Origin of the sequence: Belliella kenyensis (assembly GCF_022549675.1) — a bacterium.
In the GTDB taxonomy this organism is placed as follows: domain Bacteria; phylum Bacteroidota; class Bacteroidia; order Cytophagales; family Cyclobacteriaceae; genus Belliella; species Belliella kenyensis.
Genome location: NZ_JAKZGR010000003.1, coordinates 288,358 through 346,028 on the forward strand (window position 1 = coordinate 288,358; position 57,671 = coordinate 346,028).

General features: G+C 37.7%; 44 protein-coding genes and 1 tRNA gene (2 of these 45 only partly in view). 24 read left to right on the forward strand and 21 right to left on the reverse strand.

From position 1 onward, the window contains the following. The 3 genes in view from rnr to MM214_RS04615 are tightly spaced (at most 26 nt apart) and all read left to right on the forward strand, a layout consistent with a single transcriptional unit that may run on beyond the window. Positions 1–724: the 3' end of a ribonuclease R gene (gene rnr / locus MM214_RS04605; RefSeq protein ID WP_241292573.1), read on the forward strand. It extends 1,478 nt beyond the left edge of the window; 724 of the gene's 2,202 nt are visible here — the last part of the coding sequence; its start codon lies off the left edge, out of view; the stop codon is at positions 722–724. Next, positions 690–1,685: a polyprenyl synthetase family protein gene (locus MM214_RS04610; RefSeq protein ID WP_241292575.1), complete on the forward strand. Its 996-nt coding sequence runs from the start codon at positions 690–692 to the stop codon at positions 1,683–1,685. Before rnr ends, MM214_RS04610 begins: the two co-directional genes overlap by 35 nt. A gap of 26 nt (positions 1,686–1,711) precedes the next feature. Continuing rightward, a complete protein-coding gene (locus MM214_RS04615) occupies positions 1,712–2,341 on the forward strand; it encodes a rhomboid family intramembrane serine protease (protein ID WP_241292726.1) in 630 nt (209 codons plus the stop codon). Positions 2,342–2,370: 29 nt separating this feature from the next. Here the strand turns inward: MM214_RS04615 and MM214_RS04620 are convergent, their stop codons facing one another. From MM214_RS04620 to rplU, 4 genes are all read right to left on the reverse strand, one after another. After that, a complete protein-coding gene (locus MM214_RS04620; RefSeq protein WP_241292577.1) occupies positions 2,371–2,679 on the reverse strand; it encodes an HPF/RaiA family ribosome-associated protein in 309 nt (102 codons plus the stop codon). Between the two features lie 550 nt (positions 2,680–3,229). Next, positions 3,230–5,956 carry a S9 family peptidase gene (locus MM214_RS04625; protein ID WP_241292579.1) on the reverse strand — a complete coding sequence of 909 codons (2,727 nt, stop codon included), beginning with the start codon at positions 5,954–5,956 and terminating at the stop codon, positions 3,230–3,232. A 210-nt stretch (positions 5,957–6,166) separates the two neighbouring features. Next, on the reverse strand, positions 6,167–6,427 hold the full coding sequence (gene rpmA, locus MM214_RS04630) for a 50S ribosomal protein L27 (RefSeq protein ID WP_241292581.1): 261 nt from the start codon (positions 6,425–6,427) through the stop codon (positions 6,167–6,169). A 34-nt stretch (positions 6,428–6,461) separates the two neighbouring features. Beyond that, the gene (gene rplU, locus MM214_RS04635; RefSeq protein ID WP_241292583.1) at positions 6,462–6,773 is read right to left on the reverse strand and encodes a 50S ribosomal protein L21; all 312 of its coding nucleotides are present in this window, start codon (positions 6,771–6,773) and stop codon (positions 6,462–6,464) included. 659 nt (positions 6,774–7,432) lie between these two features. On the opposite strand from rplU, the gene MM214_RS04640 reads away from it, so the two are divergent. Next, positions 7,433–8,413: a ribonucleotide-diphosphate reductase subunit beta gene (locus MM214_RS04640; RefSeq protein ID WP_241292585.1), complete on the forward strand. Its 981-nt coding sequence runs from the start codon at positions 7,433–7,435 to the stop codon at positions 8,411–8,413. A 32-nt stretch (positions 8,414–8,445) separates the two neighbouring features. Next, positions 8,446–10,854 (forward strand): ribonucleoside-diphosphate reductase subunit alpha, encoded by a 2,409-nt coding sequence (locus MM214_RS04645; RefSeq protein WP_241292587.1) that lies wholly within the window; start codon positions 8,446–8,448, stop codon positions 10,852–10,854. An 87-nt stretch (positions 10,855–10,941) separates the two neighbouring features. On the opposite strand, the gene MM214_RS04650 is transcribed toward MM214_RS04645, so the two are convergent. Beyond that, positions 10,942–12,570 (reverse strand): transcriptional regulator, encoded by a 1,629-nt coding sequence (locus tag MM214_RS04650; RefSeq protein WP_241292589.1) that lies wholly within the window; start codon positions 12,568–12,570, stop codon positions 10,942–10,944. Between the two features lie 171 nt (positions 12,571–12,741). On the opposite strand from MM214_RS04650, the gene MM214_RS04655 reads away from it, so the two are divergent. From MM214_RS04655 to MM214_RS04665, 3 genes are all read left to right on the forward strand, one after another. Beyond that, the gene (locus MM214_RS04655; protein ID WP_241292728.1) at positions 12,742–14,400 is read left to right on the forward strand and encodes a helix-hairpin-helix domain-containing protein; all 1,659 of its coding nucleotides are present in this window, start codon (positions 12,742–12,744) and stop codon (positions 14,398–14,400) included. 53 nt (positions 14,401–14,453) lie between these two features. Then, positions 14,454–14,741, forward strand: coding sequence for a hypothetical protein (locus tag MM214_RS04660; protein WP_241292591.1), 288 nt, complete (start codon positions 14,454–14,456; stop codon positions 14,739–14,741). A gap of 146 nt (positions 14,742–14,887) precedes the next feature. After that, positions 14,888–15,604: a YiiX/YebB-like N1pC/P60 family cysteine hydrolase gene (locus MM214_RS04665; RefSeq protein ID WP_241292593.1), complete on the forward strand. Its 717-nt coding sequence runs from the start codon at positions 14,888–14,890 to the stop codon at positions 15,602–15,604. 65 nt (positions 15,605–15,669) lie between these two features. On the opposite strand, the gene MM214_RS04670 is transcribed toward MM214_RS04665, so the two are convergent. After that, positions 15,670–16,323, reverse strand: coding sequence for a GDSL-type esterase/lipase family protein (locus tag MM214_RS04670; RefSeq protein ID WP_241292595.1), 654 nt, complete (start codon positions 16,321–16,323; stop codon positions 15,670–15,672). Between the two features lie 294 nt (positions 16,324–16,617). Here MM214_RS04670 and MM214_RS04675 point away from each other — a divergent pair. From MM214_RS04675 to MM214_RS04685, 3 genes are all read left to right on the forward strand, one after another. Then, a tRNA-Asn gene (locus tag MM214_RS04675) sits at positions 16,618–16,691 on the forward strand. Between the two features lie 957 nt (positions 16,692–17,648). Then, positions 17,649–19,025, forward strand: coding sequence for an AAA family ATPase (locus tag MM214_RS04680; protein WP_241292597.1), 1,377 nt, complete (start codon positions 17,649–17,651; stop codon positions 19,023–19,025). Between the two features lie 2 nt (positions 19,026–19,027). Next, entirely contained in the window at positions 19,028–19,576 is a 549-nt protein-coding gene (locus MM214_RS04685; protein ID WP_241292598.1) for a hypothetical protein, read from the forward strand. A 241-nt stretch (positions 19,577–19,817) separates the two neighbouring features. Here the strand turns inward: MM214_RS04685 and MM214_RS04690 are convergent, their stop codons facing one another. From MM214_RS04690 to MM214_RS04700, 3 genes are all read right to left on the reverse strand, one after another. Continuing rightward, positions 19,818–20,009, reverse strand: coding sequence for a hypothetical protein (locus MM214_RS04690; protein ID WP_241292600.1), 192 nt, complete (start codon positions 20,007–20,009; stop codon positions 19,818–19,820). Between the two features lie 153 nt (positions 20,010–20,162). Next, the gene (locus tag MM214_RS04695; RefSeq protein ID WP_241292602.1) at positions 20,163–20,726 is read right to left on the reverse strand and encodes a PIN domain-containing protein; all 564 of its coding nucleotides are present in this window, start codon (positions 20,724–20,726) and stop codon (positions 20,163–20,165) included. After that, positions 20,716–21,171: a helix-turn-helix domain-containing protein gene (locus tag MM214_RS04700; RefSeq protein ID WP_241292604.1), complete on the reverse strand. Its 456-nt coding sequence runs from the start codon at positions 21,169–21,171 to the stop codon at positions 20,716–20,718. The genes MM214_RS04695 and MM214_RS04700 overlap by 11 nt, the downstream gene beginning before the upstream one ends. Positions 21,172–21,393: 222 nt before the next feature. Here MM214_RS04700 and MM214_RS04705 point away from each other — a divergent pair, with 222 nt between their 5' ends. Beyond that, the gene (locus MM214_RS04705; RefSeq protein WP_241292605.1) at positions 21,394–21,702 is read left to right on the forward strand and encodes a GIY-YIG nuclease family protein; all 309 of its coding nucleotides are present in this window, start codon (positions 21,394–21,396) and stop codon (positions 21,700–21,702) included. 155 nt (positions 21,703–21,857) lie between these two features. Here the strand turns inward: MM214_RS04705 and MM214_RS04710 are convergent, their stop codons facing one another. Then, entirely contained in the window at positions 21,858–22,049 is a 192-nt protein-coding gene (locus tag MM214_RS04710) for a hypothetical protein (RefSeq protein ID WP_241292607.1), read from the reverse strand. Beyond that, positions 22,028–22,237 (reverse strand): hypothetical protein, encoded by a 210-nt coding sequence (locus tag MM214_RS04715; RefSeq protein ID WP_241292609.1) that lies wholly within the window; start codon positions 22,235–22,237, stop codon positions 22,028–22,030. Before MM214_RS04715 ends, MM214_RS04710 begins: the two co-directional genes overlap by 22 nt. 298 nt (positions 22,238–22,535) lie before the next feature. On the opposite strand from MM214_RS04715, the gene MM214_RS04720 reads away from it, so the two are divergent. The 4 genes from MM214_RS04720 (at position 22,536) to MM214_RS04735 (ending at position 24,700) form a co-directional block, all read left to right on the forward strand. Continuing rightward, complete coding sequence (locus MM214_RS04720; protein ID WP_241292611.1) at positions 22,536–22,730, forward strand: hypothetical protein; 195 nt, start codon at positions 22,536–22,538, stop codon at positions 22,728–22,730. A 2-nt stretch (positions 22,731–22,732) separates the two neighbouring features. Further along, positions 22,733–23,191, forward strand: coding sequence for a hypothetical protein (locus MM214_RS04725; RefSeq protein ID WP_241292613.1), 459 nt, complete (start codon positions 22,733–22,735; stop codon positions 23,189–23,191). Between the two features lie 290 nt (positions 23,192–23,481). Then, on the forward strand, positions 23,482–24,267 hold the full coding sequence (locus MM214_RS04730; protein WP_241292615.1) for a Fic family protein: 786 nt from the start codon (positions 23,482–23,484) through the stop codon (positions 24,265–24,267). A 124-nt stretch (positions 24,268–24,391) separates the two neighbouring features. Beyond that, positions 24,392–24,700, forward strand: a complete 309-nt coding sequence (locus MM214_RS04735; protein WP_241292617.1) for a GIY-YIG nuclease family protein — start codon at positions 24,392–24,394, stop codon at positions 24,698–24,700. 40 nt (positions 24,701–24,740) lie between these two features. Here the strand turns inward: MM214_RS04735 and MM214_RS04740 are convergent, their stop codons facing one another. The 9 genes from MM214_RS04740 to MM214_RS04780 all read right to left on the reverse strand — a co-directional run bounded on the left by MM214_RS04740 (position 24,741) and on the right by MM214_RS04780 (position 39,067). Further along, positions 24,741–25,205 (reverse strand): GNAT family N-acetyltransferase, encoded by a 465-nt coding sequence (locus MM214_RS04740; protein ID WP_241292619.1) that lies wholly within the window; start codon positions 25,203–25,205, stop codon positions 24,741–24,743. Continuing rightward, on the reverse strand, positions 25,202–25,645 hold the full coding sequence (locus MM214_RS04745; RefSeq protein WP_241292620.1) for a DinB family protein: 444 nt from the start codon (positions 25,643–25,645) through the stop codon (positions 25,202–25,204). Before MM214_RS04745 ends, MM214_RS04740 begins: the two co-directional genes overlap by 4 nt. A gap of 277 nt (positions 25,646–25,922) precedes the next feature. Continuing rightward, complete coding sequence (locus tag MM214_RS04750; protein WP_241292622.1) at positions 25,923–26,966, reverse strand: glycoside hydrolase family 43 protein; 1,044 nt, start codon at positions 26,964–26,966, stop codon at positions 25,923–25,925. Between the two features lie 21 nt (positions 26,967–26,987). Next, positions 26,988–29,303 (reverse strand): GH92 family glycosyl hydrolase, encoded by a 2,316-nt coding sequence (locus MM214_RS04755; protein WP_241292624.1) that lies wholly within the window; start codon positions 29,301–29,303, stop codon positions 26,988–26,990. 330 nt (positions 29,304–29,633) lie between these two features. Next, positions 29,634–31,952 carry a GH92 family glycosyl hydrolase gene (locus MM214_RS04760; protein WP_262916582.1) on the reverse strand — a complete coding sequence of 773 codons (2,319 nt, stop codon included), beginning with the start codon at positions 31,950–31,952 and terminating at the stop codon, positions 29,634–29,636. Positions 31,953–32,093: 141 nt separating this feature from the next. Next, positions 32,094–33,599, reverse strand: a complete 1,506-nt coding sequence (locus tag MM214_RS04765; protein WP_241292628.1) for a RagB/SusD family nutrient uptake outer membrane protein — start codon at positions 33,597–33,599, stop codon at positions 32,094–32,096. Positions 33,600–33,622: 23 nt separating this feature from the next. Next, positions 33,623–36,772, reverse strand: a complete 3,150-nt coding sequence (locus tag MM214_RS04770) for a SusC/RagA family TonB-linked outer membrane protein (protein WP_241292630.1) — start codon at positions 36,770–36,772, stop codon at positions 33,623–33,625. A 227-nt stretch (positions 36,773–36,999) separates the two neighbouring features. Then, positions 37,000–38,028, reverse strand: coding sequence for a LacI family DNA-binding transcriptional regulator (locus tag MM214_RS04775; RefSeq protein WP_241292632.1), 1,029 nt, complete (start codon positions 38,026–38,028; stop codon positions 37,000–37,002). A 442-nt stretch (positions 38,029–38,470) separates the two neighbouring features. After that, a complete protein-coding gene (locus MM214_RS04780; protein ID WP_241292634.1) occupies positions 38,471–39,067 on the reverse strand; it encodes a hypothetical protein in 597 nt (198 codons plus the stop codon). Between the two features lie 205 nt (positions 39,068–39,272). On the opposite strand from MM214_RS04780, the gene MM214_RS04785 reads away from it, so the two are divergent. The 8 genes from MM214_RS04785 (at position 39,273) to MM214_RS04820 (ending at position 56,866) form a co-directional block, all read left to right on the forward strand. Next, a complete protein-coding gene (locus tag MM214_RS04785) occupies positions 39,273–42,974 on the forward strand; it encodes a helix-turn-helix domain-containing protein (RefSeq protein WP_241292636.1) in 3,702 nt (1,233 codons plus the stop codon). A gap of 157 nt (positions 42,975–43,131) precedes the next feature. Then, positions 43,132–46,203 (forward strand): SusC/RagA family TonB-linked outer membrane protein, encoded by a 3,072-nt coding sequence (locus MM214_RS04790; protein ID WP_241292638.1) that lies wholly within the window; start codon positions 43,132–43,134, stop codon positions 46,201–46,203. Between the two features lie 16 nt (positions 46,204–46,219). Then, complete coding sequence (locus tag MM214_RS04795) at positions 46,220–47,773, forward strand: RagB/SusD family nutrient uptake outer membrane protein (RefSeq protein ID WP_241292639.1); 1,554 nt, start codon at positions 46,220–46,222, stop codon at positions 47,771–47,773. A gap of 188 nt (positions 47,774–47,961) precedes the next feature. After that, a complete protein-coding gene (locus tag MM214_RS04800) occupies positions 47,962–49,803 on the forward strand; it encodes an alkaline phosphatase (RefSeq protein WP_241292641.1) in 1,842 nt (613 codons plus the stop codon). A gap of 974 nt (positions 49,804–50,777) precedes the next feature. After that, a complete protein-coding gene (locus tag MM214_RS04805; RefSeq protein ID WP_241292643.1) occupies positions 50,778–52,190 on the forward strand; it encodes an alkaline phosphatase in 1,413 nt (470 codons plus the stop codon). A gap of 261 nt (positions 52,191–52,451) precedes the next feature. Then, entirely contained in the window at positions 52,452–53,636 is a 1,185-nt protein-coding gene (locus tag MM214_RS04810) for a proline dehydrogenase family protein (protein WP_241292645.1), read from the forward strand. A 58-nt stretch (positions 53,637–53,694) separates the two neighbouring features. Then, positions 53,695–55,413: a lysine--tRNA ligase gene (gene lysS, locus MM214_RS04815; RefSeq protein WP_241292646.1), complete on the forward strand. Its 1,719-nt coding sequence runs from the start codon at positions 53,695–53,697 to the stop codon at positions 55,411–55,413. Positions 55,414–55,651: 238 nt separating this feature from the next. Then, positions 55,652–56,866, forward strand: coding sequence for an arginine deiminase (locus MM214_RS04820; protein ID WP_241292647.1), 1,215 nt, complete (start codon positions 55,652–55,654; stop codon positions 56,864–56,866). A gap of 249 nt (positions 56,867–57,115) precedes the next feature. Here MM214_RS04820 and MM214_RS04825 read toward each other — a convergent pair whose 3' ends face one another. Continuing rightward, positions 57,116–57,671, reverse strand: partial view of a helix-turn-helix transcriptional regulator gene (locus MM214_RS04825; protein ID WP_241292648.1) — the 3' portion only. Its footprint extends 395 nt past the window's final position; the window shows 556 of its 951 coding nt (coding positions 396–951); its start codon lies off the right edge, out of view; the stop codon is at positions 57,116–57,118.

The window sequence follows — 57,671 nt, forward strand, 5'->3', positions numbered from 1 at the left end:
TGATCATCCTGATTTGGAGAGATTGGAGACATTCTCCAATTTTGCAAAGAAATTTGGTCATGAGATTAAAGTAGGAGAGGGCAGCAGGATTTCTATGGCTTTGAATAAGCTTATGGAAGAGATCCAAGGCAAACCTGAGCAGAACGTATTGGAGCAGTTGGCGATAAGAAGTATGGCCAAAGCCATCTATACCATAGAGCCCAAAGGTCACTTTGGTTTAGCTTTCAAGCATTATACACATTTCACCTCACCGATCAGAAGGTATCCTGATATGATGGTGCATAGGTTGCTTCAGCATTATCTAGATGGAGGGAAATCTCCCGAGTCAGAGACTTGGGAAGAGAAGAGTAGACATTCTTCAGATAGAGAAAAGCGTGCTTCTGATGCTGAGCGTGCTTCTATCAAGTACAAGCAGGTGGAGTTTATGTCCCTAGCAGAAGATAAAGATTACCAAGGAATAGTTACTGGAGTGACAGAGTGGGGCGTGTTTGTAGAGATCAGCGAGACCAAATGCGAAGGAATGGTTAGGGTTCAGGATATGGACGATGACTACTACGAATTTGATGAAAAAAACATGCGCCTAATTGGCTCAAAAAATAAGAAGATGATCACCTTGGGTGATAGTGTTGCTGTGAGAGTGATAGCGACAGACATAGATAGAAGAACAATAGATTTGGAATTTGCAGATAATGAGTCAAACAACAAGCCCCGTAAGCACCGATAAGTTGCTTCAATACCTAGAGAATCAAATCAGAGAATATCCTTTTGGTGAAAATCCTTCAGCACTTTACGAGCCGATCAGCTATATCATGAGTTTGGGAGGCAAAAGGATTCGCCCTTTACTGACTTTGATGGCTTATAGCCTCTACAAAAGTGATGTTTCAGCTGCGCTAACTCCAGCCTTGGCAGTAGAAGTATTTCATAATTTCACATTGATGCATGATGACATCATGGATGATGCTCCACTGAGAAGGGGGCAAGCCACTGTACATGAGAAGTGGAATGCAAACACAGCTATACTTTCAGGTGACGTGATGCTAGTCAAAGCATATGAAATGCTTCTCGCTGCACCATCTGAGAAGTTACCTACCATCTTCCGCTTGTTCAATCAAGCAGCTACGGAAGTTTGTGAAGGTCAGCAACATGATATGGATTTCGAGAAAATGGATCACGTCTCTGAAGATGCCTACATTGATATGATCAGACAAAAGACCGCTGTGCTTTTAGGTTTTGCACTTCAACTGGGTGCTGTACTTGCAGATGCTTCGGAAGAAGATGGTCAAAAACTCTATGAGTTTGGGGTGAACGTAGGTATAGGCTTCCAATTGATGGATGATTTGCTTGATGTATATGCAGACCAAGCAAAGTTTGGTAAGCAGGTAGGTGGTGATATCATTTCGAATAAAAAGACCTTTCTGCTGATCAAAGCGAAGGAGCTGGCTACTGGTGAGCAAAAACAAAATCTAAACAATTGGATAGCTAAGGAGACTTTTGATAAGACAGAAAAAGTAAATGCAGTCACAGCAATATATAATGAGCTGGGTATAGACAAACTTACAGCTGCTCAAATGCATGAGTATTTTGAGCAAGGCTTTGCCATATACGATTCATTGAGTGTACCAAATAATGAAAATTATATTCAACTTTTGGAATTGGTTAAGAATCTTGTACATAGAGAAAAGTAGCAAAGTAATTTACTAAACAAGTTATGATCGAGTTATCTACCACCGTGATCATCATTGTGATCACGGTAATCACATCCTATTGGGCTATGCGGAGTCACGCTGTCATTCAAAGATGGATGTTTACGCCTTACTTGATAGACAAGAGGAATCAATATGATCGATTTATTCTTTCTGGATTTGTCCATAAGGACAGTATGCACTTACTTTTCAATATGTTTACCTTCTTCTTTTTCGGCGGTGCAGTAGAGCAGTTTTTGATGTATCAACTAGGCACTGGACTAGGTACAGTAGTATATATTTTGTTTTATTTATCTGCCATCGTGATTTCGGATATTCCTACTTTTCTGAAGCACAGGAATGATAGCTATTATCAAGCTTTGGGGGCTAGCGGAGGTGTGGCAGCGACAGTTTTTGCGAGTATTATACTGATGCCTCTATCTGATATATGTCTTTTTGGTATTCTTTGCTTGCCAGGATTTGCCTTAGGTGGCTTGTTCCTGATCTATTCTATTGTACAAGGTAAAAAAGGCAACGATGGTATCAATCATGATGCACATTTATATGGAGCTTTGTTTGGTATAATATTTATTTTGATCATTAGTCCAGCATCAGCTACCAATTTTATCCAAGAAATAAAAAACTTCAGGTTGTTTTAACCTGAAGTTTTTTAATTTATGCTGTTTGATTATTTCCCTTTTTGAAGTTGTCTGATATTCTTATCAGTAACAGACTTGAGCATTCCAATCCAGTTTTCCCCTTTTTCTTCTGCAAAAACATCTGGTCCTGGTACTCCTACTCTCATTCCTATGGTGGTAGTAGCTTTGGATCCATTCCCCTCTGCATTGAAATATACGTCTAAGGCGTTGATGTTTTGAGTAAACCGTGCTAGCTTATCTATACTTGCCCTTATTTCAGCTTGGACTTCCTGACTTACATCAAGACTTGGTGATTGAACATCGATTTTTACGCCCTTATAGTTTTCTGTGTAGTTCATAAATCTGATTTTTTATCGTAAAACAATACTTAAGTATACGGCACATTATAAATAAAGATTGGGTAAAATGACTCCAATTTGTAGATTTCGGGGATTTTTTGACAAAGTATTTCATTATCAATCACTTTTAAGTTTTTATAAAATGCCATGTTAGAAGGTTTAGAAAAAAATCAAAAGCCGATCGTCAGAGTAGTTTGTCGTTATGATAATCAATGATAAATAGATTCTTTGAGATTCCGATATGTCCTGCATTGCAATATCGTATGAGATAAAATTAGGCTCATTCACAAGTTACTAGTCCAATTCTATCAATACATTGATCAAATTGATAGCTTATGGTCAATATCGATACGAATCGAATATCTATCTTTATCAAGTCAAGTCAACTTGATAATTTCTATAGTTATTTGAAAGTCGCATGTTCAATTAAAAGGGAAATAGCCGATCTAACACTGAGATCGGCTATTTTTTATTTTACTTGGCTTGAATAGATCTTGAGTCAAACATACTTTTTACTTTAATCAACGTGCTTTTCAAAGAAGTGCAGCACTTAGTTTGCTTTCTCGTAGAGTTTTTCAAGATGCGGTACGCCATATTCCATCCATGCAGGTGCAGGCTTACCCATCAAATGGAAATCGAAGTATTCTTTCATACGCTTTTGAAAGTCTTTTTGATTAGCCTCATTGGTAAGGTGATGTCCTTCATTGGGGTAGGAAAGGAAAATTACTTCTTTCCCCATTCTACGGGCTGCGTTATAAAGTTCAAGTCCTTGAGACCAATCTACGGCACCATCTTTTGTTCCATGCAAGATCAAGAATGGTGTTTTGATATTTGGAATATGGTACATAGGATTTTCCCTCTGATAGATTTCACGGTGAGTCCATGGTGTTACCCCATTTCCCATTCTCACTTGTCCTATTTCCATGATTCCATGGTGCACTGTCCCAGTACTTGCGTAGATGTTGTTGTAGAAACTTTCTAAATTGGTAGGAGGTGCTCCAGTTACGATACACTTGAACATGTCGGTCTGTGTCAGTATGAATGAAGTCTGATATCCACCCCAGCTATGGCCTTGAAGACCGATGTTATCTTTGTCGGCATACCCAAGTTTTATCAATTCCTTGGCGGCAGAAGTAATAGCATCTAGTGAACTTGTTCCTGGTTTTCCTTCTTCAAACTTGATGTCAGGCATGAATATCAAGTAGCCATTACTTGCATAAGTTGAGAAGTGAGGTCTATCATCATATACTGGCATGGAGTATTGGTGATGCCTTTCAGACATGGTTTCATAGAAATAGAAGATCGTTGGATAAGCTTTGCCTTCCTCATAATCTGCTGGGAAAGTCAAGGTCCCTTGAAGCTCATTGCCTCTACTGTCGGTGAAAGAAACTAATTTTCTACTTCCCCAAGCGTATTCTTTTTGTTGTGGATTCGCATCTGTTAGTCTTTGAGCATTTGAGAACTTCGTGTCTGCGACATAGTAATCAGGGAAATGTACGAATGTCTGTTTGGTAAAGAATACTTTGTCTGATTTTTCAGCTTTTGTAGGCTTTCCATAGCTCATATCTTCATATATCAAAGGAGAAGGTTGGCCTCCGATTTTCAATTCATAGAATCCTTCTTTTTTTGTTTTATCTCCATATGCAGTGAGCAACAATGGTTGCCTAGTGTCTATCCATTCTTCTTCTGGATCCAAAGTGATCTGTCTAAATCTAATTTTTTCAGTACCTCCTATCTTGGTGATGTTTTCAGCTTTTGATCCATCTAAGGCAAGCATCCAAAGATCATATTTATGATTGAGGATGACGTGTTTGCCATCTTTACTCCAGCCAGCCACTCCAAAGGTTGGATTCTCGTGAGGGTAAGGATGCTCCATGTCCATGAAAATGACTGCTGCTTTTTCTGAGATATTAGTCTTTTTATCAGTTTGCAAATCATATGCAATGATCGCCGTGTCCTTTTGATACAAATAATACCTGCCATCAGGAGAGCTTTCCAAAGGTCTTATTACGAGGTCTTCTATTTTTTTGCGTTCACCTGTTCTGATGTCTACACGATAAAGGTCTGCAGGAGATATTCCCCAGTTGACATCGCTCAAGTATGGTGTGTCATCTCGGCCGATTCTATAATTGGGATGTTTGCTATCAAGAACATACTTAAGTTCATGATCTGCTAGACGCACAAACTTCCCGTCGTTGATATGAAACACGCTGTTATAAGTGAAGTTCTTATCTCTATTAGCCCTTACAATTTGTACGGATTGGATATAGTCATCCTTCCAGTGCCATACATCTACATTTGCAACGGTATCTTTGCTGAGTTTCTCTTTGATTTCTTGGGCTTTGATCCCAAAACCAACAGTCTTGCCATCAGCACTGAAGCTCAACTTGCCTTTTTCGCTTATCACAAAGTTATCAGGAAAACCGGATGCGTTTGTGGAAAGTGATTTTTGAACTGGTTTTGTATCTAAGTGAGAAAAGACAAGCAGTTCATTAGGCTGATGTATGAGGGAGTCAATTTTCGATCCTTTGAGCACAGCCAGTTGATTACCTTTGAGCGACCATTCTGTCTTTTTTGCTGAGACATCATCCCAAGTTAAGTTTTGGTAAGTAGCTCTGTCAGTGTTTAGGGGCTTAGTGGCAAGATTTTGTAGGTTTAGGACAAATACCCCGTTTCCTACCTTGTCTTCGGCATCAATTACATAGGCTAATAGGCTGCTTTTCTTATTAAATGCAAATTCTGCCACATTCCCAATGTTGATAGTGGTCTTGTCAGATAGATTGTACAATACCAGGTCAGCTCCTTTTACATCTGAATTGGCATTTTCAGGTTTTTCTTTAAGCACTGCCCAAAACTTTCCATTATCAGAAAAGGCCATTTTTTTTGCTCTTTCTACAGAAAATCTTTTTTCTGAACCAATTTCTTTTACATGAGCTGTACTGGTGATGGATTTTTTTGCTTTTTTGAGTTTTTCGGTTTCTGACTTATTCGGTCTAGTCATGTATGCCAAAAATTTATTATCTGAGCTAAATTCTGGAGAGAAGCCGTAGGGTATTCTCTCCAGGTCGTCCGAAGAGATTGATTTGATGTGAAGTGTATCATCACCACCATTGGGTCTCAATGCATAAGCAAACCAATCTCCATTAGGTGAAAGGATAGGTGAAGTGATCGATGACCATTTGCTGTAATCCTCCAGTTGAAGACTCTTCTGCTGAGCATGCACAAAGCCCATGCAGACTAAGGTTAGGGAAAGAATAAAGTAACGTTTCAAGCTCATAGGGTATATTCTTTAAATTTTGATCCAATATGGTCTGAATGTATGAGGGATCAAATGAAAATTACATTTGTGGTGAATTGAAAAATAAATTGGGTGAATTGGATGTATGGTTATTGGGAATTATTCAAATTAAAAAAATGATTTGGTGCAAAAAAAAAGAGAGCAACCCTTCATGGGAAGCCCTCTTTTATGAATTATTGATTGATTATCTTATGCTTCTGCAGGAACTACGTTCACATAAGATTTCCCATCAAATCTCTTTCTGAATTCAACTTTACCATCAACTGTAGCGAAGATAGTGTGGTCTTTACCTAAACCAACATTTTCTCCAGGATGATGCTTAGTACCTCTTTGTCTTACGATGATGTTTCCAGCGATAACTGCTTCACCACCAAATTTTTTCACACCTAGTCTCTTGCTATGTGATTCTCTTCCGTTCTTAGAACTACCGACACCTTTTTTGTGAGCCATAATCTTTAATGTTTATCGATTCCTAAAGGAAATCTTATAGTGCAATATTTTCGATCAATACTTTAGTGAAGTCTTGTCTGTGACCGTTCTTCTTTTTGTAACCTTTTCTTCTCTTCTTTTTGAAGACAATTACTTTGTTACCTCTTACATGATCAAGTATTTTACCTGATACCTTTGCTCCAGAAAGGAGAGGAGCGCCGATTGATACTGTACCGTTGTCTTCTGCCAACAATACCTGATCAAATTCCACGGAAGCGCCAGCTTCGCCTTGCAACTTTGGTGCATAGACATACTGATCTTTAGTTACTTTGAACTGCTTACCTGCGATGTTAACGATTGCGTACATAAAATTTGTTTGAAACTATTTTATCAAATTGAGGTGCAAATATACCATTTCTTTTTTATTATGAAAAGGATTGATTAAAAATATATGGTGGTTTTAGAATTAGATTTAGTTAAATGATAGTTTCTAGGACCATAACTATGGATATTAACTCTAATATGACGCTATTGGATATATTACTAGATCTCAATACTTGTTTACACGCTGTATGGTATGTTGATTGAGCAATTTTGAATGAATATAAAGTTTTACACCTAGTTTTGTGTTGGTTATTGTTTTCAAATCGAATTTCTCAATTTTAGTTTTGGATTTTAAATAAAAATTGAACAATGGTCAAAAAATAGCCGATTTTTAGCTGAAATTTTTTTTTAATTTTTTTTGAAAAATCTTCAATCAGGAAAGTAGCTTCAAAAAAGTTGAAAATATAGTTTAATTATAACTATATAAAGTATTGAAAATAAATAAAATAAATAACATTGAATAGTATTCAAAAAACTAAGGAAATAGCCTGGTTTACAGTTTTATTTTTCAAAATTGTTATTCATATTTGTACACAGCAACAGGCTAAAAGATCCTCAAAGACCCAGCTTAAGGAAGAAAAACTATTTAAAGTCTGTTATTTCTTGAACAGATTTTCTATAAAAATTAAACCAAAATCAAAGATGCAACAAATCGAACCTATCCTCCAGGAAAACAAAAATCGTTTTGTCCTATTTCCCATTCAGCACGATGATATCTGGCAGTATTATAAGAAAGCAGAAGCAAGTTTTTGGACTGCGGAAGAGATTGATCTGGGGCAGGATTTGAATGATTGGAAAAATCTTAATGATGGTGAAAGACATTTTATATCTCATGTACTAGCATTCTTTGCCGCTAGTGATGGGATAGTCAATGAAAATCTAGCAGAGCATTTTGTATCAGAAGTTCAATATACAGAAGCAAAATTTTTCTATGGATTTCAGATTGCAATGGAAAACATTCACTCTGAAACTTACAGCCTTTTGATCGATACTTATATCAAAGATGCAAAAGAGAGAGACAAACTTCTCAATGCCATAGAGCACATTGATTGCGTAAAGAAAAAGGCTGAGTGGGCACTTAGGTGGATTGATAATGGTAGCTTTCAAGAAAGATTAATTGCTTTTGCAGCTGTAGAAGGAATTTTCTTTTCAGGATCTTTTTGTTCCATATTTTGGATGAAGAAGCGTGGTTTGATGCCAGGGCTGACCTTTTCAAATGAATTGATATCCAGAGATGAAGGGCTACACTGTGATTTCGCTTGTCATTTGTACACCAAGCATGTGGTAAATACTTTGCCTAAAGAGACAGTAACCAAGATCATCATGGATGCTGTAGAGATTGAAAAGGAATTTGTAACAGATGCTTTACCAGTAAGATTAATTGGAATGAATGCTGACTTGATGTGTCAATATATTGAGTTTGTAGCGGACAGGTTGCTTTTGGAATTAGGCTGTAACAAAGTGTGGAACAGTACAAATCCATTTGACTTCATGGACATGATCTCTTTGCAAGGCAAGACCAATTTCTTTGAAAAGAGAGTGGGAGATTATCAAAAAGCTGGTGTAATGAAATCTGCGGAGACGAGTGATTCACCAAAATTCTCCATTGGAGAAGATTTCTAAATTATTTTTAAATAAGCCAAATCAAGATCGTTATGTTAGTAATCAAAAGAGACGGAAGAAGAGAATCGGTAAGGTTTGATAAAATTACCGCAAGAATAGAGAACTTATGCTATGGATTAGATAATAGATATATCCAGCCAATTGAAGTGGCAAAAAAGGTTATCGATGGGTTATATGATGGTGTTACCACCACTGAGCTTGATAATTTGGCTGCGGAGATTTGTGCGTCTTTGACAGTGCGACATCCAGAATATGCAACGCTAGCAGCTAGGATTGCAATTTCTAATTTACACAAGACTACTAGTCAGTCTTTTTCCAATACAATGAAAAGACTGTACACCTATATCAATCCAAAAACGGGAGAAAATGCAGCTTTGATTGCACCTGATGTATATGGCATCATTAAAAAATATGCTGCTAAACTTGATGAGGCTATCGAATATGATCGTGATTTTTCATACGACTACTTTGGTTTTAAGACACTAGAGAGAAGTTACTTGACCAGACTTGATGGCAAAGTAGTGGAACGTCCTCAGCACATGCTGATGAGGGTGGCTGTTGGTATTCACAAAGAGGACGTAGAAGCAGCTATAGAAACATACCATTTACTTTCTGAGAAGTGGTTTACACATGCGACTCCGACCCTTTTCAATGCAGGAACCCCCAAGCCACAGCTTTCTTCATGTTTTTTGTTGACAATGAAGGATGACAGTATTGATGGGATATATGATACATTGAAGCAATGTGCCAAGATCTCACAATCGGCGGGAGGAATTGGTCTTTCTATTCATAATGTGAGAGCTAAAGGATCCTATATCAAAGGAACTAATGGTGTTTCTAATGGTATCGTACCTATGCTTAGAAATTTTGACATGACCGCTAGGTATGTAGATCAAGGAGGAGGAAAGAGAAAGGGTAGTTTTGCAATTTACTTAGAACCTTGGCATGCAGATGTAAAGGATTTCTTGGAGTTGAAAAGAAACCATGGTAAAGAAGAAATGAGGGCTAGAGATTTGTTCTATGCTATGTGGATCCCAGATCTGTTCATGAAGCGTGTAGAGCAAAATGAAACTTGGTCTCTTTTCTGCCCAAATGAAGCTCCAGGATTAGCGGATTGCTATGGAGCTGAGTTTGAAAAGCTTTATGAAAAATATGAAAGAGAAGGGCTAGCTCGTGAAACTGTAAAAGCACAAGAGCTATGGTTTGAGATATTGGAGTCTCAGATTGAGACAGGTACGCCATATATGCTTTACAAAGATGCAGCTAATATGAAGTCCAATCAGAAGAATTTGGGTACCATCAAGTCTTCCAACTTGTGTACTGAAATCATCGAATATACCGCTCCTGATGAAGTGGCTGTGTGTAACTTGGCTTCTATTGCCCTACCAAAGTTTGTTCTGGAAGGAAAGGATGGCATGAAGTACTTTGACCATCAAAAGCTTTATGAAATTACAAAAGTAGCTACCAGAAACCTCAACAAGGTTATCGATGTCAACTACTATCCAGTCGAAGAAGCAAAGCGCTCAAACTTCAGGCATAGACCGATAGGTCTTGGTGTACAAGGATTGGCGGATGCTTTCATCCTATTGAGAATGCCTTTTGATTCGGAAGAAGCGAAAAGACTTAATGAAGACATTGCAGAGACGATGTACTTTGCGGCCATGGAAACTTCTATGGAACTAGCTAAGGTAGAAGGAACCTACGAGACATACGAAGGCTCTCCTGTATCTCAAGGACAGTTCCAGTTTGACCTTTGGGGTGTGACTCCAAAATCAGGTAGATGGAATTGGGATGAGTTGAAAAGCAGTGTGAAAAAATATGGAGTAAGAAACTCCCTTCTAGTAGCTCCGATGCCTACGGCCTCTACTTCTCAGATTTTGGGTAATAATGAGTGCTTCGAGCCATATACTTCAAACATCTACACGAGAAGAACACTTTCTGGAGAGTTTATCGTAGTGAACAAGCACCTGATGAAAGACCTGATCGATCAAGGGCTATGGAATGATAACATGAAGAACAGACTGATCGCTGCCAATGGTTCTGTTCAGCAGATCCCAGGAATACCTCAGCATATCAAGGATTTGTACAAAACTGTCTGGGAAATCTCTCAAAAGAACATCATCGATATGGCGGCTGATAGAGGTGCGTATATCTGTCAGTCTCAAAGTATGAATGTGTTTCTTCAGGATCCAAATTTCGGAAAGTTGACTTCAATGCATTTCTATGCTTGGAAAAAAGGATTGAAGACTGGAATGTATTACTTAAGATCTCAAGCAGCAGCAAGTGCTATACAGTTCACTGTAGATAAATCGGCATTGAACACCAGTGCAAATGCTAATCCACAGGCTGTGCAGACTGAGATCGTCGCTACTCAGCAAAAACAAGATGCTATCGCTTGTTCTCTTGACAATCCAGATGATTGCGAGATGTGTGGTAGTTAAAATACTAAGTTTTAGAGTTCGTTTATGGTTTGAAAAGCACCAGGCATTGTCTGGTGCTTTTTATTTTTCACACGTCAAGATCAGGTCTTAGTCTTTTTTTTCAGTCTCGTACAAATCGCCATTTACTGCAATTTTTGTTATAAAAAACACTTCACGAACATTCTGTTTACCTTGTGTATCTTGGAATCTAATGGACTGTTTTCCAGAGAGTAGGTAAAAATTGTCATGCCACCATTGCAACATCAAGCTGTTTTCGTTTGTCTCCCTAATTCTCTCATTTTCATTAACTAAGTCTAAGTCAAATAGCACATTTTCAAATAATTTCTCTCCATTGACCAAATAGGTAAGTGAAAGTTGCTTCCCATCCAAATACATATAGTGCAGTGCATCGTTTGAATAGCTTATTTCTCCGAATTTACTAGGATTGGAAGTCATCTTATTTGGAAGTTCGATTGAGTTTTCCCAAATAATATCCCCATCAAAAGACACAAAGAATAGGTGTGCTGCTTGGAATTTGTACTCACCTTCCCTCAAAGTATTGAAGTTTGCACCCCCAGGTAAGCCTCTATAGCCCATATAAGGATCAATGAACATATTGTTGTAGTAGGGGTTGTTTGGATTGTATCTGTAAAGGCTATTGGCATACATGCCATCTCTTGGCATATACCGTGGGTGATTCGCTGAGAATAAGTCTGAATAAATCAAGTATCCTTGCGATGATGTGATTACTTCTCGTGTAGATAAGACAGGTCTGATAGGTGGAATTATCCCTTTTTTCAAGTTTTTTTCCAGTGCCTTTTTTCTCTTTGCTTTTGCTTTGTCTGGCAAGAAATTGTAAAAATTTTCTAGATTTTCGAGTGTAAAATATCTGCTACTCAACTCTCCAAATTCATTAATTTCTGATAAATAAATGCCTTGATATGCCTCTTGTCTTTTTTTACCATAAGTTCCGATGAGCGATTGATTATATGCATTCATAGGGGTCAAAATCCCCTCTATTATTTCTATTTTAGGATCATTGAGATTATCAATAGTAATCTCACGGATCTTGTTACCATCGGTGTCAAAAGTCAAAATGAATACCTGCTTTGTTTTGAATTGGTCTCTTTTGCTCATCAATACATCTATGACACCCAACTCCTCATCTCTTCGCAGTTGTAATATTTTGGAATCTTTGGAATAAATTCCCGGAGCGGTAATGACATTGGATGTTTCTAAATCATAAAATTGAATGACAGGCAAAGACTCCGAATCACCCATAAAAACCAATTTATTTTCCATTGCAAAAAACTCTTTCAAACTCATGTCAAGGACATTTTTGATTGAAATTTCGGTATTTGTGGGACTATTGATGTCGATTTTTAGAATGTACCTGTCATCACTTAGATTTGAATTCCCTTTTTGAAACAAGGCATAAAAATATCCCTCATGCCAGTCGTAACCTATCAGTTCATAGCCAGATTTGACTGGAGTTTTGCTGATTTCGGTAGGTATCAGCTCATCATTTATACCTACTAGCTCAAGGAATATTTGGCTATTTAACCCTTTCTCTTTGTTAGCTCGAAATGCAATAAGACCATTTGGTGTGAACATTGTCATAAAATCATTTTCTGCATATTTCACCTCAAACTCCACTCGGTCGGTAAATTTGACTTGCGCCATGGATACATTTCGAAGCAGGATCAAAACAATACCAAAGATGATACTTCTTTTCATGGTAGATTTTTCTTTTGGATATCACTATTGGAACATTCATGCTTAAGATACTGCTTAAGATTTTATTTTGAAACAATTAATACGGACATTTGTCAATATCTACAACAAACCAAATTAGAAACCTTGGATCAGAAAGAAATAGTTAGAAAACTTAAGCTCATGATCAAGCTCATGGAGCTTCATGATGAAAACAGTTTCAAAATCCGCAGCTATCAGACAGCTGTAAATACTTTGGAAAGAGGTGAAGATATAAATGTACTTGGCAAATCCATCGCTGAGTTGCAACAGATTTCAGGAATTGGAAAAAGTATTGCGGAGGTAATTTTTGCATTAGAAAATGAGGGAAATCATACGAGTTTGGATGAATTGCTGAGCAAAACACCCACTGGGATCCTTGAAGTGCTAGAAGTGAAGGGGCTAGGACCTAAAAAGGTGAAAATACTATGGCAAGAAATGGGTATCAGCTCAACTCATGAACTCTTAGAAGCATGCCAGTCAGGGCAAGTGGCTAAGGCCAAGGGCTTCGGTGAAAAAACACAAGAAAGTATCATCCAAGCACTAGAGTTCAAGGCTTCAAATTCAGGAAAATGGCTTTACGCTGATATTGAAGATCAGGTGTTGGAATTGATAAATATAATCCAAAAACTTGAAGGACTTGGACAAATTGCCATAGTGGGTGCGTTTGCACGTAGAATGGAGATTGTGGAGGTAGTTGAGCTTCTTATAGAGACAGAAGATAGGAGTTTGGCGATACAGAATTTGGATAAAGTAAAGGAAATAGTCCAAGATAGAAAAGGAAGCAGTCCTTATAAATGGAGAGGGAAATTCGAATCCTTGGATCTTCAATTAGTTATTCATTTCACTCAAAAGGAAGACTTTATCAATGAAAAGTTGCTTCGTATAGGAAGTAAATCTCATTTACTTTATCCATCAAAAGAAAATCAGACGCTAGCTAGCATCCTTTCAAAGGAGAAATACGAATCAGAAGAAGCTGCTTACCAAGTATTGGGCTTTCCATGGATTCCTGAGGAGTTGAGAGAAGGTTTTTTTGAATTCGAATGGGCAAGTGAAGGAGGGGAGAGACTCTTGGAAGAGGATGATTTGAAAGGGATTTTACACAATCATTCTACGTACAGTGATGGTAAACACACACTGAGGCAGATGGCTGAGCATTGTAAATCTTTAGGATACGAATATTTGGGCATTTCTGACCACAGTAGAACAGCTAGCTATGCAGGTGGCTTGGATATAGAGAAAGTTCAAAAACAACAGAGAGAGATCGATGAGTTGAATAAAGAATTGGCTCCATTTAAGATTTTTAAAGGTATCGAAAGTGATATTCTAACAGATGGTAGCTTAGACTATCCTGACGATGTATTAGCAAGTTTTGATTTTATAGTTTCTTCTATCCACTCAGCCTTGTCTATGGATCGCAAGCGTGCTACTGCGAGATTACTCAAAGCCATCGAAAATCCTTATACTACGATACTAGGTCACCCTACTGGCAGACTTTTGCTCCGCAGAGAAGGCTACCCAGTAGACCACAAAGTGATCATAGATGCATGTGCAACCCATAATGTAGCCATCGAGATCAATGCAAATCCATGGAGGCTAGACCTGGACTGGAGATGGGTGCATTATGCACTTCAGCAAGGAGTAAAGCTGTCAGTCAATCCTGATGCCCATGCCATGGAAGGTTATGCAGACATGCGATACGGAGTGCTTGTGGGTAGAAAGGGAGGACTTACCGCAGCTATGACGCTCAATGCCATGAATCTACAAGAAATCGAGCAATACTTTGAAAAGCAAAAGGCTAAAAGTAAAAAGTAACAGCTTCGCCTAGGAAGTTTTTATGAAAATGATCTTAAGGAAAAAGGAAATATATGAATTGGATGGAAAAAGATGAGACCTTGCTTTTGCAACGCTCATTTATATTTGGAATTACAGGGATTGTTTTATGCTTATTGGCATTAGGGAACACGCAGTATCATTTCATTGAAGCTCCTATGGGATTGCTCAATGGAGTTGGTATAGCTTTGCAATTTTTTGGTTTAAGCATTGCTGTTTTGGTACTTAGGAAAAGGAAAATCACAGAAGCTGTTAAGGATAAATCAAAGAAAATGATCCTAATTTTAGGAGTTTCTTTATTGTTTTTCTTTTTGGTTATTTAGATGTTAATGAATCTTTGGCCAGTTATTGAAGTTTGTAAAGTAGCTGTTTTGATGGCTACCTAAAATCCGCAAAAGCACGTTGTAATCGATTGATTTATAGTGTCAATAGACCTTCCAGGTTTCACTCGATTATTTCTAACAACTGATTGGTAGTCAATAAAAACCTGAAAGGTCTGTGGATTTTAGGGACTAATAGATTGAAGGGAAATATTTATATGGTAAGCTCGTTTCCAAGGTTTTTTATCTTTTTATCTTTAGCATTTATAGCCTGTAAGTCATCATTTGAATTTCAGGAAGGAGACATCCTGTTTCAAGATGGAGACTGTGGAGATTTCTGTGAAGCGATTAGAAAGGTGACGCATGGATTTGATGGGAATAGTTTTTCTCATAATGGAGTACTGACAAAAGAAGGGGCAGATTGGTATGTTTTGGAAGCGGTCGGTAGGGGGGTGGTACTTACACCACTTGATGATTTTATGAGCAAACACCTTGATGAGTACGGAAAACCAAAAGTCATGGTAGGGAGGCTCAAGGACGCATATCGACATTTGATCCCAAAGGCCATAGCTGAGGGTAGAAAGCATCTTGGCAAGCCTTACGATAGTGTATTTGATTTTGAAAATGATGCTTTTTATTGCTCAGAATTGATACACTTTTCATTTAAAGCTGCAAACAATCAGGAAGATCTATTTACACCAGAACCTATGACATATAAAGATCCAGAAACTGGGGAGATGTTCTCGGTTTGGGTGGATTATTTTGAAAAACTTGGTGTTGCAATTCCGGAAGGTGAGCCCGGACTCAATCCGGGAGGGATGTCCAGGTCACCTGTATTGGAAATGATAAAGGATTTTAGGGAATAGAAGTTATCCTTTTGTTCAAAGTAGCTTATGAGGTTAGAATTCTGTAAGACTTTCTTGAAGAGATATTACTCTTTGGTAGCATGGTTTGAGATTTCTGAAGCAATGGTTTTTGCCATGATTCCTAATCCTTCTTTGTTGGGATGAACACCGTCAGGAAGTAACTCAGGGTGCATGCTGAGTGGAGTGTGTAGGTCGATAAGGTTAGCTTGAGTTGATACAGCTATTTCGAGTAGGAGAGGTTTGATGTCTTCGACCATTACCTTTTCATTGATCCCCCAATTGTCTTTTGCTACAGGCACAGGGATACAAATGTAAACGCGACCATTTTCTGGCATGCTTTCTTTTATAGTGTTGACCAAGGCGATGTAATCATTTTTGAACTCATCTTTAAACTTCCAGTTCTGGGGCTTAGAATCATTGGTGCCTAGTTTGATGATTAAGATTTCAGGAAAGAATGCTTTTACTTCTTCGAATTGAGGTTCATTCCAGTAAGGGAAATCACCATTCTTCAAAAGTGTTCTACCGCTAACACCAAAATTTTTTACCAAATAATCCTTACCTAGGAGTTCTTGAAGTTGTAGTGGATAGCTATCTGGATGGTCTCTGCCAGGGCCTTGTGTGATACTATTGCCTACACAGGCTACTTTTACTTGTTGCTGCGCCAATACAGTAAATGAAGTCAGGAGTAAAAGGACAAGGGAGGTTATGTGAATTTTCATGGGTTTTATTAAGTTTTTGATTGAGAAAGATAGAGATTTTTTTGTCACATGAGAAAGGAAAATGTTTCAAGTATAGCACTGAAAACTGGATAAAGGAGGAATATGAAGAAGATACAAAATTTAGAGGGGAAAATTTTTCAAAAATTGAAAAAAATAAGTGGCTGATTCATAGGTGAAAATAGTTAATTGAGTTTTTAAGGTGAATTTTTTTAAGAATAGGGTTTGGAAAAAATCAAACATCCTGTTATGTTTGCATCACGTTAACGGAAAGGGTTAGCGAAAAACATAAAAAATTCCTCCTTAGCTCAGTTGGTTAGAGCACATGACTGTTAATCATGGGGTCCTAGGTTCAAGCCCTAGAGGGGGAGCTAATGAGAAAAAGAGGTCAAAAACGACCTCTTTTTTGTTTTTATACTCATCAAAAACCCCCTCTACACCCAATAAAACGGACATTTCTAAAGTGAAGGGTGTGGTTGCAACATCGAAATCTAGATTTTCAATTTTTTAGATTTAAACAATAAATATAATACAACACTTTAATTTGCTTAACCCACATACAGAATTGCGCTAAAAAATGCTCCGGGCGCAATAGCTAGAAAAAAAATATTACTGGCAAATTCATCTCAACTTGCCAGTTGAATTCTCACCCATGGGGCTCCCAGTGTCGACTGAAGTCCACATTCCGCCCAGCTATTTTGAATGCCAGTAAGAATCTAGTCTAAAGGTCCAACTAGTGTAGACCTGAGTCGACATGATTTTTACTTACTTTTCCGTAAAGGAGGTGAAGAATTTTGCCAGTAAGATTCCCTATCAGCGGTCCCTCTGGGGGTCCTGAAGTCCTGGGGGGTTGCATAGGTATCCCCCCTCCCTGGGGTAAAATCTTGTAGCTCTAGGAGGGGGGATGATGTCGCCGAAAAAATTTCTGGAATTTTTTATAGAGAATTGGGATTAATATATGCATTATATTTGTTAAGGTCATTCAATGAAAATTTTAATCTAACTGATTAAAGAATATTAAACAAAAAGTATTCTGTAACCATTAAGTTGAAACCTCAAATGTTTTTCAACTTGACATTACCATCAAAAAATTAAAATGAGAATTTTAAATAAATCCATTTAAATACTTAAGATTATGGAGTAAATTTAAGGTCTGGCTAATAAACCATCTTTAAAAATTATTTAAATAGATATCTCAAATTAAATTGAAATATGGCTTTCTTTGATTGGGTTCAATTATCACCAAATCTTACGCCATTTTAGAAGAATAAAAACCTAGAATCATTAATTTATCAAGATAGATTGATTCCTGAAAAAAGCAAAAAAATATGAAAGTTGATATAACTGATTTAGGATTTGTAAAACATGCTCATTTGGACTTAGACAAAGATTTAACAATTCTTTGTGGCCCAAATAATACGGGTAAAACATATGTAGCTTATGCCATTTATGGGTTAATGAAATTTAGGTCACATCTTCCGAAGTCAAAAAAAATATCTAATGAGCTGAAAAGTCTTTTAGAGAAGGGTCAAATCGAACTTGATATTCTTGATTTATTATTAAAAAACAACGAAACATATTTAAATGCCATAGGCGATAGTTATGTGAGTCAAATACATAAAGTTTTTGCCTCAGATGAGAAAGCTTTTTCCAAAACAAAAATTGGAATTGAGATTGGAAATATAGAAGATTTAAAAAGAAAAATCCTTGCTGAAGAAATCAGCCAAGAAATTGGTATTAGGAATAGTGTATCAGTGAAGATTTTTAAAAAATCTGAGTCACAAAAAATAACTTGTCTTTTGATAGAGAAAGATGATAAAGAGGTTAGTGATAAACAAGCGGTTCCAACATCAATACTATTAGATTTTCTAGCCGATAGAATTTTTAGTATTCTAATTGATTTTATATTTCCTAAAACATATATTGCTCCAGCAGAAAGGATTGCAATTAATATTTTCTCAAAAGAGTTGTCCTTAAAAAGGAACGTCCTAGTAGATAAGTTGCTTGAGCTAAAAGAGGTAGGTAAGGATGACGACCCATTTGACCTCGTAAAAAGGAGAGCAACCAGATATCCGTTGCCAATTAGAGACAGTTTAGAGACATCCGAAGATTTGATAAATTTTAAAAAAAACACGAGTGATTTTGCTCATTTTGCAGATGAAATTGAAAAAGAGATTTTGAAAGGGCAAGTATTGATTTCCAAAGATGGGGAGGTACAGTATAAACCTGATAAAGCAAAATCTTTAAAGTTACCAATCCATCTTTCTGCTTCGGTTGTCAAATCCCTTTCAAACTTAGTAATCTATTTTAGACATTTAGCAGCAAAAGGCGACTTTATTATTATAGATGAACCAGAATTAAATCTCCATCCGGATAATCAGGTAGTTATAGCCAAGGTTATAATTAAAATTGTAAATAGAGGCTTTAAAGTACTTATCAGTACTCATAGTGATTATATCATAAGAGAAATTAATAATTTAATCATGATGAATAATAATCCACATTTTATAAATAAATACAATTATTCTAATGAAATTACAATAAATCACGAAAGAGTAGGAGCCATCCTTTTTCATTATGAAAAAAGAAAATGCACTAATCTTGAAGTCACAAAAACAGGGTTTGAGGTTGAAACTATTGATAAAGTTATTAATGACTTGAATAATAGAGCTGAAGACTTATTTTTTAATTTAGAAAGTCAATAAAAATGGTAGATAAAGTTTTCCAACAACTATATGATTTGATTAAAGGGGATTTTAAAAACTCGTTTCTTGGGGGTAATGTCGTTCTTCAAGATAGTACTAGTAAGAAAGTCAAACTAAATAAGAAAGGTCCAATACTTTGTCTTCAACCAGATAAAAAGATAAAGGATTGGAAAAATAATTTTCCTTTTTTTGAAACTTCAGTTTCTACTTCGTGTAGTGTTTCTGACCACCTTATTATTTATCCAAAAACTGATACTCTATATGTGTTCATTATCGAATTAAAATCAAAAAATGTAAATGGAGCTATAAGTCAAATTAGGGCAAGCTTTGAATTGAGTAAATATATATGCGGAACTGCCGTCAGATTATTAAATTATCCGAGTATTAATATCGAATATAGAGGTTTAATATTTTCCCATAAACCTCCTCGTAAAGGTACATCCAAACCAGTTCAGACTTACACTGAAGATACTATTTCAAATTTATTATATCGTCATTTACAATCAGGAAATGATTATGACTTAGATATACTTTCTGCGAAAAAAATTTGATTCTCAAATAACTTAGTTATAAATAACCAAATCATTTTGGTTGAATAAAATAATTAAGTGATTGATTTTGAACATCTTTTAGTATCAAATAAACCCTACTCTGGTTGCAACTATCGTAGATAGGGGGAGCTAATGAGAAAAAGAGGTCAGAAACGACCTCTTTTTTGTTTTTATACTCATCAAAAACCTCGAAGTTTTTTGGTTGTAAGTTTTTAAAAAAAGTAAAATTTAAGCTGACGAATCAACCTTGACCACGCTTATACAAAATAGTTGGGGGTACATCAAATGGGTCAATCTCCACGATTTTACCATTTCTCACCACAACCAATGGACTATTCTTCGCTTTTTTGAATTCCACTAGCTTTCGATAAGCTTCCTCTAGTCCCTTTACTATTTTTTCTCTTTCCTCTTTTAATAGGTCTTTAGTTTCCATAATATTCTTTTCAACATAAACCTTCCCGCTTCAATACCAGCTTTCTCTAGTTGGAAAGGAGAGATTCCTTTTGCAATTTCATTTAAATATGGTTTTTGAGGGTGCAATTTATTAATTTCCAATATATCAAAGTGCATCACTTCCAATTACTTATCAAATCAGACTGTGTAAAAAATCTGCTGTTTTTGTTAATCCACATTTTCTGAATTGGTTTAAAATTTCGAACTCATCCATTTTGGGATTTTTTCTATTCAAAACCATCTCCTTGAAAGCAGAAGTTGCTTGTTCATGATTTAAGTCAATAATATCGACTAAGAAATCATCAGCTGAAATCACTGCTATTTCAAAATTGTCTAAGATATTTTTCGGAAAGTCTTTCAGGTTGTTGGTTACTATGCAGTTGGAATTAGATTTAATCGCAGCGGCAACAACATGTCTGTCCTTTTGATCTGGCAAGTTTAATGTAGGTATCAAATTTTCATAGTTCTTAACCAAGGCGTCAGGAAATGCAGAATTGGCTACGGCAATTCTTTTCTCTGCGTCTTCTTGATTCAATCCTTTTCGCATCATCACTTCTTTCCATTCATCAAAAATATGCTTGCTCCACTTTGGGGTATATAAGTCATAGTATGCAAACCAAAAAAGTAAATCCCTTGAGATCAATGGATAGATAACATTGGTATCTAAAACAGCTTTAAAACGAACACTATGAATCATATCCTCCTAACTCTTCATCGCTATTCATCATTTCAATCAGTAGACTTTTCTGTTTTGCCTTCATTTTCTGTTTGTAACTGACTACGTCTTCAAATTTGATCCTGCGATGCCTTCCAACTTTAATGAAATCCAATTCTCCATTTTCAAGAAGTTTGACCAAATGTGGACGTGAACAACCTAAGATTTCTGCAGCCTTTTGAGTGGTTACTTCTGTAGCGACAGGTACAATCGAAATTGGTTTGCCCTGACTCATTGCCCTTAAGATCTCGTTGAGTAACTCCAATGCTCTTGATGGGATTTGAAGTTTTTCCTTTGTCTCCTCGATCTCAATTTCAGTCATAGTGGCGTGAATACGCTCAAGTATCTGTGATAGGGCTTCATGAGATTTTTCAGCAATCCGTTGCTCCGATTTACTCGGTTTTTTACTAAGACTTAGGGTTTCCATGGGGTTGATTTAAGTATTCTTCAAATATAATCGAAATAAACGAAACAAACGAAATAAAAGTTGAATTTTCCGTTCATTTTAAAGAAGCTTAAAACTGTTTTCAACTTTAAAAGCTTGTCCATGAATTTCTTCCAATGACCTAAATAAGCTGCTCCGGTTGCAGCTATCGTTGATAGGAGGAGCATAACTTTTGAGAAATCTGAGGTTTTTTCATTTCAAGAAGTGGATTTTTACTTATACATATTATATTCTCCTAAATTTGACAAGTTCTACATTGGATACTCAGCTGATCCATGGATTAGGTTAGAGCAACACAATTCAGGTACCTTTCATAAGTTTACTTCAAGTTATAGACCATGGGAACTTGCAGCAGTTTTTAAAATTGGAAGAGACAGGAGTTTGGCCATGAAAATGGAAAAATTCATAAAGAAACAAAAATCAAGGAGTTTGCTTGAAAAGTTAATAGATGTCAACTTTGTACCCGAAGGCTTTTTGGCTCAGTTGCTTAGAGTCCCGCATGTGCGGGATTAATCATAGGGTCCTAGGTTCAAGTCCCGTACGTACGGGAGGAGCTAATGAGAAAAAGAGGTCAGAAACGACCTCTTTTTTGTTTTTATACCCATTAAAAACCTCGAAGTTTTTTGGTTGTAAGTTTTTTAAAAAAAAGTGAAATTTAAGCTGACGAATCAACCTTGACCACGCTTATACGAAATAGTTGGTGGTACATCAAATGGGTCAATCTCCACGATTTCACCATTTCTCACGACAACCAATGGACTATTCTTGGCTTTTTTGAATTCCACTAGCTTGCGATAAGCTTCCTCTAGCCCCTTTACTATTTTGTCTCTTTCCTCTTTTAGTTGGTCTTTAGTCTCCATAATATTCTTTTCAACATAAACCTTCCTGCTTCAATACCAGCTTTTTCTGGTCGGAAAGGAGAGATTCCTTTTGCAATTTCATCCGCGTTTACAAATTCTTTACAGTCCAAGATTTCAGGCAAAATTGTATAGGAAGCAGTAGTTTTACCTGCACCATTACAACCTGCTATAATGTAAAGTTTCTTCATTCAATACAAATATACACTTTACTATCTAATCATCATTTTATCCAACCCATTAAGATAATATTGGACCGATTACTTCTTGCAATCTTGCTGAGTAAGAGTATTATTTACTAAACTCCTTTATTTTTTCTTTTAAAACCAAAAATACTCTACTCCGGTTGCAACTATCGTTGATAGGGGGAGCAAAAGCGGTCATTTGGCCACTTTTTTTGTTTTATACGCTTTAATTTTAATTTAAGGAAGTTTTTTTGGTTGCGTTTCTGTTTTTTTGACTGAATATAATTTCATAGTATATTTGATTATGCAAAAATTAGATAGAACGTATAGCACATCAGGTAATCTTTTTCAAAAAAAGGAAGAGATTGTTCATTATTTGGGAATGAGCAAAGAAGAAATTGCTAAGGTTTTCGCCTATTTAAATAGTGTTTCCTTTGATTATGCTTTGGGTGATCCTCCCAAAATGGACAAAAAAGCATTTTCAATGCGTAAAAATTAGTCATGGGAAATGTTTTTAATCCTGATTTTCAAGAATTTTTATTGGCGCTGAATAAAAATGAAGTCAATTATGTCTTAGTAGGTGGCTATTCTGTTATCTATCATGGGTTCCCAAGAACAACGGGAGATTTAGATTTATTTGTTGAAGTTTCGAAAAGCAATTACCAAAAATTGGTTAAGGCATTTGAACAATTTCAAATGCCTATTTTTGACATGACAGAAGATTCCTTTCTATATCAATCTGAAATAAATGTATATACATTTGGAAGACCTCCTGTATGTATAGAGATTTTAAAAGAAATCACAGGATTTACTTTTCAAGAAATAAATGTTAATGCGTTAAATACAATATTTGAAGAAATACCAATGAAAGTAATTCATTTAAATGACTTAAAACGAAATAAGCAAATGAGTGGTCGTAATAAAGATTTAAACGACTTGGAAAATCTTTCGAAACTATAATTTTATCCACTCTACTGTTTAAATATCATTTTACCCAATCTTTGAAGATTCATTATTTGTTTCGATTACTTCTTACAATTTTTTTCTAAATGAAGGTATCACTTAGTTAATTCCTAGATTACCTTTTTTAAAACCAAAATCCCCCTAATCCGGTTTCAACTCCGGTTGATAGGAGGAGCAAAAGCCTTGCAACAATGCAAGGCTTTTTTGTTTAAGGCAACTCTAGAAACCATTTATTTTTTTCAATACAATAGTTGACTAACTTAGTCTTTTATTGAGCTGTAATAGTGATGAACAAACAACTACTAATTTTAAGCAATGATTTAATTTCAGAATACCTGGAAAAAGCACCGCAAGGTTTAAATCTTGCTTTTGAAGCATTAAAAGATGCCGAAATTTCAACAGATAGCTTTAGTTTTTACACCTCCGTATCCTCCGTATACAGTAGCAAAATAGAAGGGGAAGCCATCGAATTGGACAGCTACATCAAGCACAAAAAATTCGGGATAGAATTTTCACCAGATTACACCAGAAAAATAGATGATCTTTACGATGCCTACAGCTTTGCAAAGGTCAATGAGCTCAATGAAGAAACCATTGCCCAAGCCCATTCATTGCTTAGCAAAAATATCCTAACTAAAAACAGGCAAGGAAAGTACCGCACACAAAACATGTATGTCTCCACTCCTGATGGCCGTATTGAATATGTAGCGGCCTCACCATTTGAATTAGAGGCAGAAATAGAAAAGTTTTATACTGATCTGACGCTACTACTCAAAACAAAACTATCTATCGAAGAAGCTTTTTTTTATGCCTCAATGATTCATTTGGTTTTTGTCAAAATACATCCTTGGAATGATGGAAACGGCAGAAGTGCTAGATTAATAGAAAAATGGTTTTTAGCAGAAAAGTTAGGGGATAAGGCCTGGTTTATACAGAGTGAAAAAATGTATTATGACCAACATCAAACCTACTACTCAAATATCAGACTTTTAGGCTTAGAATACGCTACCTTGGATTATACTAAAGCACTTCCTTTTTTGCTGATGCTGCCGTCTTCTGTTTTAAAGGAATAGAAAAAACCTAAATGATTTCCTTGAAAACTTCCATCAAGGTCAAAAATACTCTACTCCGGTTGCAACTATCGTTGATAGGAGGAGCATAACCTTAGAGAAATCTGAGGTTTTTTCATTTCAAGAAGTGGATTTTTACTTATACATATTATATTCTCCTAAATTTGACAAGTTCTACATTGGATACTCAGCTGATCTTTGGATAAGATTAGATCAACACAATTCAGGTACCTTTCATAAGTTTACCTCAAGTTATAGACCATGGGGACTTTCAGCAGTTTTTAAAATTGGAAGAGACAGGAGTTTGGCCATGAAAATGGAGAAATTCATAAAGAAACAAAAATCAAGGAGTTTGCTTGAAAAGTTAATAGATGTCAACTTTGTACCCGAAGGCTTTTTGGCTCAGTTGGTTAGAGTCCCGCACGTGCGGGATTAAGGTTTTAAAAATACCTAACACTTAATCTCAAACCACTGTATCAAAACAATGCTTTTTCCATTTTGTAATTTATCAATTCTATTCCTTTTCTTTGGATGAAGTTCTCAGAGATTGTAGAAAAACCAACCTTTTGGAAAAATGGACGTGCAGTTTTACTTACCTCCGCTGTGAGCTTTTTGTAACCTGATTCTTTAGCTTTTGATTCGACCAAGTCGTACAAATGTTTGGCGATACCTTGACCTTGATGAAGGTGATGTACAAAAAGAAAATCTATGTGATTGCCTCCAGCTACCGAGCAAAATCCAGTGATCTTTCCAGAAGAAATTGAAACTAAGGTGAATTGGTTATTGATTACATCAAGCCATCTTTGATGATTTTCAATACTGGAAGTCCAAGCTTTGATTTGAGAATTGTCATAATCTGCATGGCAAATGTTCTCAATAGTGTTTACAAACAGCTTTCTAATTTCATCCAAATCATGAATGTCTGCTAACCTTGTATTCATCTCTTGTACCAAATAAAATCAGTGCTGATAGGTTCTATTTTACAAGCTCTTAATTCGGACGTAATTTGAGCCCGGTGGTAGGTTGAGTGATTTATGATGTGGAATAGGATGTATTTCACATTATTGCTAAAAGCTTGACCACTTGAGTTTTTGTAATCAATAACTCTCAGAAGATCGAATGCTTCTAGTATTTCTTTAGATTGCTCAAAGTTTGCTTGATCAAGGTTCTTGAAATCATTAAGATCTTGTATTTGCCAAACTCCAAAAGGTTTTTGCCTTGGGTTGATCCTATTGTTCCATATCTGATGTGCATTGAGTATGTGGCTGAATAGTTCCAAAGCTTTTCCAGATAGCTCGTGATGCTCATGATTGAAAATTTTTATCAATTTTTGATTGGTGTGGAAGTTATATTCGAATAGTTCGATGAAGAAGTCTTTCATGATATTATCGTTTCAAATAAAATATAATGTATAATCACAATGATGCCACTAACCAAGCCATATTTGGGGCTATCAATATCCAGATATTAATTGATACCTGTCCGATGTAGCGGGCTGGATCCGTCTAGACGGACAAGTTATTAGTTGATACTAATCTCGAAGTAATTTTTTATTTGAATGTAATACTTCTTCTTGAGTAAAAGTGGATATACACCTGGAATATTTACCCATCCAAACAACAAATATATTTCAAGGAAAAATCTTCAAATCAAATAACTTATTTTGATATTTTCATTGCTTCTACCCCTTTAAAAGTAAGTTTAATCGGGTTGATTTTTCCTTGAGCATCAAAATTCATTGGTTCCAGACATACTATCCTATGGTTTTGGTCTGTCTCGGATAGTGGTCTTCTGTGATATACTATATAATAATTTTCTCCATCAGGATGAATCAAAACTGAATGGTGACCAGCTCCAGTGGCTACTTCTGGATCTTGCTCCAGTATAACTCCTTCGCGTTCAAATGGCCCAAATGGACTGTCCGCTATAGCATAAGCTACTTTGTAACCTGGACCAGTCCAGCCACCTTCTGACCACATAAAGTAATATTTGCCATCTTTTTTGAACATAAATGGACCTTCTACATAATTTTTCGGAGTCACCTCTTTATGTAAACTTCCGTCTTCAAAAGGCTCTAAACCTGTAAAATCTTCATTCAGCTTTACCACATTACAATGTCCCCAGCCTCCATAGTACATGTAGTAGGTGTCATCGTCTTCTTTGAAGATAAACTGGTCTATAGGCTGCGCACCATCCCAAATCTCTTGAATCAAAGGTTTGCCAATGAGATCCTTGTATGGACCCTCGGGTTGGTCCGCGACTGCTACACCAATGCCACCAACTTCTCCTTCATGTACATCATTAGCTCCAAAGAAAAGGTAATATTTTCCATTCTTTTGGATTACACCAGGTGCCCACATCGCTTTTTCTGCCCACTTGACTTCTTCTGATGTGAGAACCCTTTCATGTTTTTCCCAATCGACTAGATTTTTGGAAGAAAAGGCGTCAAAATGAAGCTGCTTTTCATATGGAGCTGAATAAGTTGGGAAAATCCAGTAGGTATCTCCATATATGATAGCTTCTGGATCTGCATACCATCCCTCTATGATTGGGTTTCCCGACATTCTGGTATCTTGATTTTCAACGTCCACTTCTTCGGTTTTATTTTTTGAATCACAAGCTATGAGTAGAGATGAAGCAAGCGCACAGGTCAAGCCATACTGCCAAATGATTCGAGATGTTTTTAAGGTTTTTAGGGGCATGAGTTATAAAGTTTAGGGATTTTATTTTGTCTTTTTTGGCTTCTTATCCATATGAAATTCTAAGACTCCACCAGAAGTAATGTCTGCATGATCTATAAAAGGCTCTTTTAGTTCTTTTCCATTGAGGTAAACTGCTTTTACAAATGGACGATCTGGTCCTTGATTTTTAGCAATTATTTTGAAGGTATTTCCATTGGAAAGTGGGAGAGAAGCATTTTTGACCAATGGACTGCCTAGTGCATATTCGGTAGAGCCAGGGGCTACTGGGTAGAAACCTAATGCACTAAATATATACCATGCGCTCATCTGCCCAAAATCATCATTACCACCCAAGCCATCAGGACTGTTCTGATACATGGTCTTTAAAATGTTTCGGATTTTATCCTGAGATTTTTGTGGTTGGGAGGTCCAATTATACAGATAGACAACATGATGAGAAGGCTCATTCCCGTGTACGTAGTTCCCGATGATGCCTTCACGGGTGATATCTTCTGTTTTTTCAAAATACTTATCAGGAAGCTCCATGGTGAACAAAGAGTCAAGCCTTTGAATAAACGATTCATTTCCTCCCATCATCTTGATAAGAGATTTGGGGTCATGAGGAACATATAGACTGTAGTTCCATGAGTTGCCTTCTATAAAGCCTTGTCCATGGGTGTCAAGTGGGTCAAAAGTAGTACGGAAAGATCCATCTGAAAGCTTAGGTCGTGTGAATCCAATTGAATTATCGTAAACATGCTTATAGCTTTCTGATCGATGATTATAGATTTGTGCGATTGAATCTTTTTTTAATTGAGTTGCCATCTGCGCTATAGCCCAATCATCATAAGCATATTCTAGTGTTTTCGAAACTGATGAACCGCTTTTATCTTCTGGGACATAGCCTAGTGCTACATAGTCACCGATTCCATCAAAATAGCTCGTGTTTGAAGTATTGATGCTAGCTTGGAGTGCTTTTTCATGGTCAAAGCCTTTGACTCCTTTTGCCATGGCGTCAGCTATTACGGATACAGCATGATAGCCGATCATACACCAATTTTCATTGGCATAGTGAGACCATATGGGTAGCATTCCATGTACACTTTGATCAGCATGGGCCAGCATGGAATTGATCATATCAGCATTTCTCTCTGGCTGTATGATGTTGTATAGGGGATGCAGCGCCCTGTAAGTATCCCAAAGTGAAAAGCTGGTGTAATTGGTGAATCCGTCGGCTTGATGTATGTTTTGGTCTAATCCTCTGTAGCTGCCATCTGCATCCATGTACACTGTGGGACCAAGAGATGCATGATACATACTCGTGTAAAAATTATACATGTCATCTGGATCGTCCATTTCTACAGTCACTTTGCGTAATTCTTGCTCCCATAATGCTTCACCCTCACGCTTCACTTGTTCAAAATCCCAATGGGGAATCTCTGTTTCCATATTAGCCAAAGCCCCTGCTGTACTTACTGGTGATATGGCCATCTTAGCAATCAATGGATCACTGTCTTCTTCAAACTCAAAGTCGAAATAAGCTCTGATTTCTTTTCCTGCGATTTCGGGAAAGTTTTTTGATTGATCAAACCTGCCCCAAAACCCTCTATAAACTTGCTTTTCATCATGCTTTTCATTTCCATAAGATTTGAAAGGTTTACTGAACTTTAAGGCAAAGTAGACTGTCCTTGTCCTGGCCCATCCTTGAGTTTGTCTATAACCCGTGACTGTGCTGTCATTTTCTATTCGGAGAAAAGTCCAGACATTTTTCCCTTCAAAAGGATAAGTTCCTGCCTTCAGGTCAAGGATTACATGGCCTTGATCAGTTTTTGGAAAAGTGTATCTATGCATTCCTACTCGGGTGCTGCTCGTCAACTCCACATTGATACCGTAATCCTTCAAAAGTACCTGATAGTAGGCTGGTGATGCTGACTCTTCATCATGAGCATATCTTGACCTATAGCCATTGTCTGGCTGATCTGCCGTGCCGGGGTTTAGCCTTAGTTTTCCCACCGTAGGCATCATCAATAGATCACCCAAATCAGCATGCCCAGTACCGCTAAAATGAGTGTGGCTGAACCCGACGATAGTAGGATCATCATATTGATACCCTGCACAATACCGATATACATCAGGGTTGTATTTTCCTTCGTATGCATAAGGTATGGTATCCGTGTCAGGACTAAGTTGAATACTTCCAAATGGCACAGTAGCTCCAGGGTAGGTGTGCCCCATTTTCGCAGTTCCGATAAATGGATCAACATACTTGATGAGCGAAAGCTTGTCCTCTTGAGCTTGTGCAAAAGCTGTGGTCAAAGTAAAGAAGCTAAATAGTAAAGAAACTTTTAAAATACTCATGGTGCTTGGGGATGGAGTAATAAAGGTAATTTTTTTGCAGTTTTGATTGACAGCCAATAAATATGTTTTGCTATCAATTAGCTTAAGAAAATTGTAAAACTAATTATGCTCTTGAGACAAATGAAAGATCAAGATGTAAGAAAGTCTTTGACAGTAGAGATAACCGTCAAAGACTTTTGTGTATTAAATAACTAAAATTCGCAGACCTTTCAGGTTTTTTTGACTAACAATCAGTTATTAGGAATAATCGAGTTAAACCTGAAAGATTCTTTTGTTGCTATAAATCAATCGATTACAACATTTTCTTACGGATTTTAGAAAATATCAAACTTATTTTTCTCTTGACATAGAGAAAGGTAGATCTGATTCCTTAACTCCTCTGTTTTTATTCGGATTCTCATCCATAGTGAAGGAAATTGAAGCACCATCCATCAAAGTTTGATGCTTGATGAAGTTTTTGGTATATTCTTTTCCATCAAGTTTCATAGATTTCACATAGCGATTGTCATGATTATTATTTTCAGCTTTGATATTGACTTTTTTTCCATTTTCAAGTTCCAAGGTAACAGATTTGAAAAGAGGGCTGCCGATGATGTACTCATCTGTGGCTGGGCTGACAGGATAGAAACCTAAAGCTGAAAATACATACCAAGCCGAAGTCTGTCCATTGTCCTCATCCCCACAGTATCCATCAGGCGTAGGAAGATACATTTTATCCATGGTTTCCCTTGCCCAATATTGAGCTTTCCATGGTTCATTTGCATAGTTGTAAAGATAAATCATGTGCTGAATAGGTTGATTGCCGTGAGCATATTGTCCCATGTCAGCTACTTGCATTTCTCTAATTTCATGAATCACACTCCTGTAGTAACTTTCATCAAACACTGGTGGTAAGGTAAAGACATTATCAAGTTGCTCTACAAATCCTTTCTTGCCACCCATTAGGTCTATTAGGCCTTGTACGTCATGGAAAACAGACCAGGTATAATGCCAGCTATTTCCCTCAGTGAATGCATCTCCCCATTTGAATGGATTGAAAGGTGCCATGAAGTTTCCGTCTTTCATTTTCCCTCTCATTAGTCTAGTTTCTGGATCAAAGAGGTTTTTGTAGTTTTGACTTCTTTTCTTGTAAAGGTCTACAATGTCTTTTGGCTTGTCGAGTGCCTTGGCAAGCTGATAGATGGTAAAGTCATTGTATGCGTACTCCAAAGTTCTAGCAGCATTTTCATTGATATTCACATCATATGGAACATAGCCTAGCTCATTGTAATATTCAGCCCCTGCTCTTCCTACCGCAGTAAGAGGGCCTTCATTATTGGCACCGTGAAGTAATGCTTCAAAAAGTGTCTCTACATCATAATCAGCCTGATTTTGCTTGCTTAATTTCAAGTAAGCATCAGCTACTACAGAGGCGGAGTTGTTGCCGATCATTACATTTCTCAAACCAGGGCTTGCCCATTCAGGTAACCATCCACTTTCTTTATAGGCATTGACCAATCCTTCTTGCATTTTGGCACTTAAACTTGGGTACATCATGTTCAAGAATGGAAAAAGTGCCCTGAAAGTGTCCCAAAATCCCGTGTCTGTAAACATATAGCCTGGAAGTACTTCACCATTGTAAGGGCTATAGTGCATTACATCCCCATTGGCATCTATTTCGTAGAATTTTCTTGGAAAAAGTAGCGTTCTATAAAGACTTGAGTAGAAGGTTCTAAACTGATCTGGTGTACCACCACTTACTTTTACCCGTCCAAGTTCCTTATTCCATGACTGCTTACCGGCAGTTTTTACGGCTTCGAAATCTTGTTCACCAATTTCTTTCATGTTGATTTCAGCTTGCTCATAGCTGATAAAAGAAGAAGCTACTTTAGCATTTACTCTTTCACCTCTTTTGGTTTTGAAACCTATCACTGCACCAACATGATCAGCTTCTATTTCTAATTGCTCATCTAATTCTCCAGAGGAAAAAGTTTGATTGAAAGTGAATTCCTTGTCAAAGACAATTACAAAATAGTTTTTGAAGTTTTCTGGAACTCCACCACTGTTTCTTGTGGTGTAGCCTATGATTTTTCTTTCTTGAGGAATTACTTTCACATAGGATCCTCTGTCAAACGCATCTACTAGCACGTAAGCACTGTCTGTTTCAGGAAATGTAAACCTAAATCTTGCCGCCCTTTCAGTAGGGGTGATCTCTGTGGTGACATCATGGTCTGCCAAGTACACGCTGTAGTAGTATGGTTTCACGATTTCTGCTTTGTGTGAAAACCAGCTAGCACGGTCATCTTCATTGACTTTGATTTTACCCGTTATGGGCATCAATGAAAATTGACCGTAATCGTTCATCCAAGGTGAGGGTTGGTGTGTTTGCTTGAATCCTCTGATCTTATCAGCAGCATAAGTATAGGCCCAGCCATTGCCCATGGAACCCGTCTGGGGAGTCCAAAAATTCATTCCCCAGGGTAAGGCTATCGCGGGGTACACATTTCCATTCGAAAAACTTGGCTTTGAATCGGTTCCTATTAGCGGATTTACCCAATCTACTGGATCTTGTTCCAAGACATGAAAATCTTGTGCTGAAACCATGTATGGAAACAAGTTGCTTAGGAAAAGCAAGCAATAAAGGCAGAAATTTAAAGGTTTAAACTGCATGACGGTTTGTGATTTGTTGAGGTACTTTTGGTTTTTGAAAGCAATTTGCTCATGACAAAGTTACTCGAAAGTCCTTTGCCATGAGCAGGTTTAATAGGTTTGTTAAAGAGCCTTACTGATGTTTTGATACTTTTTATAGACTTACCATCCTGGGTTTTGAGTAAGTTGATTGTTGTTGTCAATTTCTCTTTGAGGAATTGCAAAAAGAAGGTATTTTTCGCTAAGTGTCGGTCCATAAGAAAATCTATGACCTACGAAATCTTCAAAGTCTCCAGTGGCTAGGTTAAGTACTTGTCTTCTTCGAATCATGTCAAACCATGTTTTGTTTTCAAATGCAAGTTCATGAAACCTTTCTTTCCAAATAGCCTCTCGAGTAAGAGAGCTTGCGTCAAATGGGGCTAGGTTAGCTCGATTTCTTATCGCATTGATAGCTTCTAAAGCATCAGAAGTAGTTCCATTGGCTTCAAATTCAGCTTCTGCAAAAGTTAGTAAGACATCTGCATACCGGATGAAAGTAAATCCAAGATCACTTTGAGCAGTGTTGAGTACGGCTTCTTCATCGAAATATTTGTAAATGTAATGCGCCCCAAAAGAAACCTCTTGAGCGGGGTTGTTGATATTAGGGTAAGAAGTATAGTAGAAGCCTCTTTCTGCCACTCTAGCATCACCCTCTTCGTGGGTGTTGATAAAAGCAGCAGTGGGGTACATTACGCCAAATTCATCTGAAAACTGTGAGATATTTCGACTTCTTGGCAAAAGCCAAGCTGTCATTCCACTAGTAGCAAGACCAATCAAGTATTGATTTTTGAAGATGATTTCACCCGATAATTGTATATTCGGATCATGCAATTCATCGTATGTATCAAACAATCTGTAGGTATTCTGATCGATAACCTCTTTTGCCTTTTGTGCGGCCAAAGCATAGTAGTTGTCTCCAGCTTGAAGTGGAAATCCAGCCATGGTCAAGTAGACTTGAGCTAAGGTGGCTTTTATTGCACCTTGGCTTACCCTACCATTTGTAGTGCTGGCCGGAATACTGCTTTCTTCCGCAAATTGTAGATCAGAGACGATGAGGTCATAGATGTCTGCAATAGGGGATCTGCTTGGATACAATAGGTCAGAATCAGCATCCACAGGTACAGTGATCAAAGGAATATCACCAAATAGCCTTACGAGGTTGAAATAATGGAAGGCTCTCATGAAATGTGCCTCAGCTATGAGGTTTTGCTGGGTTGTTTCATTCATTAGGATGTTTGGAATCCTATCGATAGCCAGATTTGCATTGGCAATGGCTCTGTAAGATTGCTCCCACCATACATTGAAATAGTTGTTTTCAGAATTGGTGGTAAGATTTCTCAGGGTGTTATTGAATTGACTTTGTCCCACCTCTGTATTGAGCAAGCCTGTAGGGAATTCCAAACTCATAAATGGGCTTTCACCATACGTACCAGCTCCATTAGATACGAACCTCAGGGCACTATACAAATGATTGATAGCTGCTTCAGCATGCTCGGGAGTCTGGAAATAGTTCTCTTGAGTATAATTGGATTCATTTCTTTCTTCAAGAAAATCAGCGCAAGAAACACTCAGGAAAGTGCCTGTAAGAATCGCGAAGTATTTTATGTTACTATATATTGACTTTTTCATCTGATTTCTATTTTAAAGGACATTTAAAATGATACATTAATACCTAGGGTGTAAGTAATGGGCTTAGGATAATCATAGAATGTGATCCCTTGTGCAAATGCGTCTCCATAAGTACTTACTTCTGGATCAAAGCCTGTATATTCAGTTAAGAGGAAAAAATTCTGTACAGAAGCATACACTCTTAAGTTTCTGATGTGTAATCTTTCCAATCTTTCTGGGGAAAAATTGTACCCTAACAGCAAGTTTCTACCTCGTACAAAAGATCCATCTTCCACCATTCTAGAGTCAATATTTGATTGGAAATAAGAGCGAGAAGGCCTGTTTTGTGCCACCATCGTTTCTTGGTTTTCTGGTGTCCATCCCTCTAGCACCGTGGCAAAGCTGTTTGCTTGACCTGTTCTGTCTTCGGCAGCGTGCTTGGCTAGGTTTAGGATATCATTTCCATAGCTATATTGTATATCGATGGTAAAGTCAAAATTTTTGTATTGGAAAGTATTGAATAATGCTCCAAATCCCTTTGGAATACCATTTCCTAATATTGCTCTGTCGCTGTTATTGATCTGACCATCTCCATTGAGGTCTCTATACTTCACATCACCAGGAAGTAGACCATAAATAGCAGCTTCATCTGCTTCGTCACTTCCCCATGTACCTTCTCTCACCAAGCCATAGAATGAGCCGACTGGCTCGCCTACTCTCAGAATGTTAGTGTTTGATAAGAAAAAGGGGCCAGGAAAAATATCATCATTTGCAGCTCCTAATGCCAAAACCCTATTTCTATTTGTTGAGATATTGAAAGTAGTCGTCCAAGTGAAATCACGTGTTTCGATGTTTACGGTGTTGATGCTGAGTTCTATACCTTGGTTTTCTATGCTTCCAATGTTGGTATAGATACTTGCAAATCCACTACTCGTAGGCACCGGAGCACTCAGAAGCATGTCAGAAGTCTTTTTGTAGTAGTAATCTGCTTCTAGCATCACGCGGTTATTGAACATACCAAATTCCAGTCCGATATCAAATTGAGCTGTTTTTTCCCATCTCAAATTAGGATTGGGCAAAGTTCCAATTCCAACACCTGGAGCTCTTTGTCCACCAATAACTGCAGTAGAATTACCCATGCTTGCAAGAGATTGATAGACCCCAATTTCCGAGTTTCCTGTCACCCCATAGCTACTTCTCAGCTTCAAGTCTGAGATAGCTGTGACGTCTTGCATGAAGCCTTCTTCAGCTACCCTCCAAGCAAAGGCTGCAGAAGGGAAAAATGCAAATTTATTGCCCGTTCCAAACTTAGATGAGCCATCAACTCTTCCAGTAAAGGTGAATAAATATTTGCTCATCAAATTATAATTGAATCTTCCGAAATAAGAATTCATCGCCCACTTGTATCTATTGGATTCAGGAGTCAATGGATCTGAACCAAGTCCTAGGTTGTTGTACAAATAGAAATCATCTGTAAAACCTCTAGCTCCAGCTCTGCTCGTAAAGTAGTCAAACTGCTGCCAACTGATCCCTAAAAGTCCACTGATGGCATGGTTTTCATTCAATTCTTTTTCGTAGTTAAGGTAATTTTCAAATTGCCAATAATTGGTTCTAGTATCTCTTACCCAAGCCTCTCCATTGAAGTCGGCACTAAGTTGCCTTAGATCCTTGCCAGAGTACCAGCTTTCTTTAAAGTTATTGATATTGATACCTATATTACTCCTCAGTTGTAAATTGTCATTGAACTTGATGGTACTATGCACATCACCTAGTACTGTTTGGGTATTATGTATATTTTGTCTGTTTCTAAGAAGATTTACAGGATTTTCACCGCCTTCCATGTTTGGATAGTCGATGTTGCTACCATAAGTTCCATCTGCATATTGTACTGGGATGATAGGAAGTGTCTCGATCATCATCCTCAAGGGGCTCAAGCCACCTACTGATCCATCGACTCTGTTTTCTTCGATATGATTGAATGTCAAGCTGCCACCTACATCTAGCCAGTCTTTGACCTTACCATCCATTACAAATCTTCCAGAGTATCTTTTTAGGTAAGATTCTAGGACGATACCTTGCTCATCTGCGTAGTTCATAAAGAGTCCATAGGAAGTGTCTTCATCTCCTCCTGTGAAGGAAAGGGAATGGTTTTGGCTGAAGGCTCTTCGTGTTGCTTCATCTTGCCAATCTGTATCGTACAAGGGGTTTCCATTCGAATCGAAAAGGCTGGAGTTATTCCTATAATTTATCGGATCTTCATACCTTCCTGCTGCCCATCCTTGAGGATCAAATTTTTGTGAGTTATTGAATGAGTTTTGCTCCACTTGCAAGAATTGCTCAGAATTCAATACATCTATTTTGTTGGCGATTTCTCCCATGCTGTAAAAGCTACTATAGTTCACTTGTCCACCATCCTTACTTCCTCTTTTGGTAGTGACGATAATGACACCATTGGCTCCTCTTGCCCCATAGATAGCGGTTGCTGATGCATCTTTCAGTACTTCCATGGAAGCGATGTCGTTTGGATTTAGGTAGTTGATAGGGCCAGCACCGATCACACCATCTACTACGTATAGTGGACTATTGCTCGCGTTTACAGAGTTGTTTCCTCTGATTCTGATATTGGTGTTGCCACCTGGTCTACCAGAATTAGTGGATACATTGACCCCTGGTGCTCTACCTGCAAGGGCTTGCTCTACGTTGGTTACTGGCCTTTCTTGAAGACTTCTTGAGCTTACTGATGAGACAGAACCTGTGAGGTCTGACTTTCTTTGTGTCCCATAGCCTATCACCACAACTTCTTCCAGAGATTGTTCATCACCCTGCATTTCTACATTGATGGTAGACAGATCTCCAACTCTCCTTTCGATTTGCCTCATTCCCATGAAACTGAATATCAAGATTGAGGAGTTGCCGCGTACAATGATTTGATAGTTTCCATCAATGTCTGTTACTGTACCGTTGTCTGTGCCTTTTTCTACGATCGTCACACCAGGTATACCTTCCCCAAGATCATCTATGACTTTGCCAGTAATGGCATTGCTGGAAGCCTGACGCGCCATAGTTGTATCAGGAGTGATAAGTAAAAAAGAAAAAATAAGTGTAAAGTAGAGTATCAATGGGGTTGATCGGATCAACCTACCCAAGTTTTGGACAGATTTCCAGGGTGATAGAAGTAAATGGTTGTTTCTCATTGGGTTTTAGTTATGATGTTAAATAATAGATCAGTGGGATTTTCCCTAACTTCTCCGTTGGTAATAGAAGCTCTTCAAAGCTAAATGCTTTTAGCTATATTAAAAAAATATGACGAGCTTTTTTTTAAAAAAAATGATAAAAGGCTGAATTTTTGAGTTATATAATTCGTGAAAATGAATAATAGGGACGATTTTTTATTAAAAAATTATAGAAAATAATTGTTCTATCATACTTTTTTTGTCGAAGATCTGACATTCAAAGAAACAGGCAACTCTACTTTGACGGGTTTCCTTTGGTCTAACTCCAACTCCAATGTTTCAAACATTAACTCTATCAGCTTTGTAGCTATTGCAGACTTGGGCTGCACAATGCTTGAAATGGACGGTGTACTGAACTGAAAAAAGTCATTGTCATCAAAAGCCATTACAGCTAAGTCATTGGGAATAATAATACCTCTGTCCTTGAGTAGCTTGATGCCTCTTATTGCCAAATAATTGGTGGCAAAAAATATAGCGTCAAGTTCAGTGTTCTCGTCCAGAAACTTACTCATAAGTTTGTTTTCTTCACCCGATTTGAAAGCATAGAAGGGGATTTTGAGAATTTTTGAAGGCATATTTTGATTGATGCACAGGTCTTTGTATGCCTCTAGTCTATCGTGCATTTGAGATTGGTCTGAATCCAGCGTAATAAATCCAATGTTGTGAAACCCGCTGTCAATGAGGTGATTCAATCCTAATTTGGTGCCATCATAGTTTGCGATGACTACATGACTACAATCGACTTCTGGGAGGTACCTGTCAAACAATATGATGGGGGCTTGCTCTTCGCATAACTCCTTTACGAAGTTGACATCCAGTCCATTGGGAGGAGTTATGATGAATCCATCAGCTTGCAAGTTTCCAAAAAGGTTGATCATTGACATGGTTTTGTCTGGATCATTATTGGTGCTGCAATAGATGATTTTGTAATTTAATTTTGAGGCTTCGTCCTCTATTAGTTTAGCAATATTGGCAAAAAATGGATTGGAAATATCCTCTACCATAAACACGATGAGGTTAGATTTCCCTGTTCTCAAACTTTTTGCAAGCTGATTAGGCTGGTAGCCTATTTTTTTTACATGACGCTTTACTTTTTCAATCATTGCTGGACTTATCCTATTTTCCTCGGCTTTACCATTGAGAACAAAGGAAATGGTGGTAACGGAGATACCTAGATCGTCTGCAATTTTCTTTATAGAGTATTTTTTCTTTGCCATGTAAATTTTTTCAGCCCCTAAATTATAAATGATATACTTTAAATCAACGCACCATTCCATTTGACTTTGATTTTTCTTGAAAAGTTAATTCCAAGAATACCACATCTGGTTCGATTTTTAAATTTCAAACATCTTTTTTTTAAGCTGCTTGTTGTGTTTTTCTTTCTATAGCCCCATTGGAATTCATTGGTATCTGGGATTTAAATAAAAAAAATATGATTGTACGCTTCTTTGCCAGTAAATCAATTTATTGACTCATTCGGTGGCTAATGGTCAATATCCACAAATATCAAATATCAATTAATATCGGTATTTAGGTAAATCGGATTTTCTCAATGTTACTGGCAAAGTTCCGTATATACATAAAAAAAAATGCACCATTTGAATATTGGATTTTTAAGGGAAATAAATATTCTTCAATTTTATTTTCTGACGATTTAAATCAATCAAACCTTATCACTGACAAGTGAGCTTTTTCAAAGCTTCCATTTTCGATTTCAATTTCTTTTCCTCCCATGCTCTTGTATGTTCCTGAAAATATTCCTCCAAACTCATAATGGGTTAATATCATACCTGCTTGGGATTCTGATGAAATTTTCACGATTTCAGTGATTTCCAAATTCACATCTTTACCTGTCAAAACTACATCCATTTCATTTACTACCTCACTTTGATAGATTTCAGATTGCTTGACATTTACTTTCCCAGGCGTCATGTCAAAGTCAGATAGGTTGAATTGAATTTGCAATTCATTGTTGGACCCTTCACTTGCTTTTGCATAAAACACCACTGCAAATGCTCCATTGCTTATTTCTGTTCCACCTTGAGATTCATTTACGTCGACTTCACGCTCCATATATTCTAAATCTTCAAGTTCCAACTTCAACTTAAAACTTGAGTTACTTGGGGATTCATTCATCGACTTTTCTTCGGTTGAAATAATGTCTTCTGAATACGTGTCTACTTTTTTATCTCCTTGACATGCACTAAACATAGACATGACACCTATCACACATGTTTGAATGATGATTTTTTTCATAAGTCTTATTTGGATTGGATGAGGATTCAAAAATAACTAAAAAATAATAACCCTTGTTTATTTGTATTGATTTGATATTGTTTTGTTTTTTTCTGAATCAAATCAAGATCCATCTCATCTCTTTTGAGATGCTCGAATGAAAGTGGATAAAGATATCTTAACTTTAGCTTAATTTTCAAGCCCTGACTTCTCTGTATTTTTGCATATGTATATCAGCAAATTATTGACGAAGGGTTTAATTGTTTTTTTTTGTGTATTGGCTCATCCTACTTTTGGTCAAAATCTAAAGTTTAAGACATATCAAGTTCAACATGGACTTTCTAATAACTCTATCAATGTGATGATCAATGACCCCTCTGGAGGAATTTGGATAGGCACTTGGGATGGATTGAATTTTTTTGATGGGAATGAGTTTAGCGTCTTTAGTCATCAATTGGGCAATCCAAGTAGTCTTTCAGGGAATTATATAGTGGATATTAAGTTTGATCATAAAGAAAATCTTTGGGTTTGGGCAGACCCTGAAAGCGTGAGTTTGAAAAGTTCAGCAGAAGGATTTACAAATTTTAACTTCAAGAGTAGAATTGCTAGCATCAATCTGAATAAGCTTGGAAACCTATTAGTTTTCTTAGCTGATGGTCATAAGCTGGAGTTTTTGGGTGGGGAATTTATTTCTTGTAAAAACTGTGAACCTAGACTTGAATCAACCTCAACGTTACCTGTTCCTATTTCAAAAGATAAGTTACTTTGCAGTTATAAAGATAAGTTGGGAAACCTTTGGTGGGGGACTAGGTCAATGGGACTTTTTTTTGCAGCTTACAATTATGATTCAGGAAGTCGGGGGAATATTAAACAGTTTCATGCTGATCCATACAACCCATATGGTCTTAAGAGTAGTGAAGTAACATGTATTATAGAAGATGATTTTGGAAACATCTGGTTGGGACTCAAGGATGGAGGTATAGCACGTATGCTCAGAAATGGGGCGCTAATTGAGCATATTTTTGCGCATCCAAAAACGAATCCAGAATTGGTAAACGAAACAGTCAGAGCTGTGGCTCAAGACAGGAATGAGACCCTTTGGATGGGATATTATACCTCTGGTATATACTATAGAAAAAAAGGTGAACATGTGTTTCAAAAATTGTTTTATCCAAATTCGCTAAGTGATGAAAATTGGAAAAGAACGAGGTCAATTTTCGAAGATAGTGAAGGAACTTTGTGGGTAGGAACTTATCAAGGTGTATTTACGATCAAGAATGATAAAATCGATAAGATTTTTGATGAAATTAGCCATTCTGGCTTCATTAGGAGAAACTACGGCTTTGCAGAAGATGTTGAAAAAAAGCAAATCTGGATTGCATCTTGGGGAGGTGTTATGCTTTATGACATAACTAAAGGGACTTTTATTCCCTTCCAAGGGCAAAGTCAACTTAAAGATCAGCATGTCAGAAGTGTAAGTTTTTATAATGGGAAGCTTTATGTAGCCACTGAAAAAAGTGGGGTGATAGTTCTAGATTCTGATAAAACTATTTTTTTTGATTCAAATGATGGATTGCTTGATAATAGTACATACGCAGTTTTTAGGCATTCAAAAGAAAGAAAAGTATTTATTGGAACTCATTCAGGAATTACCATTTGGGATGAGGACACAGGAAAAGTATCTTATATCACCCAAAAAGACGGTCTTTTGAGTGACTTAGTATATAGTCTATTTGGTCATGATGACAAAGTTTGGTTTCATACTACCAAAGGTGTAGGTTATATCAACCTTCTTGATTATTCCATCCGAACTTTTCCTCCTGATGAAGGGTGGCAATCATCTGAGTTTTCTGAGGGTGCTTCTTTTCAATCAGCCAATGGCACTTTGTTCTACGGAGGAATAAATGGAGTGAATTATTTTCATCCGGATTTAATTGACTCAAGACAATTAAACCCTATTTTTTTTGTAGAGCAGGTAAGCAATTACAAAGCAGATCGATTTGAGGCAAAAATCAAAGAGATTGCTTTTGGGGATTTTTCAAAAGGGAAATATGAATATAGGATACTTCCTAGCGAGCCACAATGGAAGAGTGTGCAAGAGGATGGGAATTTATATATAGATAAACTTAAGGATGGGGAATATTTGCTTGAAATAAAAAATCTCAATGATTCTTCTGGGGCAATGATTTCAAAGACTTTTCAAATAGCCTCTCCAATTTATACCAAGTGGTATTTTTATGTTTTTCCATCTATAATCCTACTAGCAATATCGTTGTTGATCAGGCAGTATCAGTTCAAAATAGTAAGAGAAAAACTGGCTCGCAAAGTAACGGAAAGAACTGCGGTAATTGCTGAGCAGACTAAAGCACTAGAAAGACAGTACAAAGACTTGGATTTGAAAAATAAAGAAATTGAAGCTCAAAAAACTCGGTTATTAGAATTGCACAATAGACAGCAACATTCAGACATGGAAAGAAATGAATTTGTTGAATTTTTACTAAAAAAGATTAAGCCACATCTGATTGATTTAAATATGGTGCTAGAAGAAGCAAATTTTAGAGATTTAAATTCAAAAGCTTTAGCATTCAAGTCCTTGTCTCCTGTGATGTTATTTATGGAGGATTTAGAGACTGGGAGTTTTATCAATCAGCTCGACCCACCATCAAAATCACTGACCTTGCTTCCAGATCTTTTTCATGCTTTAAGTAAAGACCTTGAGCAAACCTTGGTAAAACACCAGATTGACTATTCCTTCTCCGAAGATTTGTGTAAAGAGTGGGTATTGCTAGATGTAACTAGATTAAAGCTGTTTCTGCAATACCTTTTCAAGGGCTTAATTCGATTTCTTGATAAAGATTCGTTTTTGGATGTTTTTCTTTATTCTAGTGCAGATGTTTTTTACTTTCAAATGAAAACGGATAGCCAAACTTTGATAGATTCATTTACTGAGTTTGACCAATATAACTTGAATCTCCAAGCTTCTCGAAAAGTTCTTATCGAAGTAGATGGGACTATGCGGTTAGAAAACTCCCAAGGAGAGGTTATGTTTTTCATTTCGATTCCATTTAGCGTTTTGGAAGAGCAACAGCTTGTTTTGGAACAAAGGCATTGGAAACACTTGGATTTGAAAAATCAAATTCCAGCTGGGAAAAAAATCGTACTTCTTTATGGAAAGCAGCATGAATCCGATAGCTTGGTAAAACTACTCGATCCAGGTCATTTCTTTCTGATCACAGAGCACGAGTCGGAAATGATAGATTCTGCTCTTCTTGCGGTCAAGGTAGATGTTTTGGTGATTTACAATGAGAAGATTACTGATAATGTGGCCACGCTTCTCAATGCAATCCAATCAAAAGACCATCTTCACGCTGTTCCTGTTGTATTTATCTATGAGCACATTTCACCTTCACTTCAAGAAAAGCTTATGGATATGGGCGTAGGGACATTTGTAAAACTTCCCATGGGGGTTGCCCTAGTCAATAAGACTATCAAAAATTTGATCAAAGAAAAAAAGCAAAAAGATAAGCCTTTCATCATCGATAAGGTTTTGAAAGATGTTGACGAATCTTTACCCTTAAGTCCAAATGAGAAATTGGTCAGAGAAGCATTTGCAAAGATCAGGGCTAGTTTTTCCAATCCTGATTTCAAACTTGAATCTTTGGCTGATGAAATGAAAGTCTCTAAAATCAAACTCTATAGGATATTCAAAGAGATCATTGATAAGAGTCCTTCTGATATCATCATTCAACTTCGTATGGAGAAGGCAGAAAAGCTATTACAGCAAAGTCAAATGAATATTTCGGAGATAAGCTATAGCTGTGGTTTCAATGATCCCAAGCATTTTAGCAAGCTTTTCAAGAAATATCATGGTGTGAGTCCAAAGAGTTATCAATTGAAAACCTCGAAGGGTTTGTTAAACGCCCATTAAGCCTGTATTACGGCATTATTACTGATCAGATAGACGTGTTTTTTGGTTGTGTTTATACACCAAATTGAAATAAAAGCACACTTTTTTAGCATAAATACTACACCTTTTTTATGCCCACTGTGACCAATTTGCACTCAAATCAAATAGATGAAATCTTATGAAATTTAAATTTTACTACGTCCTTTTTCTGTTCGTATTTACAGGATTGGATTTACAAGCACAGCATACCCTTCGAGGTATGGTGGTGTCTGATTCTGATCAAGCCCCTTTTGTGGGAGCTACGATCATTGCAAATGGTAATAACAACCGAGGTACCGTTTCAGCACTTGACGGAACATTTACTTTAGATGTACCAGAAGTGACAGGAGAGGTTACTGTTTCATTTATTGGAATGGAAACACAGGTTTTGAGATATAATGTATCTGATTTTTTGAGAGTAAGTCTATCTGAATCGATGAGTAATTTGGATGAGTTCATGGTGATAGGTTATGGAACTGCCAAAAGAGCTGATTTGACTACTTCAGTGGGACAATTGGAGCAAGTAGCTCGTACAGCTGACAGGCCTATCTCAAGTGTGCAGCAAATGCTTCAGGGGCAAATAGCAGGTGTGAGTGTGGTGTCCGGATCAGGAGATCCCGGAAGTACTCCACAAGTAGTGATCAGAGGAGTGGGGACATTTGCTAATGAGTCGCCTCTATATGTAGTGGATGGAATGCCCTACTATGGGGGGAGAATCAACCCCAACGACATAGAGACCTTAACTGTACTCAAAGACGCAGCTGCAGCAGCTATTTACGGAGCTCAAGCTGCTTCGGGTGTGATAGTAATCACTACAAAAAGTGGAAAATCAGGTGCCCCAAAGGTGGCATTGGATGTGTACAGAGGTATACAAGCTGCTTACAAGACGCCTCAAGCACTGAATGCAGCAGAATATGCTCAAGCCTATAGAAATGCTGCTGCTCATGCAGGTGCAATAGCTCCAGCAGCACATGATCCAGCACAAAATCCATGGGGTCAAGTGACACGAACCAATTGGATGGATGAGATTTTCAGAACTGCAGCAGTATCCAATTTGAATTTACAACTAAGTGGAGGGTCAGAAAAAAGTAGGTATAGCTCTTCTTTTGGCTACCATAAAAAAGAAGGCTTACTACTCAATACTGATTATGAACTTTTCTCATTTAGGATCAAAGCTGACTATGATATCACAAATAAGTTCAGACTTGGACATAATGTGTATTTCAACAGGGAGATTTCTAGAGGTACGAACACAGGTAGTAGCTACAGTGGCGCGATCATCAATGCAATATATATGAATCCTGCTGCTCCAGTCTATGATGAGGAAGGAAGATTTCATGGAACAGTTCCATTCGAACTTTCACAGTTTGCAGGTGCATATGGAGATACCTACAATCCAGTATCACTTTTACTAAGACCAAACGTGAACTCACCAAGGTTGAATATGAATGCTATTGCTTATGGTGAATATGATATTTTGGAGGATTTGACTTTCAGGTCTAGCTTTTCTATCGATTTGTGGTCTTGGACCAACAAGAGTTTTTCTCCAAGAGCTCCAGAGATTGGCAGGCCTAGCAATATGAATTTTCTAAATCAAGGATCAGGAAATAGTAGCCGTTGGATCTGGGATCAGCAGGTGAACTACAACAAATCACTTGGCAGCCATAATTTTGCATTGACAGGAGTGTACACTGCTCAATACAGGCAAGAGGAGTCTTTCAGCTTTCAAGTGCAGGATTTTGACAGAGAAGACGATTGGTTTCAGTATGCAGGTAATGCAGGGGCCATTTTGAATATTCCGAGTAGTGGTGCCTTTGAAGATGTGTTGACTTCTGCGATAGGTAGATTGATGTATGACTATGATGATAGGTATTTTGCCATGGGAAGTATCAGAAGGGATGAGACTTCGAGACTACCTGCTTCTACCAAATCAGATTATTTCTATGCTGCATCGGCCGCTTGGAAGATTTCTTCTGAATCGTTCTTCAATGTTCCAGCGATCAACCTTTTGAAATTAAGAGGTTCATGGGGACAGATTGGTAATATTTCTTCAGTGGGGAATTATGCCTTTAATGTGCCATTGGCTGCTGGGAACAATGTAATTCTTGGTGATCCTGGATTTAGGAATAGACACTTGTCTATCAATGAGATGACCAATCCAAATTTAAGATGGGAGCGCTCAGAGACAGTCAATGTTGGCTTGGATGCGACATTATTATCCAATAAACTTAATGTAGCACTCGAATACTATGAAAAATATACAAGAGGCTTGATCCAAAGAAATTCTCCAGATCCACACTCTGGAGTGCCCACGGGTGCACTTGCCAACGTAGGTACTGTTGCAAATAAAGGAATAGAATTGAGTCTAAGCTATGCAGGACAAGCTGGTAGATTGAAGTATAATGTTGGAGGAAATATCGCCACGATCAAAAATACCCTTCAAGATTTAGATGATTTTACCAATGATTTTATCCAGCATACTCAAAACTTGAGAAGCATCATCTATCCATTCAGAAGTGAGCCAGGACAGCCATTGTATTCTTATCATTTGATCCCTCATTTGGGAATATTCCAAAACCAAGCACAAATTGATCAGCATGTCAATGCTGAAGGGGTGAAAATCCAGCCGAATGCTAGACCTGGAGATTTGATTTTCCAAGATGTAAATGGGGATGGAAGAATCAGTGATGCCGATAGGGTCTTTATGGGAAATGCCATGCCAGATTTTAACTATGGTATCAATATCAACTTTGAATACAGAAATTTTGACCTTCAGCTTTTTGGTCAAGGAGTATCAGGAGTGAAATTATTCAATGGCTACAAGTTTTCTACCTACAATGCAGGTCTTCAAGGCTATAACTTGGATAGAAGGGTGCTAGATGCTTGGACACCAAGTAATCCAAATGCTACTATTCCTGTGCTTTCTACTCAAGATCCAAATGCCAATTTTGGTCAAGCTTCTGATTGGTTTTTGGAAAAAGGAGACTACTTCAGAATCAAAAATCTATCTCTTGGCTACACTGTGCCAGATTTTGTATGGAGAAGCTTGAAGCCAGGTACCAATCTTAGGATTTATCTAGCAGCTGAAAATCTCTTCACATTTACTCCATATACAGGTCTTGATCCAGAAGTAGGTGCTGGTCCAGTTATAGACAATGGTACTTTCCCTTTACCAAGAACATTTACTGTAGGTCTGAATCTAAATCTTTAATTCAAGTTCAAGAATTATGAAAATTATAAAATATTTATCCTTAGCCTTGCTTATCCTTAGCAGTGCTTGCAGTGAAGATTTCACTAATGTAATACCTCAAGGAAGTATTACTTCTGGTAACTATTGGCAATCAGAAGAGGATGCCATCAATGCTGCCAATGGCCTTTATCAGCACTGGGACAATGATCACCTATTTGGAAGAGGTATCATGTATTTCATAGCCGCTTGTGATGATTTTCACCAAGGTAGAACAGATGCAGCTGCTAGTGCGATTCGAAATTTTCAAGCTACTGGACAGGAGGGGAGAATCGCCCAAATTTATCCATTGCTTTATACTGTAATTCAAAGAGCAAACACAGTACTCAGGTATGTACCAAACATGAACATCAATCAGGATGTAAAAAACCGTGTACTTGGAGAAGCTTACTTTGCTCGTGCACATGCATACTTGTGGCTTTCTCCAAGATATGGTGATCACAGAGCAGGCATACCTATCGTCACTGTGGAAAACATGGACGACTTAAAATTCACCAGACCAGCTCATGTAATCGAAAATTACAGGCTGATCGAACAAGATCTCTTGCAAGCCGCAGAATTACTACCCTATTTTACTACTTACAACTCAAGCGATCTAGGCAGGGCTCACAAAGATGCAGCTTATGCTTACTTGGCAAAAAATGCCTTGTACTGGGCTGGTCACGACAATGGAAAGTGGGCTGATGCAGTCAGGTACGCTGACATGGTGATCAACTCACCAACGGATAGAAGGCTAATCAATACAGGGAACCCTGAAGTTGATTTTGAAAGTGTGTTTTATGTAAACAATAATTTTTCTTCAGAATATGTTTTCTCGACTGTTTCTAGCAAAGAACGTGGTCAGATATTGCCAGGTGTGATGCTTGAAAATACTGGTTGGGGATTATACAACGGCTGGGGGACATTTTCACCTACTTTGGAGCTTTACAATGCTTTTGAGTCTGGTGATGCACGCAAAAAAGCTACATTGTTAGCGTTTGGAGATGAGTTTACATTTTTGGGTAATCCAAGAAGGTATTATTCTGGCAACTCTTGGACAGGGATTCAATTCAATAAATACATGCATCCGTACAGGTTTCCTCAAGAGGTTCATTTGAACCCAAACGGTGATTATCCTACTACCGATCTGAATGTTCCTCTGATCAGGTTTGCAGAGATACTGTTGATCAAAGCAGAAGCATTGATCATGCAAGGTCAAAATGGCGATGAACCTATCAATCTGGTACGGTCTAGGGCAGGATTGGCACCAAAAACTGGTGCTACCCTGTCAGATTTGAAACAAGAAAGAAGGGTAGAGCTTGCTGGTGAATATGCCGACAGACACTTGGATCTGGTAAGGTGGGGAGATGCTCAAGCGGCTTATGCTAGACCAGCTACTGGTAGAAACCATGCCAATAAGACCAATCCAGATTCTAGCTTTGAAGTATATCAAACTTGGCCAGCAAGAACTTTCAATCCTGCAATACATCATGTGTGGCCAATACCTCCAAATACCATTTCGGTGTCTGGAATAGCACAAAATGAAGGATGGTAAAATTTAATAATAGATTAGTTTAATTGTAAGAGGACAGGCCAAAGCAAAGTCTTTGGTCTGTTTATTTCTCCTAAAATCACTATGAATCCCTGATTATTGTCAATCTAAACGCTATTTCTAACTTGTCTGATATGATTAAGGTATGATAGATAGTTTGGATGAGTTGTTATTTATTTCTGATATTATATATGTTTGTTGTAAAAAATACTTTATATAAAGCCTTTTGTTGTTTAGCTTTTCTTTTTGTTTTTGCCAGTTCATACGCTCAGCGCATAGCTATACATAGCCACAATGATTATCATCAAGCAGTCCCTTTTTGGACAGCATTTGCCAATAAAGCAGCATCGATAGAAGTAGATCTAATTTTACGCAATGACACATTGTATGTCGCTCACGAGCAAGAAAGCATATCATTTCAACATACTTTTGGAAAGTTGTACCTTGATCGGGTCAAACAAGCCAAGGAATTGAGCCCAGAGCATGAGCAATTTGTGCTTTTGGTGGATATCAAATCAAAAGCTGAGGAGACGCTTGAACATATCATCAAAGCTAGTCAAGAATACGTTGATATTCTTTATAGCGAGCAAAATCCAAGTGGTATCAAATTGGTTATTTCTGGAAATAGGCCTTCGTCTGTCAAGTATTCGACTTATCCAGAATACATTTTTTTTGATCACCAAAGTATAAAAGACTTAAAAGAAATAGCATTAGAAAAGGTGGAAATGGTCAGCCTTTCCTTTGAAAATTACTCGGTTTGGAATGGTAAGGGTAGGATTATCGAGGAAGAGTTGGAGGGGTTAAAAGCTGTGATAAAACAAGTCCATGATGTAGGGAAGCCTATTCGTTTCTGGGCTACACCCGATTCAAAGTCGTCTTGGAAGGCATTACATGAGTTGGGTGTTGACTTTATCAACACAGATCAGCCTTATGAAGCTCAAAAATACTTGAGCACTTTAAAGAACCGATTGGTAATAGCAGAAGGAAGAAGTGAAATTTATACCCCTTCATTTGAAAATGATGGTCTGCATGATCGAGTTGATCGGATTATTTTACTCATCGGTGATGGTACAGGTTTGGCACAGCTCCATGCAGGCATGGTAGCCAATGGGAATGAGCTAAACATTATGAATTTGAAGCACATGGGTCTTATCAAAACGCAGGCTTTAGATGATTTTACGACAGATTCTGCAGCAGGAGGGACAGCACTCGCTACAGGCAAAAAAGCTAACAATAGAGCTATAGGTCAATATAATCAGTTTCCAAAAAGCAATTTGACTACTGCTTTGGCAAGAATGAATTTCAGCAATGGAATCATCTCTACTGACAATGTGACTGGAGCTACTCCAGCAGCATTTTATGCATTTCAGAAGGAAAGAGATAACATCAATGGGATAGGTCTAGATTTAAGCAGAAGTGAGATAGACTTATTCATAGCTGGAGGGAAAAATGATTTTCTTCGGTATGGTAATGGTGCTTTGGACAGTTTATTAAAATCAGGATTTCAATTGGCTTCCTCGATACATGATATTAGCAACTCAAAGGAATCGAGATTAGGCTATTTTGCATCTAACCACGGTTTACCCTCTGTTTTAAAGGGGAGAAAAGGATTTCTAGCGCAAGCTACCAAACAAGCCTTAACTTACTTGAATAGCAAAGAGCAACCATTTTTCTTGATGATAGAGGGAGCTCAAATCGATACCGGTGGCCATCAAAATGATGCCCAAAAGGTAGTTGAAGAGTTGATAGATTTTGATCAAGCAGTAGCTGAAGCATTGAAATTTGCAGATAAATATCCTGGTACATTGGTCATCATTACTGCAGACCATGAGACTGGTGGTTTGACCTTACCACAAGGAAATATTGATCAAAGGCAGATTGAACTTGAGTTTAGCACGGAAGATCATACAGGGGTCATGGTGCCAATTTTTGCATATGGACCGCATGCTGATCTATTCATGGGAGTGTACGAAAACACAGAGGTTTATCACAAAATCATGCAGGTTATCAAAATGTACCACCAAAAACCTTAACAATTTCCTAAATTCCTATTTCCACTTTGAGGTAGATATTTCTGTTTATTGCAAGCTAGTTGTAGGAATGATGAGAAGGATGAAGGATGAAGGATGAAATAGGAAGGATGAAGGATGAAATAGGAAGGATGAAATAGGAAGGATGAAATAGGAAGGATGAAATGAGAAGGAGGAAGGAAAGGGGTGAAATATGCCTTCGGCGATATAAGGTTGAAATATGCTAAAGCGATATAAAGTTGATATATGCCTTCGGCGATATGGGGTTGATATATGCTAAAGCGATATAAGGTTGAAATATACCTCTGGTGATATAAAGTTGATATATGCTAAAGCGATATAAGGTTGATATATGCCTTCGGTGAGTGTATCGGGAATTATACTTCAAACTTGGTACATTGTACTTGGTACTTTATACATGGTACATTGTATGCCTTCGGCGATATAGGCTTGCTATATGAGTATCTGTCGGGTCTTGCGTCTTGAGTCTTGCGTCTTGTATCTTCATGAAGGATGAAGGGGGATTTGATATATGCTAAAGCGATATAAAGTTGATATATGCCTTCGGCGATATAAGGTTGAAATATGCTAGAGCGATATAAAGTTGATATATGCATTCGGCGAGTGTATCTGAAATTATACTTTAAGCTTGGTACACTGTACTTGGTACTTTATACTTGGTACATTATACATTGTATGCCTCTACCTATGGGTAGACAGGTGCCGGAGATATATACTTGCTTTAAGAGTATCTGTGCTCAAAATTAAGTGTATCTGTCGGGTCTTGAGTCTTGCGTCTTGTATCTTCATGAAGGATGAAGGTGGTGTGTGAATGTGTGGGTAATCATAACCTTGCGATTTACAACCCGATAGCTTCATAATTTTACAACCTAAGAACTTCAAAATCATGAGAGGTGAAAAATCAGAGGATGCAAGGCTAGATCAATTGGATATTAAGAAAACAAAAAATAAAAAAAATGAAAAGACGGGATTTCTTTAGGAACGGATTATTGACTACTGTAGGTTTTGGTGTGTTGGGTTCGAGGCCTATTCTTGGGACACCTTTGACTCATCGTCAACTAGATGGTGTGAAAAATATCATCTTTATGGTGTCAGATGGTATGAGTTCTGGTACCCTAAGCATGGCCGATATTCTGATGAGAAACAAGCTCGGCCAATCATCCACATGGATTTCAATGTACGAATCTGGTGAGCTAAAAAGGTCAATGATGGATACAGCCTCAGCCAATTCATTTGTTACAGATTCAGCTGCTGCGGGGTCTTCATGGGGTGGAGGACACAGGGTCAATAATGGTGCTTTGAACATAGGACCCAACGGAGAAGAGCACAAGCCAATACTACAGAAATTCAAGGATGCAGGAAAATCAGTGGGTTGTGTCACTTCTGTACAAATCACACATGCAACGCCAGCATCTTTTTGTGTAAATCAAAATAGTCGAAATGCCATGCCTGAAATCGCAGTAGACTATCTTAAGCTGAAATTTGATGTAATGATGGGTGGAGGGCAAGAGCTATTTGATCCTTCAAAGAGAAAAGACGGAAGAGACCTTTATGCTGAATACAAAAAGGCAGGGTTTCAAATAGCCAAAACCAAAGCAGAAATGCTTAAGGCCACAGGAGATAGACCTTTGATGGCTGTTTTTACAGAAGATGGCTTACCCTATGCGATTGATAGAGAAAATAATGATGATTTGAGGCGAGATGTGCCAAGTTTGGCAGAAATGACCAAAAAAACCATTGAACTTTTGAGCAATAATCAGAAAGGTTTTGTCATGCAGGTAGAAGGTGGAAAGGTCGACTGGGCAGCTCATGCCAATGATGCTGCAGCTATACTGTATGATCAAGTAGATTTTGATGAAGCTGTGCGCGTAGCTGTTGATTTTGCTGCTAAAGACAAAAATACATTGGTAATAGTAACTACAGATCATGGAAATGCAAACCCCGGAATGTTCAATCCAGGGTCAAAGAATGCTAAATTTGAAACCTTGTTTGATGTAAAGTGCTCCAATGAGCATTTGCTAAAACAAATTAATGCCAATATGTCTAATGCTCAAATGATAGAGATCATCCAGCATTACCAAAACGTGGCTATCAGTAAAGATGAAGCTGATACGTTGAGAAAAAGCTTTAGTTTGGGTGAAGATGGATTATACAATACCAGCAAGCTTCCGATGGAGCTATTTGGTGGGATACTTTCTAATCACAATGCTGTGAGTTGGGCCAACACAAACCATTCTGGAGATTACGTAGAGCTTGCAGCTTTTGGCCCAGGAAGTGAGCGTTTACCTGGTTTTGTCAAAAATTACGAGTTGCACAATTTCCTTTTGGAAGTCGCAGGAGTAAGCAAAAGGGAGTTTGCTACAGCCTAGCGATTGAGAGAAGCATTGTATCTTGAAAGCATAATTTAAACCACCTACCTAGGCCTTCAAAGACATCAGATGTTCTTGAAGGCCTTTATATTTGGGTTAATAGTAAGTTTACCAGCCAGAGATTCATTTTGGAATAAATATCATTGATGTTTGGAAAACCTTTTTCAGAGAAAAATCCTTTTAGAATTATCTCATGAGAGTCCATACAAGGTTTGGAAGACGATGATTCAGAAAGTATATTTGCATCTTGAAATACAGAATATGCCCACAAAAACCAAAATATCTTTGGAGAACCTAGAAGTAGCTTTTGCTTCTAAATCAGATGCTGAATTGAGGAAGATGTACCTCATTTTTGCCACAATGAACAATAATGCCGCCGTTAAAATGGGAATCAAGATGGCGAATTTGGCCTTCAAGATCAATTTCCCGATCAAGGGCTTGATGAAAAAGACCATGTTTGGGCATTTTTGTGGAGGAGAAAATATAGAAGACTGTCAGAAAACAGTGGATGAATTGTCTTCTTTTGGAATAGGAACGATCTTGGATTATTCTGTAGAGGGAAAAGGAAATGAAGCAAGCTTTGAAGCTACCAAAAAGGAGCTTCTTAGAACGATAGAAAGATCAGCAGGAGATGAGGCGATTCCGTTTGCGGTGTTTAAAGTGACAGGCTTGGGAAGTTATGAAGTAATGACCAAAGTGCAAGCAGGGGAGAAGCTCGGTAGCGATGAGGAGTTGGCATATGATAGACTCAAATCTAGAGTGGATGAATTGTGTAAAGCCGCTTATGAAGCCAATACGAAGATCTTGGTGGACGCAGAAGAGTCATGGTTTCAAGATGTGATAGATGAACTCACCTATGAAGCCATGGAAAAATACAACACAAAGTCCTGTATCGTCTACAACACCTACCAGATGTATCGTCACGACATGTTGAGGAGATTGAAAAAGGCGCATCAAGTTGCCAAAGAAAAAGGTTATCTGCTTGGTGCCAAATTGGTAAGAGGCGCTTACATGGAGAAAGAGAGAGCAAGAGCCAAGGCAAAGGGATATTCAAGCCCTATTCAGCCTGACAAAGCTTCATCTGATAGAGACTTCGATGCAGCACTTGTTTACTGCGTAGAAAATTTGGGTGAAATCCATTTGGTAGCTGGTTCACACAATGAGCAGAGCAACATATTATTAGGCAATTTACTGGAAGCCCATCAAGTGAAGCATGATGATAAGCGGGTTTATTTTGCCCAACTCTATGGGATGAGTGACAATATTTCATTCAATCTAGCTGATCAAGGATTCAATGTGATGAAATATGTACCTTATGGCCCAGTGGAGAAAGTGATGCCTTACTTAGGTAGAAGAGCAGAAGAAAATACCGCTGTGGCAGGTCAGAGTTCACGAGAGTTTGAACTGATCAAAAAGGAAATTGCCAGAAGAAGAAATCAAAAATAAGCTTGAATTATATACACAGATTTTGAAATACTTAGTCAAAGTCAATAAATAAACTACAATGCAACTACTTAGTGAACAGGAAATAGAGAGAAGAAAAGATAGGGAAGAACTGATCAAATTAGGAATCGATCCATACCCAGCAGAGTCTTTTCCGATCAATGTGACCGCAGCAGATATTCATAAGAATTACGAAAACAACAAAACTGATTACAAAGACCTAAGCATCGCTGGCAGATTGATGAGTAGGAGGATCATGGGATCGGCTTCATTTGCTGAAATTCAGGATGCTACAGGTCGTCTTCAGATCTATGTCAGAAGGGATGATATTTGTGAGGGAGAGGACAAGACTTACTACAATACTGTATTCAAAAAGCTATTAGGTATAGGTGATTTTATAGGAGTCAAAGGTTACGTTTTTACAACACAGACTGGTGAGATTTCTTTTCATGTTACAGAGTTGAAGGTACTTTCTAAATCTGTCAAACCACTTCCAGTAGTCAAAAGAGACGAAGAAGGTAATGTGTATGATGGATTTACAGATCCAGAGTTGAGGTACAGACAGCGCTATGTTGACTTGACAGTGAACCCAGAGGTGAAGCAAGTATTTGTCACCAGATCTAGAATCATCTCAAACATGAGGAGATTTTTTGATGACAATGGTTGGTTGGAAGTGGAGACACCAATTTTACAAGCAGTGCATGGTGGAGCAGCAGCCAGACCATTCGAGACTCATCATAACACCCTTGATATGCCACTTTTCTTGAGGATAGCCAATGAGCTTTACTTGAAGAGGTTGATTGTTGGTGGATTTGAAGGCGTGTATGAGTTTGGGAAAATGTTCAGAAATGAAGGAATGGACAGGACCCACAACCCAGAGTTTACTTCCATGGAAATCTATGTCGCTTACAAAGATTATGTATGGATGATGAAGATGGTGGAGGATTTGTTGGAGAGAGTCACGCTAGCCATACATGGTACTACCAAAGTGATGGTAGGTGATCGTGAGATAGATTTTGCAGGTCCATATAGGAAGATTAGCATGTATGATTCTATCAAAGAATATACAGGTATTGATGTTTCAGAAATGGATGAGGAGGGCTTGAGAACAGTATGTAAAGACCTAGGTATCGAAACAGATCAGAGTATGGGCAAAGGGAAATTGATCGATGAGATATTTGGTGCGAAAGTAGAAGCTCACTTGGTACAGCCTACATACATCACCGATTATCCTATCGAAATGACTCCTTTGGCCAAGAAGCATAGAAGCAAAGCTGGCTTGGTAGAGCGATTTGAACTGTTTGTGAATGGCAAAGAGATTGCAAACGCCTACTCTGAGCTCAATGATCCAATAGATCAGCGTGAAAGATTTGAAGATCAGTTGAAGTTGGCAGCTCGAGGTGATGATGAAGCCATGGCTATGGATGAAGATTTCTTAAGGTCATTGGAATACGGAATGCCACCTACAGCTGGGCTTGGTATTGGTATAGATAGATTGACTATGATGCTTACCAACAAGACCACGATTCAAGAGGTACTATTCTTCCCTCAAATGCGTCCTGAGAAGAAAGTGAAAATTGCTACTGATGAGGATTTTATGGCTTTGGGAGTCCCTCAAGGACTGATACCAGCGTTGAGAGATTTGAATATTCATACCATTGAGCAACTCAAAGAGCAAGATGTCAACAAGCTCTTCAATGATGTATGTGGAAGAAGGAAAAAACTTAAACTTGATGCAAGTAACCCAACCAAAGAAGAAGTAGAATCTTGGTTGGCATAACAAGATTTATTAACCATAACAAAAACCAAGGCTTCGGTCTTGGTTTTTTTATTTTTAGATTTTTGAGTCTAAATTTTAGATTGATGCACTCTATAGAAATGTGATTTTTGAAATATAGAAGGTTTAAGATGAGGTTTCTTAAGATCTGAAAGTTTGGTAAATTACAATTGTAGGCTGCTATTTTACCATAATGTAGATATTTTACATTATTTTTAAGAAAACAAGATAATATAAAACCATGAATCTTAGACTTAATTCCGAATTTGGTACTTTGAAGGCTGTTTTGATGCATAGGCCGGGTAAGGAAATCGATCGACTTACTCCTTACAACAAGGAATTTTTACTTTTTGAGGATGTGCCTTACTTAGAGGCTATGCAGCAAGAGCATGATTATTTCACCAATTTGATCAAGCAAACTACAGGAGCTACTGTTTTTAGACTTCAAGAACTTTTGATTCAGGTTCTTTCGGATGAGAAGCTGCTTTTTAAATTAATGAAGCAAGCACTAGGGAGATCAGGAATGGTGCATTTGGCGGAGCAAATTATAGGAAGATTATCTACAGCAGAGTGTGCTGTCGCATTGATGGCTGGAGTAAAGGTACATGAACTAAGACGGAAAATCCCAAACCTTTCTGCGGGTGAGCTAATGGAATATGCATTTGTAATTCCTCCAAGTCCGAATCTTTATTTTCAGCGTGATCCTATGGCTGTGACCCCTGGAGGAATTGTATTTTCTAGTATGAAAATGGAAGGTAGACAGCGAGAAGCGGATTTGCTTCGTAGCATATTTGAAAATCATCCAGATTTTAAAGAAAATGTTAACTGTATTTATCCTGTACCAGGGCATGACAATCCCGCAAGTATTGAAGGTGGGGATATCATCGTACTTTCCAAAAAAGCTGTAGCCATTGGGAATTCAGAAAGGACAGATGAGAAGGCCATCTACCATGTCGCCAAGGCTCTTCTTGCCGAAGGCACTGTAGAGCGCGTGTATGAGGTTCATTTGCCCAAGAAAAGAAATTACATGCACCTGGATACGGTGTTTACTATTTTGGACGAAAACTTGGCACTGACATACCCTGATGCCCTGAATGCTGTACTTCAAACATCTCTTTACACCTTGAAAGAGATCAAAGATGATAAGGTTCACATCAAAAGAGAAGTTCTTAATGAGTCTTTACTGACTGTATTGGAAAAAGAAATTCCCTATCTGGAAATTTTGCATACGGCAGCAGGCAATCCTGATTATGCTATGAGGGAGCAATGGTTTGATGGCGCCAATGTATTTGCTATAGGTCCAAGAAGGGTGATTTCCTACAATAGAAATAAGCACACCAACCGTGCATTGAGAAGCCTTGGTGTGGAGGTTTTGGAAATTCCTTCTTCGGAACTTTCTCGTGGTCTTGGTGGTCCTAGGTGCATGACGATGCCATTGAGTAGGGCGAAGATTTGAGTTATTTCCTGCCCTGCTTTCTTGTCGTTTGGGTTAACTTTTCCAAAGTTCAGATTTGTCCAAAGTGTTTGAATTAACATTTAATCCAACTTTGGAAAAGTTTTAATCAATTGTCGATTGGATCAGCTGATTAAAACTTTTTTTCCAAAGTTCAGATTTGTACAAAGTGTTTGATTTGTCATGTAATCTAACTTTGGAAAAGTTTACACCTAATAAAATTTGCTAATGAGATAAGTGCGTAGCAAGCATTCACCTCTTCATATTTTCAATCATTGATTCTAAAGTGTTTATCATCAATTCTTTGAGTGGTTTCGGTTCGATGATCTTGATGTCGTCAGCAAAAATGATAAGCCAACGAAGTATTCCCTCCAATGAACTTGTCATGAAAGTCATTTCAATATGATGTTCCATTTCTTTTTCCATGACAAATCCGTGATTGAATTTTTGGCTTTTTAAGTATTTGGCTATTTGTTTGGATACATGAATGACTACTTGAATCAAAGTCTCTTCCTTTTGAAGCTGATTGAGGTAGGTTTTGAGTGAAGGATGCCTGTTGGGATATTCTTCATCCGTCTGTTCTATTTGCTGTATCCTATCCACTCGGAATGTGCGGTATGCTTTTCTTAGCCCGCACCAAGCGATAAGGTACCACCTGTCAAAAGCATAATATATACCAACTGGCTCAATTTTTCGACGACTTCTTTCTTCTTTCAAGAATGTGATGTATTCGATGATCAACCTTTTCTTACTTGCTAAACTTTTGATGATGGGGTGAAGTCCAATTTGCTTGTCGGAAGGTTGGCTA

What these genes read in the sequence shown, in the direction of transcription:
- MM214_RS04610 (WP_241292575.1), top strand. Translation starts at nt 690, where the DNA reads ATGAGTCAAACAACAAGCCCCGTAAGCACCGATAAGTTGCTTCAATAC.
- MM214_RS04620 (WP_241292577.1), bottom strand. Translation starts at nt 2,679, where the DNA reads ATGAACTACACAGAAAACTATAAGGGCGTAAAAATCGATGTTCAATCA.
- MM214_RS04625 (WP_241292579.1), bottom strand. Translation starts at nt 5,956, where the DNA reads ATGAGCTTGAAACGTTACTTTATTCTTTCCCTAACCTTAGTCTGCATG.
- rpmA (WP_241292581.1), bottom strand. Translation starts at nt 6,427, where the DNA reads ATGGCTCACAAAAAAGGTGTCGGTAGTTCTAAGAACGGAAGAGAATCA.
- rplU (WP_241292583.1), bottom strand. Translation starts at nt 6,773, where the DNA reads ATGTACGCAATCGTTAACATCGCAGGTAAGCAGTTCAAAGTAACTAAA.
- MM214_RS04640 (WP_241292585.1), top strand. Translation starts at nt 7,433, where the DNA reads ATGCAACAAATCGAACCTATCCTCCAGGAAAACAAAAATCGTTTTGTC.
- MM214_RS04645 (WP_241292587.1), top strand. Translation starts at nt 8,446, where the DNA reads ATGTTAGTAATCAAAAGAGACGGAAGAAGAGAATCGGTAAGGTTTGAT.
- MM214_RS04650 (WP_241292589.1), bottom strand. Translation starts at nt 12,570, where the DNA reads ATGAAAAGAAGTATCATCTTTGGTATTGTTTTGATCCTGCTTCGAAAT.
- MM214_RS04655 (WP_241292728.1), top strand. Translation starts at nt 12,742, where the DNA reads ATGGAGCTTCATGATGAAAACAGTTTCAAAATCCGCAGCTATCAGACA.
- MM214_RS04660 (WP_241292591.1), top strand. Translation starts at nt 14,454, where the DNA reads ATGAATTGGATGGAAAAAGATGAGACCTTGCTTTTGCAACGCTCATTT.
- MM214_RS04670 (WP_241292595.1), bottom strand. Translation starts at nt 16,323, where the DNA reads ATGAAAATTCACATAACCTCCCTTGTCCTTTTACTCCTGACTTCATTT.
- MM214_RS04680 (WP_241292597.1), top strand. Translation starts at nt 17,649, where the DNA reads ATGAAAGTTGATATAACTGATTTAGGATTTGTAAAACATGCTCATTTG.
- MM214_RS04685 (WP_241292598.1), top strand. Translation starts at nt 19,028, where the DNA reads ATGGTAGATAAAGTTTTCCAACAACTATATGATTTGATTAAAGGGGAT.
- MM214_RS04690 (WP_241292600.1), bottom strand. Translation starts at nt 20,009, where the DNA reads ATGGAAACTAAAGACCTATTAAAAGAGGAAAGAGAAAAAATAGTAAAG.
- MM214_RS04695 (WP_241292602.1), bottom strand. Translation starts at nt 20,726, where the DNA reads ATGATTCATAGTGTTCGTTTTAAAGCTGTTTTAGATACCAATGTTATC.
- MM214_RS04700 (WP_241292604.1), bottom strand. Translation starts at nt 21,171, where the DNA reads ATGGAAACCCTAAGTCTTAGTAAAAAACCGAGTAAATCGGAGCAACGG.
- MM214_RS04710 (WP_241292607.1), bottom strand. Translation starts at nt 22,049, where the DNA reads ATGGAGACTAAAGACCAACTAAAAGAGGAAAGAGACAAAATAGTAAAG.
- MM214_RS04715 (WP_241292609.1), bottom strand. Translation starts at nt 22,237, where the DNA reads ATGAAGAAACTTTACATTATAGCAGGTTGTAATGGTGCAGGTAAAACT.
- MM214_RS04720 (WP_241292611.1), top strand. Translation starts at nt 22,536, where the DNA reads ATGCAAAAATTAGATAGAACGTATAGCACATCAGGTAATCTTTTTCAA.
- MM214_RS04725 (WP_241292613.1), top strand. Translation starts at nt 22,733, where the DNA reads ATGGGAAATGTTTTTAATCCTGATTTTCAAGAATTTTTATTGGCGCTG.
- MM214_RS04730 (WP_241292615.1), top strand. Translation starts at nt 23,482, where the DNA reads ATGAACAAACAACTACTAATTTTAAGCAATGATTTAATTTCAGAATAC.
- MM214_RS04740 (WP_241292619.1), bottom strand. Translation starts at nt 25,205, where the DNA reads ATGAATACAAGGTTAGCAGACATTCATGATTTGGATGAAATTAGAAAG.
- MM214_RS04745 (WP_241292620.1), bottom strand. Translation starts at nt 25,645, where the DNA reads ATGAAAGACTTCTTCATCGAACTATTCGAATATAACTTCCACACCAAT.
- MM214_RS04750 (WP_241292622.1), bottom strand. Translation starts at nt 26,966, where the DNA reads ATGCCCCTAAAAACCTTAAAAACATCTCGAATCATTTGGCAGTATGGC.
- MM214_RS04755 (WP_241292624.1), bottom strand. Translation starts at nt 29,303, where the DNA reads ATGAGTATTTTAAAAGTTTCTTTACTATTTAGCTTCTTTACTTTGACC.
- MM214_RS04760 (WP_262916582.1), bottom strand. Translation starts at nt 31,952, where the DNA reads ATGCAGTTTAAACCTTTAAATTTCTGCCTTTATTGCTTGCTTTTCCTA.
- MM214_RS04765 (WP_241292628.1), bottom strand. Translation starts at nt 33,599, where the DNA reads ATGAAAAAGTCAATATATAGTAACATAAAATACTTCGCGATTCTTACA.
- MM214_RS04770 (WP_241292630.1), bottom strand. Translation starts at nt 36,772, where the DNA reads ATGAGAAACAACCATTTACTTCTATCACCCTGGAAATCTGTCCAAAAC.
- MM214_RS04775 (WP_241292632.1), bottom strand. Translation starts at nt 38,028, where the DNA reads ATGGCAAAGAAAAAATACTCTATAAAGAAAATTGCAGACGATCTAGGT.
- MM214_RS04780 (WP_241292634.1), bottom strand. Translation starts at nt 39,067, where the DNA reads ATGAAAAAAATCATCATTCAAACATGTGTGATAGGTGTCATGTCTATG.
- MM214_RS04785 (WP_241292636.1), top strand. Translation starts at nt 39,273, where the DNA reads ATGTATATCAGCAAATTATTGACGAAGGGTTTAATTGTTTTTTTTTGT.
- MM214_RS04790 (WP_241292638.1), top strand. Translation starts at nt 43,132, where the DNA reads ATGAAATTTAAATTTTACTACGTCCTTTTTCTGTTCGTATTTACAGGA.
- MM214_RS04795 (WP_241292639.1), top strand. Translation starts at nt 46,220, where the DNA reads ATGAAAATTATAAAATATTTATCCTTAGCCTTGCTTATCCTTAGCAGT.
- MM214_RS04800 (WP_241292641.1), top strand. Translation starts at nt 47,962, where the DNA reads ATGTTTGTTGTAAAAAATACTTTATATAAAGCCTTTTGTTGTTTAGCT.
- MM214_RS04805 (WP_241292643.1), top strand. Translation starts at nt 50,778, where the DNA reads ATGAAAAGACGGGATTTCTTTAGGAACGGATTATTGACTACTGTAGGT.
- MM214_RS04810 (WP_241292645.1), top strand. Translation starts at nt 52,452, where the DNA reads ATGCCCACAAAAACCAAAATATCTTTGGAGAACCTAGAAGTAGCTTTT.
- lysS (WP_241292646.1), top strand. Translation starts at nt 53,695, where the DNA reads ATGCAACTACTTAGTGAACAGGAAATAGAGAGAAGAAAAGATAGGGAA.
- MM214_RS04820 (WP_241292647.1), top strand. Translation starts at nt 55,652, where the DNA reads ATGAATCTTAGACTTAATTCCGAATTTGGTACTTTGAAGGCTGTTTTG.